Source organism: Aureibaculum marinum (assembly GCF_003813905.1).
Taxonomy (GTDB): Bacteria; Bacteroidota; Bacteroidia; order Flavobacteriales; family Flavobacteriaceae; genus Aureibaculum; species Aureibaculum marinum.
Genome location: NZ_RPFJ01000011.1, coordinates 230686 through 288356 on the forward strand (window position 1 = coordinate 230686; position 57671 = coordinate 288356).

The following is a 57671-nucleotide window of genomic DNA, read 5'->3' on the forward strand; positions in this document are numbered from 1 at the left end:
AAATTTCTTTCTCGGTTAATTTATATAAAGAGGCAGCTGCAAGTTCCATATCGTCATGCCAATTTTCTTCTTCATAAAAATATGGAGCACCACCTGGAGCCGTCTGACTTACACCTGGATGTTTTTTTCCATATTGGAATGCATTTTCTGCTTTAGATGTTAAATCCTTAACATAGTTTGGATAAAAAGGCTTTAAAACATCTGCACCTAAAGCAAAAGCAGAGGCATATTTTCCGGTTGTAGAAGCTAAACCTGTAGATCGGTTTTTGTATTTTTTATAACCTTGTGGTTTTGGAGAAGCTAAGTATACTGGACGCCCTATATGTTTTGGATGATAAACAACGGAATCATGATTGGGTAACCGATAACCAGCATGGTCTCTGTCATCTGCAATTTGATTGTAAAATTCAGTTGGTGAAGGATTCATTTTTAAGAGCCAATCCATACCAAATTTAGCTTCATCTATAACGTCTGGTATTCCATTTGGACCAGGCAATCCATTGGCTTGATGAACATCTATAAATGCTTCGGGATTTTCACGATATGATAAAAGTAATTGAAATATCGCATTGGCTGATGTAGCAGTGTATTGTAAATAATCTGAAGCATCGTGCCAACCTCCAGTAACATCAATTCTCTGTCCTTCTTTATTGGGATTATAAACAATATAACCATCATTTACATGGCAAGAATCTGTTAAATAAGGATTATAGCCACAACGTTGTTGTCGCATATATTTTAATAAAAAATCTGCTGTTCCATCGTAAATATCATCATCAATTTTAAATATGGGAGATTTAGCATTGCCTGCAATAAGATAGTACTCTCCTTTTGTTTTAAAATCAGAAAAGTTTAGTCGATAAGACGAAGTAAAAGGTCCAAAAGCTCCTTTGGCAGTAATTTTATCAGAAGAGTAGATGGTTTTATCTGTTTTGGCATCAACTAAAGAAAATTTTTTTACCTCAATGTTGTCTTTAGAGCCTAAAACGGCCACCTTAATGGATTGAGGTAAATAGCCCAATTGGTTTATTCGAATCCAAGAGTTTTCTTTTTTATAAGTGAAATTTAGAAAAAGAAATGATAATAAAATGGTAAGTATTGTTTTTTTCATTCGGTATATGCTTTTGAAAGTATAAATATAACTAATGTTTATAATCAAAAATTATATGATTATAAAATAAGAGTGTATTTGTTATTATAACATTTTGAGGTTAAAATTATTTAATATTTAATAAAAATAAGAGTTCAAAAAAAAACCATACCCAGAAAAACAATAAACCACCTAACTTTTCCCTACTTTTGCAAAAATTAAAATAAAAAGAGAAAATGAGTTCAAAAAAGAAGAACATTACATTTGATGTATTAATAGAGATACCTAAAGGAAGTAGAAATAAGTACGAATATGATTTTGTCTTAAATAAAATTCGTTTTGATAGAACGTTATTTTCGTCAATGATGTATCCTGGTGATTATGGTTTTATTCCAGAAACATTAGCTTTAGATAAAGATCCATTAGATGTTTTGGTGATGACTACTGAACCTACATATCCAATGGTAGTTATGGAAGTAAAACCTATTGGTGTTTTCCATATGACTGATGAGAAAGGTCCTGATGAAAAAATTATTTGTGTACCAGTTTCGGATCCTATTTGGAGTAAGAATTCTGATATTTCAGAATTAAATCCTCATAGAATTAAAGAAATTGAACACTTTTTTCAGGTATATAAAGACTTAGAAAAAAAGAAAGTTGATGTTGGTGGTTGGGGAAATGCTGAAGAGGCTATAAAAATTTATAATGAATGTGTTCAGAGATATGAAAATAGTGAGCATAAAAAGAATAGAACTTTTACTATTTAGTACTTATAATCAGATTATCAAAGAATTAAACTACGTTATTTTATAACGTAGTTTTTTTTTATATATGCAGTTTTACTACTTTTGTAGATACTTGAATTATAAACTAACCTAATTTTAAAATTTATGGAATATATTGTAAAATTATTGCCTCTTTTTGGAGTGTTAGCTCTACTATTTGTTTTTTTTAAAAATGTCTGGGTATCTAAACAAGAAGTGGGTGATGTAAAAATGGCTAAAATAGCTAAAAATATTGCTGAAGGAGCTATGTCCTTTCTTAAGGCAGAATATAAAATTTTATCAGTTTTTGTTCTGGCTGTAGCAATACTTTTATTTTTTAAAGGAAGTAATGAAGTAGGATCAAATGGAATGGTAGCAGTTTCCTTTGTTGTTGGTGCTATATGCTCTGCTTTAGCAGGTTTTATTGGTATGAGAGTTGCTACCAAAGCAAATGTTAGAACAACGCAAGCAGCTAGAACTTCTTTAGGTAAAGCCTTAGAAGTTGCTTTTGCAGGTGGCTCGGTTATGGGCTTAGGTGTTGTTGGTTTGGGGGTTTTAGGTCTTAGTACATTGTTTGCAATTTATCAATATATTTGGCCTGGAGCTGAAAATTTAAGCTTGGTTTTAAATGTACTTTCCGGATTCTCTTTAGGAGCTTCTTCTATTGCATTATTTGCACGTGTTGGTGGAGGTATTTATACTAAAGCTGCTGATGTTGGTGCTGACCTTGTTGGAAAGGTTGAAGCAGGTATTCCAGAAGATCATCCATTAAATCCAGCTACTATCGCTGATAATGTTGGTGATAATGTTGGTGATGTTGCCGGGATGGGAGCCGATTTATTTGAATCTTATGTAGGTTCTATTATTGGTACAATGGTTTTGGGTGCATTTATTATTACTCCTGATTTTGGCGGTTTAGGTGCTGTTTATCTACCATTAGTATTAGCAGCAGTTGGTATTGTTATGTCAATTATTGGTACTTTTTTCGTGAGAGTAAGAGAAGGTGGTAATCCTCAAACAGCTTTAAATATTGGAGAATTTGGTTCTGCTGGTTTAATGGTGGTAGCATCATATTTTATTATTACAGCAATGGTTCCTGAGTCTATTGAAGGTTTACCAAGTGGTGCAATGGGTATTTTTTATGCTACATTGGCTGGTCTTATTGCTGGATTAGGTGTTGGTAAAATCACAGAATATTACACAGGTACAGGTACAAAACCTGTAAGTTCAATTGTAAGACAATCGGAAACAGGTTCTGCAACAAATATTATTGCTGGTTTAGGTGTTGGTATGATGTCTACAATGATTCCAATTTTATTAATTGCAGCAGCTATTTTAATTTCACATCATTTTGCGGGCTTATATGGTATTGCAATTGCAGCTGTAGGAATGCTGGCAAATACTGGAATTCAATTAGCTGTTGATGCTTACGGACCTATTTCTGATAATGCTGGTGGTATTGCTGAAATGGCAGAATTGCCAAGTGAAGTTCGTGAAAGAACTGATAAATTAGATGCTGTTGGTAATACAACTGCTGCAATAGGGAAAGGTTTTGCTATTGCTTCTGCTGCTTTAACGGCATTAGCTTTATTTTCTGCCTTTATGAAAGTTGCAAATGTATCTTCTATAGATGTTTCTAAGCCAAATGTAATGGCAGGCTTGTTGGTAGGTGCTATGTTACCCTTTGTGTTTTCTGCATTATCTATGAATGCTGTTGGTAGGGCTGCTATGTCAATGATTGAAGAAGTACGTAGGCAGTTTAGAGATATTCCACAATTAAAAGCTGCATTAGAAGTAATGAGAGCGGTTGATTCTGATATGTCTAAAGCAACCAAAGAGCAACGTGAAATATTTGATGCCGCAGACGGTTATGCAGAATATGACAAATGTGTAGATATCTCTACAAAAGCATCTATTAAAGAAATGGTATTGCCTGGTCTTTTAGCTATTGTAGTACCTGTTGCTGTTGGATTTATTGGTGGTGCCGAAATGTTAGGTGGGTTGTTAGCTGGAGTTACTTCTGCTGGAGTACTAATGGCAATTTTTCAATCTAATGCTGGTGGAGCTTGGGATAATGCTAAAAAAATGATTGAATCTGATGGTAGAAAAGGTACAGATGCCCATAAGGCAGCGGTTGTAGGTGATACTGTTGGTGATCCTTTTAAAGATACATCAGGTCCTTCTTTAAATATCTTATTAAAATTAATGTCAGTTGTGGCTTTAGTAATTGCTCCTAGTATTGCAATTTCAGATGATGCTGTTTCTGCTTATATTAACGATAACATACCAGCTCAACAAGAAACTGTAATTACAACAATTGATAATAATACTGAGGTAAATGAGGAGTTAAAGGTATTAGTAAAAAAAGAAAACGGTGAAAAAAATGCGACTGTTATAACTACAACAGAAGTTGATGGAATAACAGATGTAACTGTTGAAACCGTTGAAGGTGATGATGTTGATTTGTTAGTTGCCAATCACGAAGAATAATTTATAGAAAAGTTTCTCCATAAAAACCGTCTCAATATTGAGACGGTTTTTTTTGCTTAATAACTCTTATCTTTACCCTGTTTTGTTAACACAATTTTCTGAACATATTGCCACTAATTTTCCTTATTTGAAGGATAAAAAACTACTTGTTGCTATTTCTGGAGGAATAGATAGTGTGGTTCTTACAGAGCTTTTATATAAATTGGACTACAACATTTCATTAGCTCATTGTAATTTTCAATTAAGAGGTTTAGCATCTAATCAAGATGAGGCTTTTGTTAATGCCTTAGCAGGTAAATTACAACTCTCTATAGTTACTAAAAAGTTTAATACTAAAGCTTTTGCTAAGAAAGAAAAATTATCTATTCAATTGGCAGCTAGAGAACTAAGGTACAATTGGTTTGCGTTTCTATTACAAGAATATAAATTTGATTATTTATTAACCGCCCATCATGCTGATGATAATCTGGAAACTTTTTTAATTAATTTAAGCCGTGGTACGGGTTTAGACGGATTACTTGGTATTCCAGAACAGAATCAAAATAGTATAAGACCTTTACTTCCATTTAGTAGAAATCAAATTGAGCAATATGCCAAAGCAAACAATATAACTTGGCGTGAAGATTCTTCAAATTCGGAAACCAAATATATCAGAAATAAATTAAGACACGATGTTATTCCTGCATTAAAAGAAATAAATCCACAATTTTTAGAGGCCTTTTCAAATACCATCCTTAATCTTAAAGAAACACAGAAAATTGTAGCAAATTCTGTAAACACAATAAAGCAAAAGGTTATTGTTTCTGAAAAAAAAGGTATTGTTAAATTAGATATAGAAGCACTTTATAAAATACCACATTCAAACGCTTACCTCTATGAACTATTAAAAGAATATAACTTTACAGCATGGAACGATATTTATAAATTGTTAACAGCCCAATCAGGTAAATTTGTGCTAAGTAATACACATCGTATTTTAAAAGATAGAAAACATTTACTTGTTTCACCAATTGATTGTAATTCAGAGCCCAACTTTTATAGTGTTGATAGTCTTCAAAAGAGCATTCGAACAGATTCATTTGAATTTAGTGTTACACCCGTGTCATCGTATTCTACAAAAATTAATTCGAATATGGTTTTTATTGATTCGGATAAAATCAATTGGCCTTTAACTATAAGAAAGTGGCAAGAAGGAGATTATTTTTATCCTTTCGGAATGCAAGGCAAAAAAAAACTGAGCAAGTTCTTTAAAGATAAAAAACTTTCTGTAATAGAAAAAGAAAATTGTTGGGTATTAACTTCTGATGCTGCTATTGTTTGGGTTATTGGATATCGATTAGATGAAAGGTTCAAAATTTCTGAAAGTACAACATCAATTTTACAACTTAAAATAAGTGAAAAATAAACGAATAGAATATGTTTAAGGGCAAATAGCTTTTGCCTAAATTGCCTAAAGGATACATCTATTTAATAAATTTGTAAGACAAATAATAAGGTATGAATAAAGATATTGAACAGCGGATAAAACTTTTAAAGAAAAAGTATGATGCTATTGATCAAGATTTAGAAACACAATTAGATGGTTTGTTGTACAGTAAACCAATTACGTATTGGGATTATATTCAAACGGATACATTGCTAAATTTACAAGTGCAACGTACTGGGTTTAAAGATGAAATGGTATTTATTATGTATCATCAAATTAATGAACTCCTTTTTAAAATGATACGTTGGGAAATTGACCAAATAGCTCACCATAAAAACTTAACTACTAAGTTTTTTTCAGAAAGATTAATGAGAATTAGTAGGTATTTTGATATGCTTACAGCATCTTTTACTATTATGGGAGAAGGTATGGAACGTGAACAATACACTAAGTTTAGAGATACCTTAACTCCAGCAAGTGGATTCCAAAGTGCTCAGTATCGGTTAATAGAATTTTGTAGTACAGAATTAATTAATTTGATAGATTATAGATTTCGAGCAAAAATAGATAGAAATACATCTTTTGAACATGCTTTTGAGCATTTGTATTGGCAGGCTGCAGGAAAGGATTATAAAACTGGCGAAAAATCTTTTTTATTGAAAAAGTTTGAAGAGAAATACAAAGCTCAGTTTATAAATACAATGAAAGAATATAATACTATAAACTTATGGTCAAAATTTAAATCGTTACCTGCTAATGATAAAGAGAATATAGAATTGGTTAACGCTATGCGTCATTTAGATTATACGATAAACATTCAATGGGTAATGGCTCATTACAACACTGCAGGAAAATACATTGGTCAACAAGATGAAGCTACAGGAGGAAGCGATTGGCGTAAGTATATGCATCCAAAATACCAAAAAAGGATATTTTTTCCAGATTTGTGGAGCAAAGAAGAATTTGATAATTGGGGCGTAACTAATTTAGAAAAATATAAAATATTGACTTAATTTATCTTCTTTGGTAGTTTAAAAGACAACAGGTATTGTATATTTATCAAAATAATTATTCAGAAAAAATACGATAGAATTATAAAGTAATTTTAACCATCTAAAAAATAAACCTTTTTTTAAAGGCTTATTTTTTTGGAACAGTATTTGTATTTTTAAATTACAAATCAATTAATTATGCGTAAAAAAGTACTATTTTTTTTAATTGTTTGTTCTGTTTTTGTTGGGCATTCACAAAAGGTGAAATCAGCCTTTAAAACTGGCGAGTTTTTAAAATATAGAATTAGTTATAGCAATTGGTTTAATGCAGGTACTGCAACGTTAGAAGTTAAAGAAACTTCTAATAATGGTAAGTCCGCTTTTCATGTTTTAGGATATGGAAAAACTACAGGTGTTACAAGTTGGTTTTTTAAAGTAGAAGATGATTATCAAACCTATTTTTATAAAAACAACTTACTTCCTTATCGTTTTATTAGAAAAATTAATGAAGGTGGTTATACCAAAGATAAAGAAATTCATTTTCATCAAAATAGTAACAAAGCAACAGTAAAAAGCTTTAAAAAAAATACAGAAGAAATATACAGTACACATAACAACGTACAAGACATGCTTTCTACATTGTATTATCTTAGAAGTCAGGATTTTTCAAAAATGAAACCTGGAGATGAGGTTGTTTTAACAATGTTTTTTGACGAAAAAAATTACCCTTTTAAATTGCGTTTTTTAGGTACTGAAACTATTAAAACTAAATTTGGTAAAGTGGCTAGTGCAAAATTTAGACCATTGGTACAAGCCGGACGAGTTTTTAAAGCCAAAGAAAGTATTACAGTTTGGGTAAGTAATGACCAAAATAAAATTCCTTTACGTATAAAAGCAGATTTAGCTGTGGGTTCGTTAAGGGCTGACTTAGACCAATATAAAGGGTTGGCAAATCCGTTTCCAATGATTTTTGATTAAATACTTTATGGATTGTTTTTAAAATAGTAGATTTGTGCAATTCTAAAAAAAGTCCTCTAAATTCAAGTGAAAAAAATAATTTTTCTCCTCTTTTTAATCATTTTCTTTTCTTGTAAAAAAGAAACTTCTACCGATGAACCCCTCCAAGAAAAGGAAGAAGCACCAGAGCTTATTCAAAAATTTGGATATACTCTAGATGATTATAAGGTAATTGAAGATACTATTAGAAATGGAGACAGCTTTGGCGAAATTTTAAATAAACATCATGTAGATTATGCTGAAGTATATAACATCGTAGAAACTGTTAAAGATACTTTTGATGTTGCTAAGCTAATTGTAGGAAAACCGTATGTGATTTTGGCAAAAAAAGATACCACTGAAAAAGCACAAGTGTTTGTCTATCAGCCTAGAATAACAGAATATGTCGTAGTCGATTTTAAAGATACTATTTCGTATAGGTTTGAAAAAAAGAAAATTAAAACTGTTGTAAAAACAGCTACTGGAAATATTACATCTTCACTTTCTGAAGCCTTAGATGAGAAAGGATTAGACTATGCATTAGTTAATGAAATGTCAGATATTTATGCATGGACAGTAGATTTTTTTCACCTTCAAAAAAATGATAAGTTTAAGGTAATTTACGAAGAAAAGTTTGTTGATGATACAATTTATGCAGGGTTAGGAGAAATTAAAGCGGCTTATTTTGAACATAAAAATCAACCGTTTTATGCTTTTAATTTTATTACAGATTCTACAAAAAATATTTCAGATTATTACGATGAAACAGCCAATTCATTGAGAAGACAATTTTTAAAGGCTCCATTGAAATATAGCAGAATTAGTTCTCGATATAATTTAAGAAGATTTATTAAATATTATGGTAGGATAAAACCGCATAGAGGTACTGATTTTGCGGCAAAAATAGGAACACCTATAATGAGTACTGCAAATGGTACTGTCATAGAATCTGCTCGAAGAGGAGGAAATGGTAATTATGTTAAAATTAGACATAACTCTGTTTATTCTACACAATATTTGCACATGAGTAAACGTGCGGTAAAAAAAGGAGATTTTGTTAAACAAGGTGATGTAATAGGATATGTAGGAATGACAGGAAATACATCTGGACCTCACGTTTGTTATCGCTTTTGGAAAAATGGAGTTCAAGTTGATCCTTTAAAAGAAAAGCTACCTTCTGCTGAACCTATTGCAGATAGTTTAAAAACAAGTTATTTGTCTTTTATTAAACCTTACCAACAAAAATTAGACAGTCTAATTATTGAATAACAATAGGATTGCATATTAGTTTATTAAAAGTAATCAAGTTTAATAGTACTTATAAGCCTTTTCTTTACTTGTATAAGTTTACTTCTCAATAATGTTTATTGTAATACATAAATGATGAAAATTTGTGTAATCCATGTTCGTTTTCATTACTTTTGTACCAGCTAAATTAAACTTAACTAAATAGAATAAGTTTAAAACAGTTTAATTTCTAAACTTAGATAAAAATGGCACTTAAAAATCAAAATCCAACCACCACCAACGCTTGGAAAAACTTACAAGAATCATATCAAAAAAATAAAAATGTTGATATGAAAAAGCTTTTTTTACAAGATGTTAATAGAAAAGAAAAATATACGCTAAAGCTAGATAGCTTTACCGTAGACTATTCAAAGAACAGAATTAATGACGAGACTTTTGATTATCTGTTGGCACTAGCTGATGAAGTTGATTTAAAAGACGGAATTGAAAAAATGTTTACTGGAGACATTATAAATGTTACTGAGAATAGAGCTGTTTTACATATAGCTTTACGTAATAAATCCAATAGTCCTGTTTTTGTGGCAGAAAATAATGTAATGGATGAGGTTAATGATACACTTCAAAAAATGAAAACTTTTTCTGAGAAAGTTATTTCTGGAAATCATAAAGGTTATACTGGTAAGGCTATTACAGATGTTGTAAATATAGGTATAGGCGGTTCTGATTTAGGACCAAGAATGGTAGTTGACGCTTTACAATATTATAAAAATCATTTAAAATCACATTTTATTTCTAATATAGATGGTGACCATGTTATGGAAACCATAAAAGAACTGAATCCCGAAACTACACTTTTTGTAATTGTTTCTAAAACATTTACTACCCAAGAAACTTTGACAAATGCAGAAACCATAAAAAAATGGTTTTTATCAAAAGGGGCTACCCAACAAGATATTCAGCACAACTTTGTAGCGGTATCTACTAATTTAGAAAAAGTTGCTGAGTTTGGTATCGCTGCTAATAATATCTTTACTATGTGGGATTGGGTTGGAGGCCGATACTCATTATGGAGTGCCGTAGGATTATCTATTTGTTTAGCCTTAGGTTATGATAATTTTGATCAATTGTTAACTGGTGCTTATGAGATGGATCAGCATTTTAGAACAGCCTCTTTTAATCAAAATATACCAATAGTATTAGCATTAATTAGTATTTGGTATAATAACTTTTTTGAAACAGATGCTGAAGTAGTTATTCCTTATTCTCAATATTTAACTCAATTTGTACCTTATTTACAGCAAGGATCAATGGAAAGTAATGGAAAATCCGTTGACCGTGATGGAAATCCTGTCAATTATCAAACAGGAAATATAATTTGGGGAAATACAGGAACTAATGTGCAACATGCTTTTATGCAATTGGTACACCAAGGTACAAAGTTAATTCCTGTTGATTTTATAGGATTTAAGCAATCGTTATATGGAAATGAAGATCATCATAATAAATTGATGGCAAACTTCTATGCACAAGCAGAAGCATTGTATCAAGGAAAAACAAAAGAAGAAGTACATTTAGAATTAAAAACTGCTGGTCAACAAGATAAAATAGCCAAATTATTGCCCTTTAAAATATTTGAGGGGAATAAACCCTCAAATACATTGGTAATGGATAAACTTTCTCCAAAAAATTTAGGGAAACTTATTGCTACTTATGAGCACAAAACTTTTGTACAAGGCTACATTTGGAATATTTATAGTTTTGACCAATTTGGTGTTGAATTAGGAAAAGAATTAGCAAAAAAGTTTTTAGCGTAAAACAATAATTGCCACATTTTAAATGTAAGCAATAATTTAATAATTGAACTTCACAGAAAATCCGGCTCTAAACATTTCTAATTCATAGAAATGTTTAGAGCCGGATTTTTAATCACTTAATATATACTAGCGTAGTACAAGTTTGTTTTGAGTACTCTTTTATCTGTATTAACAAGAAGACACTTCTTAAAGCTATACTTTTATTTATAAAACATAGTACTTCTCTTTTGTCTTAACATTAGTTTAAAGTTAATTGTCTTTAGGTAACATTTTCGTAATCTAATCATAACACATGTTTAATTCTTAGGTAACCTAAACTTTACATAAGACCTCTTTATTTGCATTGTGAGATTTAAAATAACAATTAGACAAAAACAACAATTAAACGAAATTAAAAAGATGAAAAAATTACTTTACACTTTAAGTATAGGAGTACTACTTATTTCCTGTTCAGATAATAACGACCCAGAAGTTATTACAGACCCTCCGGTAGATACAGTTTTACAAGGAACATTAACAACAGACTTAACCTTAACCAAAGATAAAATATGGGAACTAAAGGGTAGAGTAATAGTTGGCGGTGGAACTACTTTAACTATTGAGCCAGGTACTATTATTAAAGGACAAGCTGGTACTGGTACACAAGCTTCATTATTATTAATTGCAAGAGATGCAAAAATAAAAGCTGAAGGAACGGCTTCTGAGCCAATTATTTTCACTTCAATATCAGATAATATAGAAATAGGACAAAAATCAGGTACTAATTTGTCTGAAAATGATAGAGGTTTATGGGGAGGCCTTGTTGTATTAGGCAATGCACCTGGTTCTTTCAAAGGAAATGTTTCTGAAGTGCAAATTGAAGGTGTTGTTGCAACAGATGTAAATGGTCTTTATGGAGGAGATAATTCAGCTGATAATTCAGGAGTACTAAAGTACATATCTATTCGTCATGGAGGTGCAGAAATTAGTCCTGATAACGAAATTAATGGATTAACACTTGGTGCTGTAGGGTCAGGAACTGTTGTAGATCATATAGAAGTTGTTGCTAATGTTGATGATGGTATTGAATTCTTTGGAGGTTCAGTAAATGCTTCTAACTTAGTAGTTTGGGCCGCTGGTGATGATGGCTTAGATATTGACCAAGCGTATTCAGGTACTATTACCAATTCCGTAGTAGCTTTAGGAAATGCTTCTGACCATGCTTTGGAAATTGATGGTCCTGAAGGAAGTCTAGAAGGACAATTTACCATAGATGGCCTTACTTTAATTGGAAATACAACTACAGAAAGAGGTGAATATGGCGATTTTAGAGATGGTGCTATGGGAACTACAAAAAATGTATTTGCTTACGGTTTCAGAGCTGATGCCGATGTAGAATTAGATAATGATGGTGTTGCTACTAATTATACCAATGGTAAATTGGTTTTTAATAACTGGCAAATTGTGCTTCCAGAAGGAGTATCTTCTTCTGCCTCTATTTTTGCTGATAAATCTGAGATTGGTTCTACTTTCGGAGCAGACGCTTCTAATTTTTCATCAGCTGTTACTTCAGAATCAAAAACTACCGGTGCAAATTTATCTGTATTTACTTGGACTTTGGCAGATGTTAATAATGCTTTAGAATAGTAGATACTAATTATAATTAGAATTATTCAATTGCTCATACTTTAGTATGGGCAATTGTATTTAAAAGTAGATAAAAAGAATCCTCAAAAATTTATAAAACGAATGCGAATTAAATTTACACTTCTAGTACTTTTTACTTTGTTTATTAATCTATTAAACGCTCAAAAAGGAACATTAAGCGGAACTATAAAAGATGGAGATATTAATGATGTTTTACCTTTTGCAACGGTTTTAATTAAAAATAGCGACAAAGGAACAACTTCTGATTTTGAAGGACTGTATGAAATTGAGTTAGAACCTGGTACTTATACTGTAATTTATAAATTTTTAGGTTTCGAAACTAAAGAAGTTACAGGGGTAATTATTAAATCGGATAATATAACCTCATTAGATATAACATTAAGAGAAGCTACTGGTACTCTTGACGAAGTTGTTCTTACAGCCGAAACTGCTCGAAATACTGAATCTTCAGTGTTAAATATTCAAAGAAGATCAGTTAATTTATTAGATGGAATTTCATCAGAAAATTTTAAAAAATTAGGTGCAAGTGATTTAGCAAAAGCTGTTAAAAGTGTTCCAGGAGTATCTATTCAAGGAGGTAAATATGTTTATGTTCGAGGCTTAGGAGATAGATATACTAAAACTATATTAAATGGTGTAGATATTCCAGGATTAGATCCGGATAGAAATACCATCCAAATGGATGTATTTCCTACAAATATTATTGATAATATAATTGTGGTAAAATCAGCAACAGCTGATTTACCAGCTGATTTTACAGGTGGTATTGTAGATATTGTTACTAAAGAGTTTCCTACAAGAAAAGAGTTTAGCCTTTCGTTAAGTGGTTCTTATAATCCTAATATGCATTTTAAAAGTAATTACTTAAGTTATGAAGGCGGAAATACTGACTTTTTAGGTTTTGATGATGGTACTAGAGCATTGCCTATTAGTCCTTATCAACCTATACCTAATACGTTTGACAATAACCCATTGTTAACAGAGATTACCCAAAAATTTGATCCTAATTTAGGTGCTCAAGAATCAAATAGTAATATGGATTATAGTATTGGATTAACAGCAGGAAATCAATATACAGTTGGTAAAAATGAAAATAAATTAGGATATATAGCTTCTATTTCTTACAAAAATGAAACTAAATTTTATGAAGATGCAGAAAATAGTTTTTATAGAAAAGACCCTAATACCTCAGAACTAGAAATGCCTTTAAGTAAGGGGCAAAAAGGTAATTTAGGAGAACAGAATGTTATTCTAAGTGGTTTAGCAGGCTTGTCTTATAAAACGGATCGTTCTAAGTATAAGATAAATGTAATGCGAATTCAAAATGGAGAGTCAAGTGCTGGTTTATTTAATCAAGAATTAAATGAAGGAGATTTTGCTATTGCTATAAAAAACAGTCTAGTTTATACCGAAAGATCTATTACTAACGGATTAATTTCTGGTACACACACAAATGAAGATGCTACTTGGAAAACAGAATGGAAATTGGCTTCAACATTGTCAACAATTGACGACAAGGATGTTCGTGCTACATCATTTAGAATTGAAGAAAATGGAAGTTATAGTATTCCTCAAAATAGTGAACCTAGAAGAATTTGGAGAAATCTAGAAGAGCAAAATCATGTAGGTAAAATAGATATTACAAGAAGGTATAATTTATTTCAAAAAGACGCTAAATTAAAGATAGGAGCCTATGGATCTTTTAAACAAAGAGATTATAATATTTACACTTTTAGAATTGGTGTTGCTGGCCCAAGTGGCTTTAATGGAGATGCTGATGCTATTTTAGCGGATGAAAATTTATGGACAACAAGTACTCAAGAAGGTTCTTTTATTAGAAATTCTTCTGTAATTGACCCAGTTAATATTTTTGAATCTAGTCAAGTGAATATTGCAGGTTATGTTTCTAATGAATTTATGTTAGGTGATAAACTAAAAACAATATTGGGTGTTAGAGTCGAAAATTTTATGATATATTATTCAGGTGAAAATAGTAGAGGAGTTGTTTTAAATAATGAATCTATTATGAATAAGTTAGATTTATTTCCTTCTGTTAATTTTATTTATGCATTAAATGATCATAAAAATATACGATTATCATATGCAAGAACAACTGCTAGACCTTCGTTTAAAGAAGCTTCAAATGCTGAAATTTTTGATGCACTTTCTGATATTACCTATATAGGAAACATTGATTTAAAACCTACTTACATTAATAATCTTGATTTAAGATATGAAGTTTATGGAGAAAATGCAGAGCTGTTTGCTGTAAGTGCATTTTACAAATCATTTAAAGATCCTATAGAACTAACATATTTTCAATCTGCATTAGATAATTTTACTCCACAAAATTTGGGTGAAGCTAATCTTTTTGGAGCTGAAATAGAATTTAGAAAGAATCTAGATTTTTTATCTTCCAGCTTAAATAACTTTAGGTTTAATTTAAATGCTTCTGTTATTAAGTCAAAATTACAAATGTATGATGACGAATTTACTTTAAGACAAAATACTGCCAGACCTGGAGAAGAGGTAGATGATACTAGAGAGCTTCAAGGACAATCCCCATATTTGATAAATGCAGGGTTAGATTATGATAATGATAAATTAGGATTACAAACAGGGCTGTTTTATAATGTTCAAGGCAAAACATTAGAAGTTGTTGGTGGAGCAAACCCAGATGTGTTTACCTTACCATTTAATAGTTTAGATTTTACATTTAATAAAAGCTTAGATAAAGAAAGAAGGTCAAATTTAAGTTTTAAGATTACTAATATATTAGGTTCTGAAAAAGAAAGTGTTTATCAATCTTATAAAGCACAAGATCAAATATTTTCAAGTAGAAATCCAAGTACTTCGTTTTCTTTGGGTTATAGTATTAAATTTTAACAAAAAAAGGAGCCATTGGCTCCTTTTTTTGTTAAAATATTTTATTCATTACTTACAGCAATAGTTGATTCTCGTGACCAAGAATTTACTTTTTCTATTTTATCGTTAGTATAGTCTACTTCTTTTAAAACATTATTAGTTTTATGAATCCATTTGCCAACTTTTTCACCATTATTATAATTTCCAACAACTATTTTGTCTCCATCTAAATTATAGCTAGTCCATGTTCCATGAAGTTTACCATCTTTAAAAAATCCATGTTGATCAATTTGCCCATTATCATAATAGAAAGTGGCTTCAGTTAAATCTCCTTTTTTCTCTAATTTCACCTTGTTTTCGTTTTGTTGAGCAAAGGAAAAGCTTACACAAAAAACAATTAATAGGATTGCTATTTTTTTCATAATTTCAATATTTACAACGTTCTATATCATAAAGATAGATAAATTTTACATTAAAAAAACATTAACTTAACCTTAATTTAACATTGGTATTATAAATAACTGATAAACAGCAACTTAAATAATTATAAATAATTTTCCTTTTTTACTTAAAATAAAATAACTTGCCTTTTGTTAACTTTAATTAATTTTCATAATTAATGTATTTAAAAAATCTAGTAGCTATTTTCGTAATTAGTATTTCATTTTCTGTTTTCGCTCAAGAAAATGAAGATAATCCTTTTAGTTTTAAATGGGATAATGGTTTCAAAATAAAAAGTGCAGATAATAATTTTGAATTCAAATTTGGGGGAAGAATAATGGTAGATCATGCTTTTTTTTCTCAAAATGATAATCTTGATGCTGTTTATGGGCAACTGTTAACAACGAGTGCTACTGAATTTAGAAGAACACGTTTATTTATATCAGGAGTTATCTATAAAAACATTGAATTTAAATGGGACTTAGGTTATGAAGGAGGTGAAGTTGGATTTAAAGATGTTTACTTAGGGATTAAAGATATTCCTGTAATTGGTAATCTCAGAGTTGGTAATGTTAAAGAGCCATTGAGGTTAGAAATGCTGACAAGCAGTAAGTATATTACCTTTATGGAACGATCTATACTAAGTGATTTTTCACCTACACGAAATAGTGGAATACTATTTTTTAATGATTTTTTTAATGATAAGATTAGTATGCAAGCTGGGCTTTTTAGAAATGCTGGAGATAATGGTAATGATTTAATGGCTAACAATGGATACGTCTTTACAGGTCGAATTACTGGATTGCCAATTAAAACAGAAAAACAGCTGTTGCATTTAGGGTTAGGTTATAGTTATAGAAAACCCAGTATTAATAATTACAGAATTTCATCACGTCCTGAAGCTCATTTAAGTGGTAAAAAGTATATTGACACCCAACTTGTTGAAAATGTTGTGGATCTTAATATGCTAAATTTTGAAACTGCTTTTGTTTCTGGGCCATTGTCACTTCAAGCAGAATATTTAATAACGGAACTTAATACAGACATATCCAATCGTTTTTCAAGCTATTATGGCCAAATTAGCTACTTTATCACCGGAGAACAAAAAAAGTATAAAAGTTCATATTCAGGTTTTGATAGAATAAAACCTAAAAATAATTTTATTGGTAAAAATGGCGGGTCTGGAGCATGGGAGGTGGCCCTACGCTATTCCAATTCAGATTTAAATAGTGAAGATATTTTTGGAGGAGAACAATCAGACCTAACAGTTGGACTAAATTGGTATTTAAATCCTGTAACAAAAATTAAATTCAATTATGTAAATGCGACCATTAAAAATGCAGGTAATGTTAATGTTTATCAAGTGCGTTTTCAAATTGATTTTTAATACAAAACATAACCTTTTGTTAATATTCGAATAAATAATAATTAACAAATTTGCACTCTTAAATACTATATATGGAAAATATTTACTTAATAATGATTATTGCACTTGCAGTATTGGCTGCAGCTGATTTAGTGATAGGTGTTAGTAATGATGCAGTAAATTTTTTAAATTCTGCTATAGGTTCAAAAGCTATTTCTTTCAGAACAATTATGATTGTTGCTAGTTTAGGAATTTTTATAGGAGCTGTTTTTTCTAGTGGAATGATGGAAGTAGCGAGAAAGGGAATATTTGTTCCTGGCGAATTCTTTTTTAGTGAAATTATGATAATTTTTATGGCAGTAATGATTACTGACATTCTATTGTTAGATTTCTTTAATACTTTAGGAATGCCAACTTCTACTACAGTATCAATAGTATTTGAATTGTTGGGTGCTGCTGTAGCAATGGCGTTGATTAAAATTGGAGCTTCTGATTCTGATTCTGCATTACACCTTTCAGATTATATTAATACCGCAAAGGCATTTGAAATTATACAAGGTATTTTACTTTCTGTTGTTATTGCGTTTAGTGTAGGGGCACTTGTACAATATGTATCTCGTATCATTTTTTCATTTCATTATGAAAGAAAATTAAAATATTTAGGGGCGTTATTTGGAGGTGGAGCACTTACAGCAATTACCTACTTCATTTTTATGAAAGGATTAAAAGGAACCCCTTATGGCGATGATATCAAACATTTATTAGAAGGAAATGAATTTATTATAATTGGTATTTCTTTTGTTATTTGGACATTACTTTCACAAATATATATTGGTGTATTAAAGAAGAATATTTTTGTTCCTATTATTGCCATTGGAACTTTTGGTTTGGCTTTGGCATTTGCCGGAAATGATTTGGTAAACTTTATTGGAGTGCCAATGGCTGCTTATCATTCTTATATAGCTTGGTCTGCATCTGGTGTAGAAGCAAATGCTTTTTCTATGGAAATTTTGTCAGAAAAAGTACCTACAGAATCGTTATTACTTTTTATAGCTGGGGGTATTATGGTACTTACTTTGTGGTTTTCTAAAAAAGCACGTACAGTAGCAGACACAGAAATTAGTCTGGCAAGGCAAGGTGATGGAGCTGAAAAGTTTCAGCCAAATTCTTTATCAAGAGCGGTAGTGAGATTTTCAATGTTAATTTCAAAATATACAGCAACGGTTATTCCTAGTTCGATTGCTCAGAGAATTGAAAAACAATTTGAAAAACCTGTAATCAACTTACCTAAACATAAAATTTATGAATTGCCTGCTTTTGATCAAATTAGAGCTTCTGTGAATTTGATGGTTGCTGGAGTATTAATTTCTATAGCTACTTCTATGAAGTTACCTTTATCAACTACTTACGTTACTTTTATGGTGGCAATGGGTACTTCTTTAGCAGATAGAGCTTGGGGCAGTGAAAGTGCAGTATATAGAGTTGCAGGAGTATTAAATGTTATTGCAGGATGGTTTGGTACAGCTATAATAGCTTTTATTGCAGCGGGTATAATGGTGTTATTAATAAATTTAGGTGGTCCTACAGCCATTGCAATATTGTTATTTTTAGCCATATTAATATTGGCTAGAAACTATATAAGTCATAAATCTAGAGCAGAAGAAATTAAGGCAGAGGATAGTTTAAATAGATCGGAAAGTAATTCTATACAAGGGGTTATTGAAGAGAGTGCTGATAATATTTCTAAATCTTTAAAAAGAATTAGTAAAATAAATAAAAGTACTGTAGACGGTTTAATAAATGAGGATTTAAAAAGCCTTAAAAAAGCAAAAAATCAAGTAGTTAAATTAGAAAATGAAATAGAAGTTCTGCAAAATGACATCTTTTATTTTATTAAAGATTTGGATGATTCTTATGTAGGAGCTAGTAAATTCTATATTGATGTTATTGGGAATTTACAAGACATGGCACAATCAGCAAGCTTTATTTCAAAAGTCAGCCACAAACATATTCATAATAATCATAAGTCATTAAAGAAAAAACAGGCAGATGAATTGATTGAAATTAACAGTCAACTGATATCCCTTTTTGCGAAAATAAGAGACGTTTTTGATTCGCGTTCTTTTGATAAAATTGTACCTGATTTAATGGATGAGAAACAAGGCTTACTAGCATATGTTGAAGATTCAATACATCAGCAGGTAGAACGAACCAGAACCGTTGAGTCTAGTCCAAAAAACACAACACTATACTTTAGTATTTTGCTAGAAACTAAAGATTTAATTAAAGCAGGAATGAATATTCTTGAGCTTTATTATATTGAACATGATCGTTCTATTAATTTAGTTAAAAAAGAAGAGTAATTATTTGCCAAATAATAACAAGATAAGCGGTCTAAAAAATTTTTTAGACCGTTTTTTTATTCGTTATTTTCTAATAAGGAATCTTTATTCACATATAATAATTCTGCAACTTCTATTAATTTTTTAATAATATCATTCACATTAGAGTAATCATTAAATAAAGAAGAAGCCATTTCTGGAGTAATTAATTTCTCTCTAATTAAATGATCAATAGAGTGATTTCCTTTATTTTTATTCTCTTTAGCCTCTATTTTTAGAGTGTTCATTTTTTTTATATAATTTTTAGAATGGTTTCCTTTTCTAAATCTATAAATAACACGTAATACTTTTAATACCTTTTTTCGATAGCTATCGTATTCTTTTCTTAAATAGATATTATTCAAATGAGCAGACTTATTTACATTTTTATTTAATTCTCTAACATCTTTAATAATCTCTACCATTTTTCTGTTGGCAATTTTTATTTCTGCAATTGCAGTATTTTGATTGTCAGTTAATTTTAATTCGCTTTGAGCTTTTGCAGCATATTTAATTATTTCGCCATAAATACGTTTCACTTTCGTATGATAGAATGTATCAATATCAATTTTTAAATTTTCTTTTGATTTTTTTATAATAGTTTTAGGTTTTTCATTAGATTTAATATCATCTCTATGGATGTTTATTCCGTGAGAGACTATTTCAAAAACTGCATTTTTATATAAGTATTTAGACTCGTTGGTAAGAGCTGAAATTGCCGAAGCGGGAAATTTAAGAATAGCTTGATTTAAGTATTTAGGAACCGCAATATCTTTATTACCCTCTACTTTTTCTTTTACAAATTTTATTAAGAATTTTTCTAGTTTTTTTATAAAAGGAATCATTGTTATAACTCCAATTACATTAAATAATGTATGGAATAAGGCAAGTTTTAACGCATAGTCTGTTGTAGAAATACCAAAAATTTCCGCCAAATAATTAACTAAATTACCTAAAGGATAAATAAATGCTAAGGCAATTATAGCTGTTACTATGTTGAATATTAAATGTGCTATAGCCAATCTTCTACCTGCAATATTTGAACTAATAGAACCTAAAATAGCTGTTATAGTTGTACCAACATTAGCCCCGATAGCTAAGGCAAGAGCATTTTCATATTCTATTTGTCCAGCAGCTAATGCAGTTAAAACAAGAACTAAAGAAGCGGCACTAGATTGTAATAAAATAGTTATTAAAATGCCAATACCAGTGTAAAGTATAACTCCTAAAAAGCCTGAAACAGCATATTGTGTTAAGTCAATATCATTGCTAAAAATATCAAAACCTTCTTTCATAAAGTAAATACCTAAAAAGAAAAAGCCTAATCCGGCCAGTACATTTCCAATGCCTTTTAGTGTATTTGTTTTTTGTAAAGAAAAAATTAATCCAAAAATAATCATAGGCATTGCCAGCGTAGAAATTTTAATTTTTAATCCAAAACCTGCTACTAACCAAGCAGTGGTAGTACTTCCTAAATTTGCTCCAAAAATTAAACCTATACCGGCAGACAAGCTTATTAGTCCCGCACTAATAAAGGAGATTGTAATAACAGAGATTAAAGAACTAGATTGAATAAGCGTAGTTAAAAGAGCTCCGGTAGTAATACTTTTGTAAAGCTTATTGGTAAATTTTTTTAATAGTTGCTGTAATGGACCTTTGGTAAAAACTTTAAAACCCTCTTCTAACATTATCATGCCAAATATTAGAATGGCAATACCAGCAATAATAGTTTCAAAATTGGGATTTGAATATATTGTTATGGCCAAAGCCAAGAGCATTAACGAAAAAAGAATTTTATTTTTCATCGTAAAGAGTCAACTATCATAATTTAAAAGTAATTAAAAAACCTGATACTTGAGAATTTTAGATGAGGTGTTGTAGTTAGTCTTGATTTACGCCAAGTTCTTGATAATTTTTATAGTGTCTTTTTTGTTCTTCGAAAATTTTTGAATCAACTACAAAGGTTTTAGAAATGGAATCGTGCCATCCTTTTTTTCCTAAAAAAGAGAGTTGCTCAAAGGGTATGATTCTACATAAAGAACGTTTTATAAAAACTCCAAATGGTGGTTTTTTACCATTTTCAAGAACTACTATGGTATTTGTAATTAATTTGCCAATGCTTTTTTGGGATAAACTCTCTAAAATTATATAATATACAACTATTAGTATTGTGGTAATCAATCTGTCAACAAGAGGATCAATATTTTCCATTTCAACAAGAAAATTTATTAAACCCTCTATTGCTGTTAATTCAGCAATTAAGTATAAAATTACTCCTAAAAGAAAAAAGAGTAAGTAAAAGAAACATAAATCAATAATATAGTTGAGTAATCTTTTTCCTTTACTCGCCAACATTTCGTCGGTTACTTTAAATTCTTTCAGATTTAAAACCTCCATTTCTTTTTTATAATGTTAACTCTCAAACGGGAAATTAGATTTAATATTTTCTATGAAACCCAAAATAAAACAAAAATGGTTATGTTGTAAAAATGGAATTGTAAAAATAAAAAGAGCCTAATTTAAATTAGACTCTTTTTAAATATTTTTATGTTTATAATCACTAGAATTCGTAGAGTACACCACCAGCAAAAACAGCATGACTATAATCACTTATAACATATTTTAACTCAGCAAAAGCACTTAGTTGGTCAGCAAATTTCCATCTACCACCACCACCAATGTTTAGGCCTAAGCTATTTCCTGATACTTTATATTCGTCATAAACATCTCCATATCTATAATCTCCGTAATTGTAACTTGAGTAATTTAAACCAGCTAAGGGGTATACATCTAATTCATCCATCATTACTTCAATTTTATAGTGTCCGTTGGCATCAACGGAAAACATATTTCTGGAAAAACCGTAAATTTTACTGCCAGCAAAATAAGAAAGACTAGGAGATATCGAAATATTATCCATGACATCAATTTCAGCTTTTACTACAAGCCCAGGACCACTAACTCCTTCATTATAACCTATTCCACCACCAGCAGCTATTTGAGCATTCATTGAACTAATACCACCAATTAAGGCTATGGTAAGAACTAACTTTTTAAAAATTTTCATAATTTAGAATTTATTCGTTTAGTAATACAAATATATAAATTTACTAGAGCATCAATCTTAAAAACTTGCTAAAAAGTAAAAGCAATTTGTAATACTAGGTTAACATGCATTTTTATTATAATGATTTAAACCACTCTTCATATTTTTTACCTAAAATTGGGGCTGGTTTTTGCTTGTTATTTATCGCATTTAAAAAACTCATAATCCACATATAAATAATTACAAAAAAACCTAAAATGCTTACTATCCATCCAAGAATAGGGATAATATTAACCACACTTAATGCCAAGCCTGTTAAAGCCAATCCTAAAGATTGTTTTATGTGATAGGCCGCAAAAGGATCTTTTTTATCATTATTTAATACAAAAGCAATAATTAATCCTACAATTGTTAAATAGGCTATAATAGCGGTTGTTTTGCCTTCGCTTTCTGTTGGTTTTTCTATTGATTCTGTTGATTTTGAATTTTCCATAATGTAAAAATTTAATTAATGTTTTAGTTAACAGTGCATTATCATGTGAACTTACTAAAGTTTATTGATTAAACCAATCTTTTATTAAAAAATAATATTTGGCATCTGAAGGCATTGTTTTTACTACCGTATGTTTTTTTAATTTAAATCTGCTTTCGCCATTTATTTTAATATTTTCTAAAACTTCAGTTTTAATTAAATTCCAGCCAGGTTTAAAGTCGAGGTCATAAATTATAGTTTGGTCTAGATTTTTTTCGGTTTCTCCAATGGTTATTTTTTTATCTTTAAAATCCTGTTTAACTTTTGCAGTACACGCTTCTTTACTATATACCCAATAAAGACGATACCCAATATCTCCATAATCTAAGCAACAAGGTGCAGCTAAATTATAAGTTACTTTTTCAGAATTACCTATAAAAAGTTGCCCTAAAGCATTATTATCTTTAATAACACTTAAAACAAATCCTGGATGGCGGTAAGGTGTATTGGGGTTAGAGAATGTTACATCTTGATTATATACACTATGCAGTTCTGGAATAAGAGATTTACTAATAGGTTTAGGAGTTCTAATAGTTTTTGGAAAATTAAAAGAGACTTTGCCTGCTGCAGAAATGTTACCTACTACAACATATTTTTTATCAATATAATTGTTGTATTGATCCATTTTTCCATCACCATCATAAATAGCGATGTCTACATTTCCATGTTTCCAATTTTTGAATTGACCACTGGTATTGCTGGCTATTTTTCCTTTCCAATAATATTCTTCCCTGTTTTTAGCTTTGTTTATGGTCTGTTGTTTTTTCTGTTGTAAACTTTTTTTTTCTTTTTCGGCTTGCTCCTGTGCTTGTCGTTTTTTTAATTCTTCCATCATGTTCTTCACTTCAGGATTATTTTTCATCAGTTCTTGAATCTGTTTTTCTGCCTGAGCTTTTAGCTTTTCAGCTTCTTCTTCTTGTTTTTTTTGTTCTGGAGTTTGACTCATGCATCCTGTAGAAAACAGTAATATTGCAATCAATACTAAAAGGTTAAAATTTTTCATAACAAATACATTTTATTGGTTTATAGTTTTTATTGTGATTTCACCGTCTTTATTAGATACTACTTGGGTTTTTGCTGATCCAATAATTATAGAATTACCTATTTTTATTTTTTCTGACGAAAATTTATTATCTTTTGGATAGTATTGTTTGTTAGAGTAAAGGGTTAATGTTGCTTCTTTTCCCATCTGGATTTCATTATTTTCAACGGTATATAATCCTTTTAGCAAACCGAGATAAAATGCATTTTTAGGATATTTTTTTTCTACTTCTTTGGTGCTTAGTTCTTTAAAGGTGTTGTAGAATACGAGTTTATCTATAGTGTTATCTGTTTTGTTTACTGCTACAATTATCTTGGTTTCATTAGTGGCAATAGTTTGAGCTATTGTACCATAAGTTATTAGTAAAAAAGTAAACACAAGTAATATCTTTATTTTCATAATTCTTTAATTTTTAGATTCCAAGACTTATTTCTTTTGCTTCTGGAAGTATAACCGTATAATCACCATATTCATAGGTTATTTTTACGCCATTAAAATTGAGTTCCTTTAATCTTCCTCCAGGAGAAAAAAGGGCGGTTACACCTGATTCTTGACCGGCTATACCAATAAATTTTGTACATTTTTCTGCTTTGTCACAATTGACGAGTTGCTTTTTAAAATTGGTATTGTTTTCAAAAGCTACTTTTCTAAATTGTAAGCCCCATTGTGTAATTGGAAAGAACATACCTGAATTTGTTCCACTACTGCTCACCATTTCATTTAATGCGGGGTTAGCTGGTATTGGTACCATTGGCATTGCATTACCCATAAATTTACCTACATGCATTTTTACCCAACCTTGTTTAGGAGTAGAGATATACATATATCCACTATCATCTGTATAGGCATCACTAGGCATTTGTGCCGATTCAATTTTTTGAGCTCTGCGTTTATCATCAAAAGTAAGCACCATAGTATTACCTGAACCAGTCATAGTTGCTTTTACACCATCTGCTTTTATAGTGACTCTTTCTTTATGAACAGAGAAATTTTCTTCGTTTAGATAGATGTAGGCAGTTAATGTTATTTTCATTTTTTCACCCAAATCAGGTATTGGAATGTCGTTAATGGTTACTTCAACACCATATTCATGTTTTTCTAAGTCTTTTACTTCAATAGTGCTTTCTGTACTTGGGAGAAAGGATTGTTTACTTAACACCATATTATCATCAACTTTTAAACTTATGGTCATTTGTTGAGCTTCAAATTCATCTTTTGTATAGCCTTTTAATTGAACTTTTAGTGTAAGGGTTTCATCTACACCGTCACCAAAATCACCAACTACAGGATAAAAAACATCTTGGGTTATAGGTTTTTTATCTTCAGGATGCCACATTTCTATAATTTCTATACCATGACGGGGCGAACCCGTTTGTAAATGGATTAATTCTGTGGTGGTTTTAATAGAATCGTTAAATTCAGAAGGTAATTTGGTTTTTAATAAGAGAGGTATTTCTTCAAAAGATTTTTGAGCATCTAAACCTTCTGTGATTAAGTTTTTGTAGAAAACATCAAAGGTTTTAATAGCATCTTCTGTCTCAACGGTGTTTAACCAATAGAAAAAATGACTATTACTAAGTACATTGTTTATAGAGGTTGCTAAATCGCTTCGTTGCCCCAGTTCACAGGCACTAAATACCCATATTTTATCAGAGAGGTCTTTATTGGAATAATAATAATCAAAAAAAGAACTTCTAAGTGAAATCTGTTCATCTGCAATGACAATTAGATTTCTTAACTCGGGATTTTCTGATAAGAAAGTGTTTATTTCCACATCAGTATCTAGTCCATGCTTAATACCTGTATCAATAAGTGTTCTGCAATAATTACTGTCACCACCCGAAACAATCTCAATTCCTCCATTAGCAAAACTTACTGGATCACAAAACCGTATTCCATGAGTAGAAATATGTACCAAATCATAATCTCCAAAATTTTGAAAATCTTTTAGTGTCAAATTTTTTGATTTAAAAACCACGTTGCCATTGTAGTTTTTGTTCTTTTCCAAATATTTTTTGGCTAAAATTCCATCATCGTAATTTCCAAAATCATTTATAAACGGTGATAATATTAAGGCTTTTTTTTGTTGTCGTTTATCTTCACCTTTTTCATAAGCAAGTATATTAACATTTTCACTTCCTTCATTAAATAAAGTGGAGGTGTAAGTTGCAGTTAAATAAGAGGACCTCATGTTTAGAGGGATGGCTCTACTACCTCCACCTTTATATTTTTTTTTGTTTTTTGAATTGTTATTTGGTAACTCAACTAACATGGGTACACTACCCTTTATATGAAAGAGTAGGGTATTAGCATTGGTTTGTACTAACGTACTATCTGGTAATATTTTTAAAATTTCTGCAATGCTTTTTCCTTGCTCAGCCATTTGTTGACCTTGTTGTAATAAGTTCCAACTTTTTGCTATAGCTTCTTTTGTGATATGTTCACTTACCATAAGGTCTTTAGGTAAACCCGTTTTTTGTTTACTAGTACAGCTAACAAGTACACATAACCCCAAGAACAATGCTATACTATAAATGGTTGTTGTTTTAAAATTATATGTACATGTTATTTTCATGGTTGTAAAATTGAAAATATTATTTAAGTGTTTTTACTTCTAATCGGCTATTTTTAAATGAGACTATTTTTGCCTTGGTTTTTCCTAAGTCGAAATGATCACCTGGCAAGAAATGGTCACCAGGAAAGATTTTTTCACCAGAAATAAGATTAACTCCACTAAAAACAGGTTGATTGGTAAACATTACTAATAAAGTGTTTGCGTAGGGTTGGGCACCCAAATTGGTTTTTTTGTATTTCCCTACTATTTGACCTTTAAAAAATGACGAACTTGGGTATTTTTTAATTGCCATTTTAACATCGGTAGGAAAATCAGTAGCCAAGACCAGTTGGGTTACGTTTTTAGTTTTGTTATTCATTACAAATACCAAATTGGTACTTTTTGTCAATTTAGTTTTAGATCGTTTTATTTGTTGTGCATTTAGGGTAAAAACCCCAGCGGCAATAAATAATACAGTGGTAATTAAAATTTTTGTTTTCATGACTTTTGTTTTATGTGACTAGTATATATTTATGGGATCAATCAAGGGTTTGTTGACAGAGTGGCATTAAAAAACTTTTTCATAGCAATTTTTAAATATTCACAGCAATACTTTCTATTCACAATTATAAGTAGGTGTAAAATAAATTGGATCCGAAAGGTCATTTCTTATTATCTTTTGTGAAACTATTTTACCATGTTCATTAAATTGGTAGGTAAAATCAGAGATTATGGTATCTACTTTTGAATATTTCATTAAGTTGGTATTGCCATCTATAAGAATAATACCTGTCTGTAAAAAACCAACGAAATCCACACCGATTAGTCCGTCAGTAGGGTATTTGTGTTCTGAGTAATATTCGTATCTACGTTCTATAATGCCGTTGTCTTCTATTTCAGTTATGTTCCCATTGTTCCAAAAATACCTATACAGGCGTATTTGGTAACCATCCTCTGATACTTTTAATTCTGATAATTTACCATTTACATAGGTAATTTCATTAAGTTGCTCGCGGTACGGTTTTCCTTTATCGTCCATAATTGTTTCTACGAACGATACCGGTTTTCCAGAACTGTTTAGTTTAACATCTTTGGTATTGGTCAGAATGCCTGAAGCATTGTAACTACTGAAAAAATAACCTTCCGAATTCTGTTCAAAAGTGTATTTTCCAAAGTCTCCAATAGCTTGGGTAATTTTATCTTCAGCATTGTAATTTATAGTATATGAATTTCTAATTTCACCATTGACAACAATCATTTTTACGGTTTTACAACTTCCTTTTGCGTCAAGGTCTAAAATTTCGTTATTAATATGTTCTTCTTCTGGATCTTGTTGTAAGTCATCATCTGAAGTATCTTGATTACAAGAAATGGATATTAGGCCAATAAGTACTAGTATCAGGTAAACCCTAAAGTTTTTGGTGTTATTTTTTGTTTTCATAGTGTTCCTTTTGTTATCAAAAATCTTTTTCATAGCAATTTTTTGGGATAAATTAGAACAATAGAAATACACTTATACAGTTCTAAAAAAGTTGTTTATATTTAATTCTGTTGTTTTGTTACTAAAAATGTTTTAAACATATTTTTCTTTTTAGCCATTGGAACTTCTGATATAAACGCGTAATTTCCAGGTTCTAAAGTTGCAGTAAAATAGCCCGTATTTCCTTGTGGCATATCATTTACACCTCCCATAAAAGTTACTCCATTTGGTGCAGGTTCTATTAAACCTTCCGGATTGGCCCAGTTCATCCAATTTTCTAATTCTTCGAGATTAGCATTTTCTTCTAGTTTAACTAAGTTTATATCATGTCCAACAAAATTTTCATGAACTATTTGATCTTTGAAGGTTACAGAAAATATGTGTTTGCCTGGACTAATAGAATCATTAAAAACAATACCATCTGTACTTGATATACTTATTGATACATCTTGTTTTAGTTCTTCGTTTCCTGAATTAGTTTTTAAAACCACAATATCTTTTGTCATTCCCATAGAAGTATGAAACATTCCATTAGGCATTTTTACATAACATTCTATAATGTAATTTCCGGGTTGTAAATGAAAAGTTGTTTCGCCAACCTGATTTGGTGAAAGTAAACCTGAACCACCAACAAATACTACTTCATTAAACCATTTAGGAAATTTTGAAAACTCAGCATAACCTTCTTCAATTTTTCCTTGAGTAATAAGATTCATGGCACTCTCAAATACAGGAGCTATTAGTTTTTCAATATCTTTTGAAGTTTTTCCTTCAGGATATTTATCTACTAAAAAAAAGTGTGTTTGAGATGATAAATTTTTATATCTAAAAGTGTTCCATCCTGAAAAAATGGTATCTGGCATTTGAAAATCCATATTTTCTGTTATAATTTCAATGGCTGTATCTCCATGTTTTTCAATTTTGACAGTTTTTTGTTGTATTTCTTTTTTACATGATGCTGTTACTAAAAAAATCGATAGAATCATTATTAACATTCCAATGGAATTAATTTTAATAAAATAGTTTTTTAATGTTCTCATAATATTGAATGTTGATAATGTTGTTTTTAAATTTTAATAGCTTACATTTACTTTTCCGGAAATGGGAAAACTATTTTTTCTATCCATCATACCTCCTCCTTCACCTTCAAAAGTCATTTCTAGTTTGTTTTTTGTTAGTTCTTTTATGTTTATGGTTCCTTTTCTAAATATTATGCGTCGGTTCATTTTTTTACCTTCTCTTTCTCCATTAAAGAAATTTAAGTCTACCTTGATGCGAGGAGTATTTATTTCAGGAATAGTATAAATGGCTTTGCCTTTATCAACAATATCTGTACTAGTAAGATTTAAGTTTAATTGAAATGGATTTTCTTCTGCATAAAATAGAAATTGTAAGGTGTCACTTTTAAACTGAACATTTGTGGGTACTATATTTTTTTGTAGAATACTATGCGTTTTACCTTCCATAGTAACTTGAATAGCAACGTCACTATTTATACTACTTTTGTTAATATTACTTGTTTTCTCGTTATGTTTTTCTTTGCAGGAAAACAACAATACTAGTATGAATAATGTGAATGATATTATTGTAGCAATTCTATTAATTACATTTAATGACTTTTTCATGAATTATTTTTATAATAATTTTAGGTAAATGTAATAGAGAAGAAAGTTTGGTAAGACTGAAATTGTGTGGGTGACAAAATTTTGTTTACGAATTAAGCAAAATACTTTATAAATGGTTTTTAAGTGGTTGTATGTTGATTGTGTAAAATTAGCAGCAGATTGTACAATTATTTGATAAACAGTTGGTAAGTGTTGGGTAAAGGAGCTTTATTATCTATGATTTTTGGTAGTTTTATGAGCCTATAATAGCTAAAATTGAATTTAGTTTAGTTGTCAATTTATTCTTTAGCATTGAACTAACTCTTAGAGGATTAAGTTTGTGGATTATGCTTTTTGAAATAAAAAAATCTCCCTCTTGAAAAAGAGGGAGATAAAATATCTTTAGTTATTTTTAATAAATTCAACTCTTCTGTTGTTGGCTTTTCCTTCTGGTGTACTATTATCAGCTACAGGTATGGTTTCTCCTTTTCCTTCAGTTTGGAGGCGATTTTCTGAAATACCTAATTCTACCAAAGCTGTTTTAACAGCAGCAGCTCTTTCAGCAGAAAGTTTTAAATTATAATCTTCAGCACCGTCACTATCGGTATGACCTTCTATCTTAAAATTAAGATTTTTATGCTCTTTCATCATATTGAAAACCTCATTAATAACACCATAAGATTCAGGTTTTATACTAGCCTTGTTTACATCAAATAATATACCTCGAGTAATAAATTTTCCATCTTCCATTACACGGTCGTAAAGTGCTTTACCGCCTTTAGCTATTTTAATGTTTTTGATGGCAATAATTTTACCTTCAGGGTTATGCCGGTAGGATCCAATACTTATAGCTTTCGGATTTAGTTGTAAATTAGGAATGTTTAAGGCACGATATTCATCGACAAATAATTTTAAGCTTCTTTTATTAAAAGAGAGGGCAATGTGTCTCCATCCTGCAAATTCTTTTTTTACAGACTCATCATAGCCATTGTAAGTTCGGCTATTTTTTTGTAGTCTTACATTCATACTAGCACCGTTTTTATAGGTTATTATCGGATAATAATAATTGCCTTTGGTTTCTTCGTAATTACCGTTGCTACCAGGATATAGTCTAATTAGATATCGCTGCCAATTGGTATAACCTTCGTCAAAGTAAGCATCAAATTCTACAGTAAAGACATCAGGGAGATAATCGTCACCATCTATAAGTGGAGCTATAATACTGTTATGATTTAAAGTAATTACATTTTCATCTCCCATTTTGGCATTTTCAGCATTTCCTTTTAAGAGATCCCATCTCGAAGGAAATTCTCCATTTTCTTCAGCTTGTAAGTTGTCGTCAAAAATTATTTCATCTCCAGGTACAAAGTTGTATTTGGTCCAAACTGTAGGGGATGAAGAAGGAGATTCGGTATTATGGTTATCGCTTTTATTTGTGGAAGAATTTTTATCAGAACCATTTGTATTTGTTTCTGAAGATTTGTTTTCTCTTTTTTCCATTTTTCCGGTTTTTGGATTGAGAATGGAGTCCATAGCTTTTTCAGTTTCCTTGGTAACTTTTTGCTCTGTCTTTTTTATTACCGCACGTTCAGCTGCTTGTTCTACTTTTTTGCCTAATTTTTTTAGAAATTGAGCTTCCGAAGACGGTGTTGCTAAAAAGAAAAATAAGAGTATTAAAATAATTGAATGTAACGATTTCATAATATGTTTTTTTATTTATAAATAATAAATATACGTGGTCATAAGACTATAAATTTTTAATTTGTATAGATGACATATTATAATATAGATGTGGTAACTTATCTTGTATAATTTGAAAATTAATCTACATAAGTCTAAGTTGACTTCTGTGTAATAACTAAATTTTATTAGTTGATTTATATCAGAAATAAAAAATACGTTTTTTAACGTAAAATCAATTTCAAAATTCGTTCTTTTAAAATTTCTAGCTTAAAAGGTTTGGTAAGGAAATCTTCTGCACCAGATTGGAGTGCTTTTAATTCTTCTTCTTGACTGCCATCTGCTGTTAATAAAATGATGGGAATGTGACTAGTATTGCGGTTAGATTTTAAGGTTTTACAAAGTGCAAGACCATCTGTTATTGGCATACGAACATCTGAAATAATAATGTCTGGCCCAATTTTAATTGCCTTTTCAATCCCCTCTTCACCATTATTCGCTTCGTAAATTATATAATTTTGCTTAAGGTTATCTTTTATAAATTTACGCATCTCTTTATGGTCTTCTACTAAAAGCATTTTAGGTAGTTGACCATTCTTTATTTTATCTTTTAGGTTTTTGGGGGTATGCTGTCTTTTTAAAGTTGATTGCCCTACGTTTTGTTTGGGTTTGTTTTTTAGTTGATTTGCTTTAAAATAAGTAGGTTCAACGGGTAATGTTACTTTAAATATGATAAGGATGTCATTTTCTAAAGAGCAATTAATTTTGCCTTTGTACAATTTTACCAATTCTTTAACTAATGCCAAACCGATACCACTTCCTTCTTTGAATTTATCTTTTTGATAAAAGCGATCATAAAATTTTTCCAGCTCTTGCTCCTTTATATTTTGTACTGTATTTTTTACAATAATTATAACTTCGTTTCTTTCTCTTTTTGTTGTTATTTCACAATACCCACCTTTAGGACAGTATTTTATGGCATTTGATAAAAGGTTAGTTACAATTTTTTCTAGTACATCTTCATCATACCATGTTTGCCCTAAATCATAGATGTTAATTTCATATTTTATTTTTTTTACTGATGCTTGATAGCTAAAAGATTTAGCTAAACTTAATAGAAACAGTTTCATATTATTTTCAGAAATCAATAATTTTCTTTTGCCTTGGTCAATTTTTGCCAGTTGCATTAATTGATCTACTAAATTAATTAGCCTATTTGTATTACGTTGAATTAGGGTATAATCTTTTGTTGCTTCCACTGAGAGTTTTCCACTTCTAAGTTTTTCTTCAACAGGACCAGAAATTAAAGTAAGAGGGGTTTTTAGTTCATGAGAAATGTCTATGTAAAGATTTGATTTAAATGTATTTAGTTCTTGTAGTTTAGCGGCTTCGTTTTCTTTTAGTCTAAACTTTACTTGCATAAAAAATCGCCATTTAAAATATTGATAAATGCCATATATTAAAGTTAAGAATAATAAAAAATAAGTCACTTTAGCTATTGTTGTTAAATACCATGGAGGTGCAATAGAAAAACTTAATGTTGTTGGTTTTGGATTCCAGAAACCATCATAATTGCTTGATTTTACTTCAAAAACATAATCACCTGGAGGTAATTGTGTATATCTCACATAGTTCTTATTGCCAGCGTTTACCCAATTTGTTTCATAACCTGTTAACTTGTACTGAAAAGTATTTTTTTTAGGTAAAGAAAATTGCATTCCAGAAAACTCAAAAGATAATGTATTCTCATTGTGTTTTAATTGAAACGAGTCTCTTATACTCATTGATTTATCTAAAACTTTAAAATTAGTAATGGTAGTTTTATTACGAATGATATTCTCTTCAAGATTACTGGGGTTAAACCAGTAAAACCCCTCTAGTCCACCAAAGTATAAAGATCCATCAGTTGCTTTAAAATAGGCTCCTGTATTAAATTCAGTTGCTAAACCATCATAGTTAGCGTAGTTTATGATAGAAGGAGTTGCTGTTTTTTTCGATAAAGGAGTAAATTTTATTATGCCTTTATTTGAGCTTAACCAAAGATTATTGTTATTATCGGGTAAAATAGAATAGATAACATTATTTGATAAGCCGTCATCAGTGGTATAGTGATAAAAGGTTTTTGTTTTTATATCAAAGGCATTTAAGCCTCCACCATTTGTGCCAATCCACAATATTTCGTTAGGGCCGTAGTATAAAGATTTAATGTTGTTATTGGATAATGAATTATTGTCCTTTTCCTTCTTTTTATAGGGAGTTATTAGTCCAGTTGAAACATTTAGTTTAATAAGCCCCTCATTCTCTGTTCCTAACCATAAATTTCCATAGACATCTTCGGTTATTACTCTAATATTATTGCTTGAAAAATCAGGATGAGTTTTAGTATTAAATTGTTTAACAATGCCTTTATCTTTAGTAAATTGAATTAATCCGTTATCTCTAGTTGCTAACCAATAGCGATTTTTACTGTCCTTAAAAATATCCCAAATGGTACTAATATTTGACAGTTTATTTTTGTTATAATTCGTAAAATTTCCATTACTTAATATTGATAAACCACCTTCTTGAGTTCCAATTAACAAGTCGCCATTATCATCTATAAAAAGACTCATAATACGATCTGAAGGTAATCCACTTTTATGAGAAGAAGTGGTAAAAGTTTGCCAACTATTAATTTTAGGCTCGTATTTGGTAAGTCCTTTACCTGAAGTACCAATCCATATAGTATTGTTTTTATCTACTGCAATAGAACGTACTACATCTATATGAATAGAGTTGGGAACCTGAAAATTAATTATGGAATTAAACTTTTCTAAGTACTTGTCATAATAACTCAACCCAGCTCCATCTGTTCCAAACCAAATGGTACCAGTATAATCTTCGTAAATACTTAAAATATCATTGTAATGGATAGATCTAGGATTGTTTTTTTGTGTTTTAAAATGTTTTAAATCTTTACTTTCAAAATCAATCAAGTAAACTCCTTTTCCATAAGTACCAATCCAAAGTCTATTTTTGGAATCTAAAAAAAGTGATAAAATATTTAGATTATCAGGTAAAATAAAAGCAAAATCAAGTTCTGATGCTCGTGTTAAATATAAATCATTTTCTTTTTTGAAATATAGACCATCTCCAAAAGTGCCAAACCATTGTGTATTATCTTTATCAATTGCAATGCTACTGAATTTATGAATGATTTTATCTGAAGTGAGTGTTTTGTTATCTATTTTTAATAGCTCATTGGTTAAAATATTGACATTAACGATACCTTTATCTGTTGCTAATAGCAATGTGTTTTCATCTTGTTTTATGTCGTAAATAACTCCAGTTTTATCCATATTTAACACAACTACGGCGGTATCTGTTTCAATAGTATATTTATATAGACCTTCTGAATAAGTGCCAATAAAATAGTTATTGTAAGTGTCTTGAAAAATAGTAGTAGCGTCGTTAATATTTGAAAAGGTGTCAAAACTATTTTTTGTGCTATTAAATTTAAGAACAGTTTTGTTAATAGGAATACTCCAAATATTACCTTGACGATCTGTATAAACCTTACCTAATTGGCTATAATTTGGCTTGGTAATATCTATAAAGTTATGAGGATACTTGGTAAAATTATTACCGTCATATTTATTTAAACCATCTTGGGTGGCAATCCATAAATAACCTATACTGTCTTGTGTAATGGATATTGCACTATTTTGCGAAAGCCCATGTTCTATCGATAATTGTTTGAAACTTATTTGGTTTTGAGCATGACTAAAATGTGCTAATATTAGTATAAATACAAACAAATAATTTTTTAAAAAAGCACAATAATAGGGTGTCAAGAGTTTATGTTTTCTTGAGAAAATTAATTGAATCAGCCTAAAATTGTTATTAAGCATTAATAGTACTTATTGTTAAACGAGTTGCCATTAAATGTTTTTGCTCATTTATTATTAACCATTTTCAAATGGAATAAAGTAAAGAGCTATAAACCTTAAAGTTATCGATTTTTTTTTAAAGCCAATACATTTATTTTTATGTAAAAAATCTTTAATAGTCTTTTGGATGTTTTATATGTTTGAAAATATATTAAAAATTTAATCAGATAACCACATAATTATTGTTGGAAATATAGATGCCATATATAAACTTCTAATGTTCTAATGTTAAAAAATCCATAACTTGCTTATATGACTTTTTTTTTATGAACTCTTTTGCATTTGTTTTTTCATTATCTGCGGGAATAATAACATATCTAAAATGCGAGAAGTTGTTATAGGTCATTTCATAGGTGTTTGTACTGGAAATACCTATATTTATTGTTTAATCTGATATATCAAAAGAATAAATCATCCTTCTCAAAATTACAGTAGGCAGGGCCTTAACATAGTTACTATTTTTAAGTTTACCATAGACCATAACAAGCCCGTTATCTCTGAGATCTTCATTAAAATAAGGTTTCTTGTCGCTTATAGGGAAACTAGTTCCTAAACCTTTATTGCCAAAAGCAGGATTTGTAATTCAGCCACTACTTATAATATTAACATTTCCGTCTTTACCATTTTCTCCGGCAGGCCCTTGTGGTCCCATTTCACCATCTACTGGAGTACAACTTATAGAACACATTATTAATAATAATAGAACCTGTTTAAAAAATGAGGTTTTCATAACTTTACTATTTTAAATAATTATTCAAATGTATGAGGAGGGAATTCAACAGTTTTACTTATTTTTAAGGGTAGTAAATTTTATTGTATTACTGGTTCGATGTATTTTATAGTTGGTTAAATGAATAAAAAAAAGAGTTATTTTTAATAATTAAATACAATTTACAGCCAGTTATACAGGAAAACAAACTAATTATACAGAAGGAGTTAAGTAGTTTAATTGGTGGGTTATTTTTGGTGTAATTAGATATGAGTAATTTGTAACCAATCCCAATATTATCATGATAAAAGCTATACTTATTGACGACGAAAAAAGTGCTATTCAAAGCCTTAGTTGGGAAATAGAAAACTTCTGTGAAGACGTTAAGATTATTGAGAGTTTTACAGACCCATTAGATGCAATTTCTGCTATAAATTACTTAAAACCTGATTGTGTTTTTCTTGATATTGAGATGCCTGAAATGGATGGTTTTCAATTGCTTAATTCGTTAAAGTATAGAGATTTTGATTTAATAATAACTACTGCTTTTGATAATTACGCTATTAAAGCTTTTAGAGAAAGTGCCATAGACTATCTTTTAAAACCTATAGATTCTGATGATTTAGTACAAGCAGTTGAAAAAATTAAAAAAAATAAAAACCAAAATGGTTTAGGTACAGAACTAAAAAAAGTTTTGACCGATTTAGTACCACAACAAGGGTATAATAAAATAGGATTGCCATTGGTAGGAAAAACCAAATATGTGGCACCGAATGATATTTATTACTGTAAATCTGATGGTAATTATTGTGAAATATTTTTTGTTGACGGTAGTGTAGAAATGCTTACTAAAAAGATAAAAGAAATTGAAGAGATAATAAGTAATAAGTATTTTTTTAGAGTACACAATTCCTATTTGGTTAATATTAATTATATAAAAGAATTTGTGAAAACAGAAGGGCAGTATTTGGTGTTGGAAAATGGTACTTCTATTCCTGTTTCAAGATCAAAGAAAAATGATTTGTTGAAACTACTAGATAATTAATATAATCTATTTGTGAAACTATTGGAGAGCTCATCTATCTTAGATTTTCCTAACGAAAACGGAATCGTGGTTTTTGTATTAGGCTTGTTGTTTATTCTTTCTGTTTATCACTTTACACTTTATTTTCAGCACAAAGACAAAACATATCTATACTATAGCTTATTTACTTTTTTGATTTTTGTTAATCATTTAAATGATCCAGAAAATGGTTTTGTGTATGTATTAGTAGAACCAATTCGATTTATTTTAGATTATATAAATATATATTTAATTTGGTTGTATAACCTTATCTATTTTGTTTTTGCTTTTACTTTTGTTGATGTAAAAAAATATAGTCTCACGTGGCATAAAATTATTTTTAATTCTGTTTATGTTTTAATGGGTTTTATTGTTTTGGTTGAAATTATCTATTTATTTACCCATAACGATAATGTTATTTTTACTTCAGATACTATTTTTATCATAGCGATTAGTATATTGGCTATATTGGGTTATATTCCATTATTAAAGATGTACAACCCTTTAAAGTATTATATAATAATTGGGTCGTTAATTTTATTTATAAGTTCTATTGCCGCAACAATAATGTGGAAATTTAATTTAACTCCAGATACTGAAATTCGCTATAGTATTTTTTATATAGGAATTGTATTGGAGAACATTTGTTTTTCACTTGGATTAGGGCATAAGCAAAAGCAAATTTTAGAAGAACGAAATATTTCACAAGAAAATTTAATATCTCAATTACAAGAAAACAATAAACTTAGAGATGCTATTCAGGAAAAGTTGGAGGAAGATATCGTAAATTTAAGTGAGCAAGCGAAATCTGAGAAACTGCTAAAACTGAAAGAGAAATACGATAGGGAGATGGCAGAATTAAAAATCACTTCTTTACGAAGTCAAATGAATCCTCATTTTATCTTTAATTCACTCAACTCTATAAAACTCTATATTATTAATAATGATAAACAAAATGCTGTTTATTATCTCAATAAGTTTTCTAAACTTATTAGAAAAATTTTAGCATCAACACAAACTAAAGAGATTAGCCTATCTGATGAAATAGAGACTATGAAACTTTATATTGGTATTGAAAATATTCGATTTGAAAATACAATTGATTTTAATTTGGATATAGACGAGACTTTAAATTTAGAAACTATAAAAATACCATCTTTAGTTTTACAACCCTTTATAGAAAATGCAATTTGGCACGGTTTGGCACCTAAAAAGGAAGATAAAAACCTCAATTTAAGTGTGTTCAAAGAAGATAATAATCTTGTCATAGAAGTTATAGATAATGGTATAGGAAGGATAAAAGCTCAAGAGATAAAGAGTAAAAAGATGCACAATAGAAAGTCTGTTGGTATTGCCCTAACAGAAGAGCGTTTACAGAATTTTGCAAAGGACAATAATGTAGAGTATGATTTGATAATAGAAGATGCTTTTATAAATGGTAAACCAAATGGTACTAAAGTTATTTTAAAAATAAACTTGTTGGTATGATCCCTTTTGAAGAGTTCACGTTGTTATTTGCTGGTTTTTTATTAACATTATCAGTTTATCATTTTTTGTTGTATTTTCAACATAGGGATAAAGTCTACTTATATTATAGTTTATATACTTTTTTGATTTTTACAGCCAACTATCCAACTACTGAAAATTCTATTTTTATTGATGCGTCTAATAGTAATGATGCTTATTTTCAACTAGTAGTAATACCTAGGGAATGGGTATACAATACAATGTATTTAATGTTTGCTAAAACCTTGGTTGCATTAGAAGTTTTTAAACCAAAATGGAATAAGGTTTTAAATATTAGTATAGTAATTTACTTAGTAATACTTATTGTTTCATTAATTTATGCAGTTGTAACAACAAATTATTATATTGTTGGTATTGTTTTTTCGTATTTCTTTTCGCCTACTATTGCAGTATTGGCACTGATTAGTTTTTATGTACTCTATACCATGAAAACTCCATTGAAATATTATGTACTTGTAGGATCTTTTGTTTATTTAATTGCTGCTGAATATGCCTTTTTCGCTTCAACTGATTTTATAAGTGTTACTGTAATATTTTCAATTGGAGTAATAATTGAAAACATATTATTTTCACTCGCATTAGGTCAAAAGCAGAAAATTATTTTAGAAGAAAAGAATAAATCGCAACATGATTTGATTGTTCAATTTAAAGAAAATGAACAGTTACGAGAAAGAGTTCAAGATCAATTAAAACAGGACTTGGCTCTATTAAAAGAAAAATCAAAAAATCAAAAGTTAGTTACTTTAAAAGAAAAAGCAGATAAAGAATTGGCAGAGTTAAAGGTTCTTTCGTTACGAAGTCAGATGAACCCTCATTTTATTTTTAATTCATTAAACTCTATTAAGTTATATATTATTAATAACGATACGGCCAATGCAGTTTATTATCTAAATAAATTCTCAAAATTAATAAGGCATATACTTACCTCAACTCAAGAAAAGGAAATAACATTGGCTCATGAACTTGAAACCATGCAATTGTATGTAAATATTGAAAATATTAGATTTAATAATGAAATAGACTTTTCTTTAAAAACGGAACGAAACCTAAATTTTGATACTATAAAAATTCCAGCACTTATTTTACAACCCTTTATAGAAAATGCAATTTGGCATGGATTGTCATCAAAAAAAGAAAATAAAAAATTAGAGGTAATTGTAAGAAAACAAAATGATAATTTTATAAATATTTATATAGTAGATAATGGAATAGGTAGAGAAAAATCAGCTAAAATAAAAACCAAAAAATTGCATAAAAAAGATTCTGTAGGTATTAAGTTGACGGAAGAACGATTAATTAATTTTGCTAAAAATTATAAAAACAATTATTCTATAACTTTTACAGATTTGTTTGATGCAAATAACAAAGCTACAGGAACAGAAGTAGTTTTAAAAATACCATTGATATAAGTCATTATTCTATTGTATTAAATTTTGTAGCTAATTGTTTGCATTTTTTTATTTAGAAACTTTTTATAATTAGTGTTATTAGATAATTATCTTTTTAGGGTTTCAGCAACTTTTTCTAATTCTTCATACCAATCTTTACCAAATTTTCTGATTAGTGCATCTTTTACAAATTTATAAACAGGAACCTGAAGTTCTTTTCCTAAGGTACAAGCATCATCACAAATTTCCCATCTGTGGTAATTTACAGCTGCAAATTCTGAATAATCTTTTACTCGTACTGGATATAGATGACACGATATAGGTTTTTTCCATTCAATCTCTCCTTGATTATAAGCTTCTTCTATTCCACATTGTGCAATACCCTTATTGTCATAATTAATATAAACACAGCTGTCGTCACTAGGAATTAACGGAGTTTCATATTCACCATCAGCTGTAATAAATAACCCTTGATCTTCAATAGCTTCAATACCTTCTTTAGTTAAAAAAGGCTTTACTTTGGGATAAATATCCATTAAAATTTTCAGTTCTTCTTCTTCAAGAGGAGCTCCTGCTTCACCATCAACACAACAAATTCCTTTACATGCTGATAGGTTGCAAACAAAATCTTTCTCTATAATTTCTTCTGATACTATTGTTTTTCCTAATTGAAACATTTTCTATGTTATTTAAAGTGGCAAAAGTACATGATATTTGTTTAATTATACGATAAGCTAAATGAGAAAAATGTATTTGCTCCGAGCTACATGTTAATTGCTAATTATTTAAAGTTTAAAAAATTAGATGAAAATTTAACATTTATTTGTTGAATCTCAAAAATTAAGCACTACTTTTGCCGAAAATTCAAAAATTTAAAAATATGGGGTTAGATTTTAAGGAAATATTAACAGCAACCATGATTTTATTTGCTGTTATAGATATAATAGGTAGCATACCCATTATTATAGATTTACGTCAAAAAGTTGGGCATATCCAGTCAGAAAAAGCATCAATTGTAGCTGTTGTTATAATGATTGCTTTTCTTTTTGTTGGTGAAGAAATTTTAAAGTTAATAGGTGTTGATGTTAATTCTTTTGCGGTTGCTGGTGCTTTTGTTATTTTCTTTTTGGCTTTAGAAATGGTGTTAGGTATTGAGTTGTATAAACACGATGCTCCTGAAACTGCTAGTGTAGTTCCATTGGCATTCCCATTAATAGCCGGTGCTGGTACAATGACAACGATATTATCTTTGCGGGCAGAGTTTCAGTTAACCAGTATTATTATTGCTATTGTAATAAATACTATTTTTGTTTATGTTGTTTTAAAAATGTCTAATAGGATAGAACGATTATTGGGTAAAGGAGGAATAGATGTAATTAGAAAAGTTTTTGGTGTAATTTTGTTAGCTATTGCAGTGAAGTTATTTGCTACAAATATTCAAGATTTGTTTAATCATTAGTAGTAATTCTTGATGAGGATTACTGCGTAAAAAATAGTAGTCTGTATAAATATAATTACTATGAAAAATTTTGATGTTCTTATAATTGGAGGTGGTGCTGCAGGAATGTCTTGTGCTTTAATATTAGGTTCAGCTAAAGAGAAAGAATTTGCTAAGGATAAAAAAATAGGTATAGTTTTACATCAAAAGTCATCTCATTTACAAGATGCTTTGTTTAATAATGTTTTAGGTTTAGCTGCTGGCACAACAGGAAGAAGTATACTTGAGCAAGGTAAAAATCAGCTTGCAACTTTATATCCTCATGTAAATCAAATAGAAGGAGAGAAGGTTTTAGAAGTAAAACATTTAGAAGGTGGTTTTAAAGTTGTAACTAATAGATTTGAATATCAAAGTAAACTTATTGTTATTGCTGTAGGTTATACGAATACTTTTTTTATAAAAGGGCTGGAACAATATGTTATTACTCATAAAAAATCGAAACCTGAAAAGAATCGTATTCAACTTAAAAATAAAGACCACTTAGTTTCAAAAGGTATTTATGTTGCTGGTTCTTTAGCGGGGTGGAGAAGTCAATTTGCTATAGCTTGTGGTAGTGGAGCTTCTGTGGCAACAGATATTTTAACTGAATGGAATGGTGGCGAACACACCAAAGTTCACGATAAGATAATACCTTCTCTTTAAGGTTCTAAATAATCTACTTGAGATTCTAGTTGTTTAACTTTTTGTAACATTTGATCGTCTTCATTCAAGATTTGATAAAAAACATTTTCGTCAAATAAATCTCTAGCTATAAGTGATTTTATATATAATTTTATATAAGGTATACTTTCTACTGCAATTTTACTTTGATCATCAAATAATGACAAGTATTCGTTAAGGATTTTTTCATCATTGTCAAAATTTTCGATAAAATCATTAACATTCCAATGGTTCATAGTTTCGCGATGATTATCTAAATATTCAAATACAAAATCTTGTATAGGTCCAAAGTGAAACCTTCCAAAATATGCCATGGTATCTATACTAACAAATATATCGGGAACGATACCCCCTCCACCATAAACACTTTTTCCTTTAGGGGTGATGTATTTTAAAGAATCAACAACTTTAATACTATCTCCATGGGTTAATTCTCCATTGCGGTAACGCTCTAACCTGTCATTGTAATAACTTTTTCCATCTTTAGTGTTGTATGGTTTCTGGATGGATCTTCCTGTAGGTGTATAATATCGTGAAACGGTTAATCTAACAGCAGAACCATCTCCTAATTCCATTTCTTGTTGTACCAAACCTTTACCAAAAGAACGTCGTCCAACAATAACTCCTTTGTCATTATCTTGTAATGCTCCAGCTACTATTTCACTTGCTGACGCAGATGTTTCATCAATTAAAACATAGATTTGATTATTCTCAAAGTCACCTTTAGAAGTGGCGAAAGTTTTTTCAATTTTACCTCCTTTGTTTTTAGTAAAAACAATTAGTTTATCGTCTTCTAAAAACTCATCAATAATTTCTGTAGCAATGTTTAAATATCCACCAGGGTTACCTCTTAAATCCAATACTAAACGTTTCATGTTTTTCTTTAGTAAAGAATTCATTGCTGTTTTAAATTCATTATAAGTAGTATTAGCAAATTTATCAATCTTTATATACCCTAAAGTATCTGTAAGCATGTAATAGCTAGGTACACTAACTAAGGGTATAGTGCCTCTTTTTAAGGTAAAATTTAGTAATGTGTCTTTATATTTTCTGTATACGCGTATTTTAACTTTTGTATTGGGTTCTCCTTTTAACTTTTTTATGATAAAATTACTATCTAGATTTTTACCATATAAAGTGTCATTGTCCGCAATTAAAATTCTATCGCCAGCCTCTACTCCAGCTTTTGCACTGGGTCCGTCTTTTACAACACTAGTAACGGTTAATGTATCGTTATGCATAAAAAAACGAATACCTACACCAACAAATTCACCATTCATAGATTCGGCAAGAGCATCGTGTTCGCTAGCAGGAATATATACAGAATGGGGGTCTAGTTTACTTAAAATATTTCTTATGGTACCGTCTAATAAACTATCAGTATCTACTTTATCAACATAATCGTACTGAATGTAATTAATGAGTCGTTTTATTTTTGCTTCTTGGGAATTGTTGCTAAAAAGTAAGGCAGCGTTTTTCTGTGGATAGTCTAACATGCTACCAATAAAAATACCAAATGCAACTGCCAATGCTAGAAATAGAGGATAATATATTTTTCTTTTTTTCATTACTCTTGATTAATATGCTCAAGTTCTACTCCTGCTTTTTCTAAAAATATTAAACCAGAATCATCTTTATACTTTTGGGCATATACAACTCTTTTAATACCTGATTGATGTATAAGCTTACTACATTCTTTACATGGTGACATTGTTATATAAAGGGTAGCTCCGTAGCAACTTTGTGTTGATGCTGCTACCTTAAGAATTGCATTTGCCTCTGCATGAAGCACATACCATTTTGTGTAATTATCATCATCTTCACAAATGTTTTCAAAACCTGTTGGTGTACCATTATAACCGTCTGAAATAATCATTTTTCCTTTAACAATTAATGCTCCAACTTGGCGACGTTTGCAGTAAGATAATTTTGCCCATTCTTTTGCCATTTTTAAATAGGCTACATCATATTTATGTTGTTTTTCTGGTGTCATGGTCGTTAAAACGATATTTACAGTTGGCAAAGTACCGATAAAAAAATGGGAATTTTGTTAATTTTTTACCAAAATATGCGTTCGGTAAGCATTGGTATTACTATCCCAATAACTATAGAAGACATTACTAATACCCAATCTCTTTTTGAGACTCTTAAAAAGTATTGAATTACATACCCAACAGTTAAAATAGTTAAAACAATTATAACTTGGGCAATTTCTATACCAAGTGCAAATTCTAATAATGGTAGTAACTTTGCTTCACTATCATCTATTAACATTCTAAAATAATTTGAAAATCCCAAACCGTGTATCAAACCAAAAAAAAGAGCAAAGATTAAATTAATATTTGAACTTTTTTGTTTGCTTTTTTTAATTGTTAAAATATTTACCAAAGCAGTGATAAAAATGGTTAACGGAATTAAAAATTCTACAATGTTAACATTAATATTTACAACTTTATAAGCTGCTAATGTTAAGGTTAATGTATGTCCTATAGTAAAAAGTGTTACCAACCATATCACTTTTTTCCAATTACTAAAGCTATATATTACAGCTAATGCAATTAAAAAAACAATATGGTCATACGCTTGCCAGTCTAATACATGATACAAGCCGAGCTTTAAGTATAGGATAAAATCTTCCATGGGGTAAAAATACAAATTCTTAAAAACAAATTAAGAACATAATTAGCACAAACTTTGTTAAATTGCACTGTTAAATTTGCAGAATGATTTCAAAACTATATATCGTCCCTACTCCAATTGGTAACTTAGAAGATATTACTTTAAGGGCTATTCATACGTTAAAAGAAGTTGACACTATTTTGGCAGAAGATACTCGTACTTCAGGTAAATTACTTAAATATTTTAATATTGAGACGCCAATGCAAAGTCATCATATGCATAATGAACATAAGATGGTCTCTAGGCTAGTAGAACGTTTAAAGTCTGGTGAGTCTATTGCTTTGATTTCTGATGCGGGAACACCAGCAATTTCTGATCCAGGGTTTTTGTTAACTCGAGCTTGTGTTGAAAATAATATTGAAGTAGAATGTTTACCTGGAGCAACTGCATTTGTTCCAGCTTTGGTAAATAGTGGATTGCCAAATGATAAGTTTGTGTTTGAAGGGTTTTTGCCTATAAAAAAAGGAAGGCAAACTCGATTAGAATTATTGGCAGAAGAGCCTAGAACAATTATATTTTATGAGTCTCCTCATAAATTAATAAAAACCTTAACTCAATTTGTTCAATATTTTGGAGAGACTAGAAGAATTTCAGTATCTCGAGAATTGACAAAATTGTATGAAGAAACAATACGAGGAACCTTAAAAGAGGTATTGATACACTTTGAGAATAAACCACCTAAAGGAGAATTTGTTTTGGTTGTTGAGGGCAAAAAATAAGTATTGTGTTAGTAGTTTAAAGTAAACAGTTGTTCTAAATATATTTTAAAAGAATAAAAACCACATCAATTGATGTGGTTTTTATTCTTTTAAAAGGTGTAGCTTAGTTATTCTGTAGTATCTTCTTCTGATTTTTCATTTTTAGCTTTACTTTCATTGGTGGGCTTGTTTTCATCTGTATTTTCAACTTTCTCACCTTTTAAATAATTGGGCAGTTGCATACCTGCCATATTAAACATTTCTTGTAATGGAGGTACTGCTTTATACATGCCTGAAATAAAGTTAGAAGTTGAGGTTTTTCCATCTTTTCCTCCACCATTTTCCCAAACCGTAACTTTATCAATTTTAATATTTTTAATTGCTTCAGCTTGTGTTTTAACCAATTCAGGTAATTTATCAGCAACTAAGAGCAATACTGCATCTTTAGAATTGTTACCAGCAGCTTTCACTATTTGGTCTAAACCTTGAGCTTGTCTGGTTAGTATTTCATAAAGACCTTTTGCTTCAGCTTCTTTTTTCAAGAAAATGGCATCCGCTTCACCTTTTGCAATTCTTCTAATTTGTTCTGCTTGTGCTTCTGCAGCAATTTCTATTTTTTTCTTATCTATTTGAGCTGGGACTATAATGTCTGCTCCTTGCTCAGCCTCTTTACGTTTAGCCCTAGCTTCTTCTGCAATTTTTTCGGCAGCATAAGCTTCTTCTAAGGCTTTTGCAGCTTGTACTTTTTCTGAAGCATTTGCAATTCTTTCAGCTTCTGCTTCCCTTGCTCTTCTTTCAGCATCTGAATTTGCAATTTGAATTTTAGCAGTGTTTTCCCCTTCAACAGCATGAGCATTTGCTGCGGCTACTTGAATACGTTGATCTTGAACAGCTTGTGCTTCTCCAATAGCTCCATCTCTATCTTTTTGAGATACTGATATTTTGGCGTCGTTAATTGCTTTTGCTGCAGCTTCTTTACCAAGAGCTTCAATATATCCTGACTCATCGTGAATATCTGTAATATTAACGTTGATTAATTTTAATCCTACTTTTTTTAATTCCGCTTCTACACTGTGTGTAATATGTGATAAAAACTGATCTCGATCTGAATTAATCTCTTCAATATCCATGGAAGCGACCACTAAACGTAATTGACCAAAAATAATTTCTTGAGCTAAGTCTTTTACGGCATCTAGTGTTAAGCCTAATAATCTTTCTGCAGCATTTTGCATAACGCTAGGTTCTGTTGAAATACCAATAGTAAATCTTGAAGGTACATTAACACGGATATTTTGCTTACTTAAGGCATTGGTTAAATTAACCTCAATGGACATTGGGGTTAAATCTAAAAATTCATAATCTTGAATAATAGGCCAGATAAACGCAGCACCACCATGAATGCATTTAGCAGACATACCACCACCAGTTTTACCATAAACTACTAAAATTTGATCTGAAGGACAACGCTTGTACCTTCGCATCATTGAAAATATAAAAATAAATAATATTATAACGACAGCGGCAACTAAGTAAATTCCGCTAAAAAATTCAGATTGGATAATTAATAAATTCATGTATTCGTTTTTTTATGATTTTTAAAAGGTTTCATGCAGTTTGCTAATAATCGTTCCCGTAAATTATTATGCTTTCAATATGCAGGTTTTATGTATTGTTTGATTTTGAATGGATTTCAACTAATAATATTTCGGCACTGACTATTTCAGTTACTTTTACTACAGTACCTGTTGGTAAATCTTTATTTTCATCTGTAAGGGCTTCTAATTCACGTAATGCACCTTGTACACGAATTTGAACTTTTCCAGTTTTGGAACGATTAGCTCCAATAGGTAAATAAACTTCGCCAATAGTGCCAATTGCATTTTTTATCTTTAAAGTGCCATCTTCCGCTAGTTTATGCATAAAATAAAAAAGAGAAGATGTCGCAACCATCATTAAAAGACCTGCAACTACTGAAATAATTAATGTGATTCCGCTAGATAAACCAGAACCACTACAAACCACTCCTGTCCATCCAAAAATGGTAAAAAATGCAATTAAATTTTTTAATGTAAAGAACTGGAATCCTACGCCACCGTCATCAGCTTCAAATTCTGTGCTATCTTCTAACATGTCACTATCCATACTTTCTCCTATAAAAGTAGAAATCATAATAATGAAAAAAATTATAGAGCCAATTAGGGCAATAATCCAATAGGTTTGTTCAAAGGTTGACATGCCGTTAAAAAATTCTTGCATATGAGTTAGTTTTTATTTTATTTGAGGTAAGATAGTTAAAGATAACTAAGGTAAGTAAAATTTTACAATATTTCCTATTTTTTATAGTAAGTCAAATAAATGGGTTTTGCTCCTTAATATCAAATATATACATTACATGGTTGCTATTCAAATTGATAAAATTTTGATAAGCATTAATTTTATTCATGGTAAAAATGAGTACCTTTCCATTGCGAAATTCTTTAAGTTAATAGCATAATAAGAATCTACAATGCATAATTTATTAAAAAATATAAAAAAATGCGAAGTATGTAAATCATACTTGTCTTTAGGGCCAAGACCTGTTTTGGCGGCAAGTAAAGCATCTAAAATTATAATTATTGGTCAAGCTCCAGGAATAAAAGTGCATAAAACAGGAATACCATGGGATGATCCTAGTGGAAAACAATTGCGAAAATGGTTGGATGTTACTGATAATGAATTTTATGATGAAAATAAGTTTGCAATTGTACCTATGGGCTTTTGTTATCCTGGTAAAGGAAAATCAGGAGATTTACCTCCTAGGCCAGAATGTGCACCTTTATGGCATCAACAGCTTTTATCTCAAATGCCAAAAGTAGAGTTGATTATATTAATTGGTATGTATGCCCAAAATTATTATTTGCAAAAAGAAGCTAAAAAGAATTTAACAGAAACGGTTAAGAATTACCATTTGTATTTACCAAAGTTTATAGTTTTACCTCACCCTTCACCTAGAAATCGTTTTTGGTTAACAAAAAACCCATGGTTTGAATTGGATGTGCTTCCTGTTTTAAAGGAAAAGGTTAAATCAATACTCCATTCAAGTGGTAATCTTTAAAAAGAAGGAAGTGTTTGATTTATTAGTCTAGAGATTTATCTTCTAATTAAACTAAAATGGCCTTTTTTATTTCTTACAGTTCCGTTTTTGTCAATAAGCTGTACTTTAAACCAATAATCATTAGAAGGCATTGGTTTTCCATTATAAGTACCATCCCAACCTCCATCAGTGGTATCTAGTTTGGTCAATAGTTTTCCAAACCTATCATAGATATAAATTGTAGAAAGTTGAAAAGAGTTTTTATTAATTCCTTTTATTTGCCAAGTATCATTATAACCATCATTATTTGGGGTGAAAAATTTTGGAAAGCCAATAACTGAAATTTCAATAGCTACAATTCCACAATTATTTTGTTCTCTAATATATAAGGTATGAATTCCAGCCGAAACATTTTCAAATAGTGGGTCTGTTTGGTATATTCCGTACTCGTCATCTAAAGAAAATTCATAATCGCCAATGCCTATACTTTCAGAATTTATAGTAATTGTATTGTTCTCAGAATCATCATGTATTTGAATGTTGTTTAACGTAATATTCGCTAAATCAGAATATTTTACCGTTATTGTTTTAGAGGAAGAAGTGCAATTTAAATTGGACGTTGCAATTACTGTATAAATACCTTTTGAGTTTACAGTTGCTGTAGGTTCTGTGCTAATTATTTCGTTATTTTCATTTTTCCATTCGTAAGAATAATCATCTAAGGCATTAAAGGTTTCAAGGGTAACAGAACCTATATTTAGGCATAAAGCAGTTTCGGAAACCACTTCAAATTCAGGTCTTGGATTTACAGTTAAAAGTAAACTTGGTCCTATTCCATAACAGGCTCCGTCATCTGTATTTTCAACACGAATATAAAGACTTTCGGTATAAGGGGTTTTATTTATATAATCGGTTTGATTTGTAATATCATTTTTTTTCAATTGAGCATCATTGAGTGTTTTGTAATAGTAAACTTTTAAATTCTGATTGGAAGGAAATTGATTAAGTAATTGGTCAGAAGCCTTTGTAAGGTCAAAACTAGCAATGCCATCGTTGGCTTCTAGGTTGTCGCAAGTTGCTAAATTATATGTGAATTTTTCGGGAAAAGAGGTTGTTGAAACGTTAAGATTTACTGTTGAAATGAGAAAACAACCGTTTAGATTTTCAACACGAGCATAAACAGTGGTTGCGGTTTTGCTGTTAAATGAATTGGGGTTGCTTATGCTGGTATTGTTATTTTCAGCATCTGCTATCGAGAGATGATATGTTGTGTTTAATTCATCATTTCCTTTTGTAATAAATGGGGTAGCTTCGTTTAAATTGAAAACGGTATAACCATCTGCAACACCGTCAACATCACAATTTTTAAAGTTAAATACGGGGTCAATATCTGGTAATTCTTTTAGAGTTGCCTCTACTGGAATTCTAGGGCTTTCTTTACATCCAACAACAATTACTGATGCATAATATGTGGTTGTTGTAGTTATGGATGTATTAAATTGATTGCCAGTAAAAAGGATTGAACCGCCTGTTGGGCTATCGTGCCATACAACATTTCCTACATTTGATGTTGCTGTTAGTGTAATTTCTCCTTGACCACATCGTGTTGCTTTAGTTGTTGATGTTATTCCAGGAATGTACATTGTAGTACTTGCCGAAATATTAACAATTGGATCTTCGGGCATTCCTCCATATTCTACAATATATCCTTTAGGTTGAAAATCTCCATTAGCAGCCCCTGTATTGCTTAAATCGTTCCATGAACCTGATATACCTACACCAGGAGCTGTAATGTGTGCATAGTCTTCATCATCTAAATTGTTAGGTTCGCCAGTATTCCAAAAGGCGTATGTAGGTGAGCTGCCAGATGCAGAGCCATACCAAAAATAAGTGCCTTTTTCTGGTCCTGTTTCCCATTTCCAATTTCCTTCTTTTTCAGCGTCACTTCCACCTATCCATCCAGTACCTTTTGCTTGTTCTCCAGCTAATTTAGCTTCTTCTGTAGAGGTTATGGTAACTAAATAACCTTGTAGTCCATAATAAGTTCTACTTTCGGCTGCAACTTTAGCTTCTTTCCATGTAATTCCTACATCAGAAACATATTCGTAATAATGACCAGTTGAAGGTAAATAATTTGCAGATCCTATAGTAAAAGAAAAAGATTTATAGCCAGAAACGGTAGCGGAATTATTGGTAAAAACAACGTCCTTTACAGCCGCAATTAAGTCTGTATAACTTACTTCTGAGTTGGTAGTACTTTTTAATGTTAATTTTCCTTCAATGGCACTCCAAGTGGCACTTATATTGGGGTGATTGGAGGGGTTGTTTAGTTTTAATAAATCTTCTCCATTACTATAACCTTCTGATATTTGAATGTATAACGCTTTTATTGTAGTGTTTTCAGTGTCAATAATATTAAAATCAGTTACAATATTAACTTCTGACAATGGACAATATACCGAGTTTCCTACAGTACTAATTGTGGTTTGTGTCCAGCTAAAAAAGGGAACTAAAAAAAATAGGATGTAAAAATTGGGTATAAGCTTCTTCAAAATTTATTAAATAATTAATTTAAAGGGAAGTAAAAGTAATCAATTTTATTTCATTGATTGTAATTACGTAATACTCAATTTTTAAGAGAAAATCAATACTATTTTAAATGAATAGTGTCGGTTTAACAAATTAAAAGTAGTAAACCAGAATAGATAAAAAAACAAGATGCTTTCATTAATATTTTAAAAACATTTTGTAACTTTAGTGATTCTCAAACCTTACCTAAATGAATATATTACATGTTAGTGCAGAGTGTTATCCTATTGCCAAAGTTGGAGGTTTGGCTGATGTTGTGGGCTCCTTACCTAAGTATCAGAATAAATTAGGGGTAACTAGTGAGGTAATTATGCCTTTTTATGATAATGCTTTTACTAAAACTCATTCTTTTAAAACTATTATTAGCTCTAAAGTTAAGTTAGGTGTCTTTGACTTAGAAGTAAACATTTTAACCTTAGAAAACAATAACCTTGGTTACGATTTATTTTTAGTTGATATACCTACGTTATTATTTAAAAACTATGTCTATTCTTCTGAGGATACTGAACGTTTTTTAGCTTTTCAAATAGCTGTATTAGATTGGGTTATTCAACGTGATAAAAAACCAACTATAATTCATTGTCATGATCATCATACGGGTTTAATTCCTTTTATGATGGCTCAATCACATAAATATAGTCAGCTAAAAAAAGTGGCTAGTATTACTACCATACACAATGCTCAATACCAAGGGTGGTTTTCTCATGATAAAGTATATATGATTCCAGAATTTGATTTTAATCAAGTTGGATTGATTGATTGGGATCATCAAATAAACCCACTAGCAGCAGCTATAAAATGTGCTTGGAAAGTTACTACGGTGTCTCCAAGTTACATGGAAGAATTAAAAAGTAGTGCTAATGGATTAGAGAGCTTATTAAGTCATGAAAGTGGTAAATGTGTAGGTATTTTAAATGGAATTGATACCCAAGTTTGGAATCCAGAGACAGATGATTACATCGTAAAAAATTATTCACAAAAGACATTGAATTCTGGTAGAAATGCTAATAAAGATTGGTTGTGTAAAGAGTTTAACTTAGATCCGGAAAAACCTTTATTTTCATTTATAGGAAGGCTTGTTGGAGAAAAAGGAGCTGATTTATTTCCTAAATTATTTGACACTGCTTTAGAGCATTTAGATATTAATATTTTGTTATTAGGTTCAGGAGCAACAGATGTAGAAGACGCATTAGAAATGCTAACCTATAAGTACAAAGGAAAATACAATGCTTATATCGGTTATGATGAAAAATTAGCTCATATTATTTATGCAGGGGCAGATTTTTTACTTATGCCATCTCGTGTTGAGCCTTGTGGGCTTAATCAAATGTATGCGTTACGCTACGGAACCATTCCTATTGTTAATAGTATTGGAGGGTTAAAAGATACAGTTATTGATGTTGAAGGAGGAGGTTTTGGATTTATACATCATCAACTTACTGTTGAAGAGATTGTTAAAACTATGGAAAGAGCATTGGTTTTATACAAAAATCAGAAGAAGTTTAAAAATATTCGCAAGTTAATTATGGAGATAGACCATTCTTGGGATTCTTCTGCAAAAGCATATATAAATTTATATAAATCTTTAAATAACTAATTATGGCAATTAATAACGACGTACTATCAATTATTTTAGGAGGAGGTCAAGGTACAAGACTTTACCCATTAACAGAATCACGCTCTAAACCTGCCGTTCCAATTGCAGGTAAGTACAGATTGGTTGACATACCTATTTCTAATTGTATTAATAGTGATATAAAAAGAATGTACGTTTTAACGCAGTTTAATTCAGCTTCATTAAATAGGCATATTAAAAACACATATCACTTTAGTTTTTTTAGTTCTGCTTTTGTTGATGTATTGGCAGCTGAGCAAACTATGCAAAGTAAATCTTGGTTTCAAGGTACTGCTGATGCTGTAAGACAGAGTATGCATCACTTTTTACGTCACGATTTTGAATATGCTTTAATATTATCTGGAGATCAATTGTATCAGATGGATTATAAATTAATGCTCAAAGAGCATATAAAACATGGGGCTGAAATTTCTATTGCTACAATTCCTGTTAATGCCAAAGAAGCTACTTCTTTTGGAATATTAAAGGCCGATAAAGAAAATATAATTACATCATTTATAGAAAAACCCGATGCAAAATTATTACCTGATTGGACTTCAGAGGTTAGTGAAGAAATGAAAAATGAAGGTAGAAATTATTTAGCCTCTATGGGTATTTATATTTTTAATAGACAGTTATTAATTGATTTAATGAGCAATCCAGATACTAATGATTTTGGTAAAGAAATAATACCAAATGCCATACATGATCATAAAACATTAAGTTATCAATTTGAAGGATATTGGACGGACATAGGTAATATAGATTCGTTTTTTGAAGCAAATCTAGGATTAACAGATAGTATTCCTAAATTTAATTTATACGATAGAGAACAGAGAATATATACTAGAGCTAGAATGTTACCAACATCTAAAGTTTCTGGAACTACTTTAGACAAAGCTGTAATTGCCGAAGGGTGTATTATACACGCAGCTAAAATTGAAACTTCTGTTATTGGAATTAGATCTAGAATAGGAAAAGAAACTACTGTAATAAACACGTATATGATGGGATGTGATAAATATGAATCACTAGATGAAATTAATAAAAATAAGACTTCAATCTTAATGGGTATAGGAGAAAGATGTTTTATAAAAAATTGTATTATTGATAAGAATTGTCGAATTGGGGATGATGTTAGGATTAATGGAGGTAAACATTTAGAAGATAAAGAAACTGATCAATATGTAATAAAAGAAGGTATTGTAGTAATTAAAAAGAATGCCGTGATACCAAAAGGATATGTAATTTAATTCCTTTTTGCTTAAAACAATTTTGAGTAAGTACTAAAAATATTATAAACAATGAAGGTATATCATTTTTTTAATAGAAAATGATAAATGGATACTTCTATAATTAAAACTTATGACCAAAGTAATAACACATAGCTTATTCACAGATTTTGACATCGCTCTGTTTAAATCAGGAAAGCATTTTAAATTGTACGAAAAATTCGGTTCTCATATTACTAAGGTTAATGGAGTTACAGGTACATATTTTGCCGTTTGGGCTCCATCGGCTAAGCTTGTTACAGTAATTGGAGATTTTAATTCTTGGTCTGGTGAAGAACATGCATTAAACGTACGTTGGGATGCTTCTGGTATTTGGGAAGGGTTTATTCCAGGAATTGAAAACGGAAGTTTGTATAAATACAGAATTTATAGCAACCATAACGATGTAATCACAGAAAAAGCAGATCCTTATGCCAGACGATGTGAACATCCTCCCAAAACAGCTTCCATCGTTTGGGATATTGAAGATTATAAATGGAAGGATAAAAAATGGATGTCTTATAGAAAAGATAAAAATGGATTAGATAAACCATATTCTGTTTATGAAGTTCATTTAGATTCGTGGATGAAATCTGAAAATAATGAGCGATTAACCTATAAAGAATTGGCTCAAAAATTAGTGCAATATGTTAAAGAAATGAACTTTACTCATGTTGAGTTAATGCCAATTATGGAGTATCCTTATGATCCATCATGGGGATATCAAATAACAGGATATTTTGCCCCTACATCTAGATTTGGTACGCCGCAAGAGTTTATGCATTTGGTAGATCAATTTCATCAAAATGATATTGGTGTAATTTTAGATTGGGTGCCATCGCACTTTCCATCTGACGATCATGGTTTAGGTTTTTTTGATGGCTCTCATTTATATGAACATCCAGATAAAAGAAAAGGATATCATCAAGATTGGAAAAGTTTAATTTTTAATTATGAACGTAATGAGGTTCGCTCTTTTCTGATAAGTAATGCCTTATTTTGGTTTGAGAAATATAATATTGATTGTTTACGTGTAGATGCTGTTGCCTCTATGCTGTATTTAGATTATTCTCGTGAAGAAGGTGAATGGGAACCAAACATATATGGCGAAAGAGAAAATTTAGCAGCAGTTTCCTTTTTAAAAGAATTTAATCAAGCTGTAAAAGATAATTTTGAAGGGGTGACAACAATTGCAGAAGAATCAACTGCATTTCCAGGAGTTACCAGAGCTGTAGAGCATGGTGGTTTAGGTTTTGGTATGAAATGGATGATGGGATGGATGCACGATACTCTTGATTATTTTGCTAAAGACCCCATTTATAGACAATATCATCAAAACGATATTACTTTTAGTTTGGCGTATGCATTTTCAGAAAATTTTATGCTACCATTATCTCATGATGAGGTTGTATATGGTAAAAACTCTATTTTAGGACGTATGCCAGGTGATGAATGGCAACGCTTTGCAAATTTAAGAGTACTTTATGGTTATATGTTTACGCATCCAGGAACTAACTTGGTGTTTATGGGTGGTGAATTTGGACAGTATAACGAATGGAATTTTGAAACAAGTTTAGATTGGAATTTATTAGAATTTGAACCACATATAAACACACAAACTTTTTTTAAAGAGTTAAATAAATTTTATCAGAATACACCCGCTTTATATGAAAAGGCTTTTAGTAACGAAGGTTTTGAATGGATAAGTTTAGATGATAATGTAAACTCGGTTTTGGCCTATATCCGTAAAGGACACGATAAAGAAAATGATGTAGTTGTGGTGTGCAATTTTACTCCAAAAACCATAGAAAAATATGATATAGGTTTACCACGGAAAGTAAAATTAAAAGAAGTTTTTAATACTGATGTTAAAGAATATGGAGGAAGTGGATTTTCTAATACAAGACAAATTACATCAAAAAAGAAACAACTACATAATAAACCATATTCAGCAACTATAAAAATTCCTCCCTTGGCCGTTGTTGTTTTTAAAATGATATAATATAAACAATAGAAGTGCGTTAAATTGTCTATAGTTGTATTGTACTTATTGTAACAAAGTAATGCAACAGTCACGTATTCAACCCATTTTAATTATAAACACACCCAAATAGGTGGCAAAATTTATTACTTTTGCCACCTATTTTGACAATACACAATATATGATAACAAATACAGAATTAGAGATAAAAGGAAATCAATTTCCATCCAATATAATTTCTTACGATAAAAATATAGACACTTTTCAATTTTATACAGCTAATGGAGTAACCTTAAAAGTTACAATTTTAAGAGATAGTGTAATTAGGTTTAGATATAGTACTACGGGAATTTTTGATAAAGATTTTTCTTATGGAATTACTAAATATGCTAACAGTGGATATGATATATTAGAAATTGAAGAAACTGATAAAGAATATCTAATTACTACAGAAAAATTAATTTGTAGTATAAAAAAAGAAAATGCTAAAGTATCAATCTTTGATGCTAAAGATAAATCACTAATAAATCAAGATGAAATTGGTTTTCATTGGGAAGAAAGCTATCAGCATGGAGGTAATATTGTGAAAATGAGTAAGGTGTCTCGTAAAGGTGAGAGTTATTATGGACTGGGAGATAAGCCTACTCATTTAAATTTGAAAGGCAAACGATTTCAAAATTGGGTTACAGATTCTTATGCCTATGGTAAAGATTCAGACCCTATTTACAAAGCAATTCCATTTTTTACAGGATTGCATGAAGGCAAATCTTATGGTATCTTTTTTGATAATACGTTTAGAACTTATTTCGATTTTGCTCATGAACGAAAAGATGTGATGAGTTTTTGGGCTCAAGGTGGTGAAATGAATTATTACTTTATGTATGGCCCAGAGATGAGTAAAGTTATTGCTAATTATACAGATTTAACAGGAAAACCACACCAAATGCCACCATTATGGTCGTTAGGTTTTCAACAATGTAAATGGAGTTATTATCCAGAAAGTAAAGTCAAAGAGATTACTTCAAAATTTAGAGAATTACAAATTCCATGTGATGCCATTTATCTTGATATCGATTATATGGAAGGTTTTAGGTGTTTTACTTGGAACAAAGAGTATTTTCCTGATCCAAAAAGAATGGTAAAAGAATTATCAGATGACGGATTTAAAACGGTAGCCATCATAGATCCAGGAATTAAAATTGATATGGAATATAGTGTCTTTAAAGAAGGATTAGAAAATGATTACTTCTGTAAGCGTGCAGATGGACCTTATATGAAAGGGAAAGTATGGCCTGGACAGTGCTATTTTCCTGATTATACCAATCCAGAAGTTAGAGAATGGTGGTCAGGCTTGTTTAAAGAATTAATTGAAGATATTGGTGTTAAAGGAGTTTGGAACGACATGAATGAACCCGCCGTAATGGAAGTGCCAAACAAAACTTTTCCTGATGATGTACGACATGATTATGAAGGAAATCCTTGTAGCCATAGAAAAGCACATAATATTTATGGAATGCAAATGGCTAGAGCAAC

The 57671-nt window shown here is 30.2% G+C and carries 45 protein-coding genes (2 of these 45 only partly in view); 22 read left to right on the plus strand and 23 right to left on the minus strand.

What is annotated here, in order from left to right:
* Positions 1-1111 carry the 5' portion of a glycoside hydrolase family 9 protein gene (locus EGM88_RS09555; RefSeq protein ID WP_123897915.1) on the minus strand. The gene continues 1385 nt to the left of window position 1, outside the view, so the window shows 1111 of its 2496 coding nt (coding positions 1-1111); it begins with the start codon at positions 1109-1111; its stop codon lies beyond the left edge, outside the window.
* Between the two features lie 215 nt (positions 1112-1326).
* Between EGM88_RS09555 and EGM88_RS09560 the strand changes: the two genes are divergently transcribed.
* The 9 genes from EGM88_RS09560 (at position 1327) to EGM88_RS09600 (ending at position 15353) form a co-directional block, all read left to right on the plus strand.
* Positions 1327-1857 (plus strand): inorganic diphosphatase, encoded by a 531-nt coding sequence (locus EGM88_RS09560; RefSeq protein ID WP_123897917.1) that lies wholly within the window; start codon positions 1327-1329, stop codon positions 1855-1857.
* A 123-nt stretch (positions 1858-1980) separates the two neighbouring features.
* A complete protein-coding gene (locus tag EGM88_RS09565; RefSeq protein WP_123897919.1) occupies positions 1981-4344 on the plus strand; it encodes a sodium-translocating pyrophosphatase in 2364 nt (787 codons plus the stop codon).
* 127 nt (positions 4345-4471) lie between these two features.
* Entirely contained in the window at positions 4472-5749 is a 1278-nt protein-coding gene (gene tilS, locus EGM88_RS09570) for a tRNA lysidine(34) synthetase TilS (RefSeq protein WP_238988417.1), read from the plus strand.
* A 92-nt stretch (positions 5750-5841) separates the two neighbouring features.
* The gene (locus tag EGM88_RS09575; protein ID WP_123897921.1) at positions 5842-6783 is read left to right on the plus strand and encodes a tryptophan 2,3-dioxygenase family protein; all 942 of its coding nucleotides are present in this window, start codon (positions 5842-5844) and stop codon (positions 6781-6783) included.
* Positions 6784-6960: 177 nt separating this feature from the next.
* A complete protein-coding gene (locus EGM88_RS09580; protein ID WP_123897923.1) occupies positions 6961-7740 on the plus strand; it encodes a DUF3108 domain-containing protein in 780 nt (259 codons plus the stop codon).
* A 66-nt stretch (positions 7741-7806) separates the two neighbouring features.
* Complete coding sequence (locus EGM88_RS09585; protein WP_123897925.1) at positions 7807-9027, plus strand: M23 family metallopeptidase; 1221 nt, start codon at positions 7807-7809, stop codon at positions 9025-9027.
* A 224-nt stretch (positions 9028-9251) separates the two neighbouring features.
* Entirely contained in the window at positions 9252-10820 is a 1569-nt protein-coding gene (gene pgi / locus EGM88_RS09590) for a glucose-6-phosphate isomerase (protein WP_123897927.1), read from the plus strand.
* A gap of 399 nt (positions 10821-11219) precedes the next feature.
* The gene (locus EGM88_RS09595) at positions 11220-12446 is read left to right on the plus strand and encodes a hypothetical protein (RefSeq protein WP_123897929.1); all 1227 of its coding nucleotides are present in this window, start codon (positions 11220-11222) and stop codon (positions 12444-12446) included.
* A gap of 102 nt (positions 12447-12548) precedes the next feature.
* On the plus strand, positions 12549-15353 hold the full coding sequence (locus EGM88_RS09600; protein WP_123897931.1) for a TonB-dependent receptor: 2805 nt from the start codon (positions 12549-12551) through the stop codon (positions 15351-15353).
* A gap of 41 nt (positions 15354-15394) precedes the next feature.
* Here the strand turns inward: EGM88_RS09600 and EGM88_RS09605 are convergent, their stop codons facing one another.
* A complete protein-coding gene (locus EGM88_RS09605; RefSeq protein ID WP_123897933.1) occupies positions 15395-15754 on the minus strand; it encodes a toxin-antitoxin system YwqK family antitoxin in 360 nt (119 codons plus the stop codon).
* Between the two features lie 197 nt (positions 15755-15951).
* Here EGM88_RS09605 and EGM88_RS09610 point away from each other — a divergent pair, with 197 nt between their 5' ends.
* Together EGM88_RS09610 and EGM88_RS09615 are read left to right on the plus strand one after the other, a co-directional pair.
* Positions 15952-17160: an OprO/OprP family phosphate-selective porin gene (locus tag EGM88_RS09610; RefSeq protein WP_123897935.1), complete on the plus strand. Its 1209-nt coding sequence runs from the start codon at positions 15952-15954 to the stop codon at positions 17158-17160.
* A gap of 71 nt (positions 17161-17231) precedes the next feature.
* On the plus strand, positions 17232-19502 hold the full coding sequence (locus EGM88_RS09615) for an inorganic phosphate transporter (protein WP_123897937.1): 2271 nt from the start codon (positions 17232-17234) through the stop codon (positions 19500-19502).
* Between the two features lie 56 nt (positions 19503-19558).
* Here EGM88_RS09615 and EGM88_RS09620 read toward each other — a convergent pair whose 3' ends face one another.
* The 14 genes from EGM88_RS09620 to EGM88_RS15780 form a co-directional block, all read right to left on the minus strand.
* Complete coding sequence (locus EGM88_RS09620) at positions 19559-21325, minus strand: Na/Pi cotransporter family protein (protein WP_123897939.1); 1767 nt, start codon at positions 21323-21325, stop codon at positions 19559-19561.
* 76 nt (positions 21326-21401) lie between these two features.
* The gene (locus EGM88_RS09625; protein WP_123897941.1) at positions 21402-21917 is read right to left on the minus strand and encodes an RDD family protein; all 516 of its coding nucleotides are present in this window, start codon (positions 21915-21917) and stop codon (positions 21402-21404) included.
* 163 nt (positions 21918-22080) lie between these two features.
* Positions 22081-22587: an outer membrane protein gene (locus tag EGM88_RS09630; protein ID WP_123897943.1), complete on the minus strand. Its 507-nt coding sequence runs from the start codon at positions 22585-22587 to the stop codon at positions 22081-22083.
* Between the two features lie 115 nt (positions 22588-22702).
* Positions 22703-23059 carry a DUF4870 domain-containing protein gene (locus EGM88_RS09635; protein WP_123897945.1) on the minus strand — a complete coding sequence of 119 codons (357 nt, stop codon included), beginning with the start codon at positions 23057-23059 and terminating at the stop codon, positions 22703-22705.
* Positions 23060-23120: 61 nt separating this feature from the next.
* Positions 23121-24101: a hypothetical protein gene (locus tag EGM88_RS09640; RefSeq protein WP_123897947.1), complete on the minus strand. Its 981-nt coding sequence runs from the start codon at positions 24099-24101 to the stop codon at positions 23121-23123.
* A 12-nt stretch (positions 24102-24113) separates the two neighbouring features.
* Entirely contained in the window at positions 24114-24539 is a 426-nt protein-coding gene (locus tag EGM88_RS09645) for a hypothetical protein (RefSeq protein ID WP_123897949.1), read from the minus strand.
* A 13-nt stretch (positions 24540-24552) separates the two neighbouring features.
* The gene (locus EGM88_RS09650) at positions 24553-26715 is read right to left on the minus strand and encodes a hypothetical protein (protein WP_123897951.1); all 2163 of its coding nucleotides are present in this window, start codon (positions 26713-26715) and stop codon (positions 24553-24555) included.
* Positions 26716-26734: 19 nt separating this feature from the next.
* Positions 26735-27196: a hypothetical protein gene (locus EGM88_RS09655; RefSeq protein WP_123897953.1), complete on the minus strand. Its 462-nt coding sequence runs from the start codon at positions 27194-27196 to the stop codon at positions 26735-26737.
* 114 nt (positions 27197-27310) lie between these two features.
* The gene (locus EGM88_RS09660) at positions 27311-28135 is read right to left on the minus strand and encodes a hypothetical protein (RefSeq protein WP_123897955.1); all 825 of its coding nucleotides are present in this window, start codon (positions 28133-28135) and stop codon (positions 27311-27313) included.
* A gap of 101 nt (positions 28136-28236) precedes the next feature.
* Entirely contained in the window at positions 28237-29214 is a 978-nt protein-coding gene (locus tag EGM88_RS09665) for a hypothetical protein (RefSeq protein ID WP_123897957.1), read from the minus strand.
* Positions 29215-29247: 33 nt separating this feature from the next.
* Positions 29248-29799 (minus strand): hypothetical protein, encoded by a 552-nt coding sequence (locus EGM88_RS09670; protein ID WP_123897959.1) that lies wholly within the window; start codon positions 29797-29799, stop codon positions 29248-29250.
* 381 nt (positions 29800-30180) lie between these two features.
* Entirely contained in the window at positions 30181-31479 is a 1299-nt protein-coding gene (locus tag EGM88_RS09675; protein WP_123897960.1) for an OmpA family protein, read from the minus strand.
* Positions 31480-31682: 203 nt separating this feature from the next.
* On the minus strand, positions 31683-35255 hold the full coding sequence (locus EGM88_RS09680) for a hybrid sensor histidine kinase/response regulator (RefSeq protein ID WP_162497564.1): 3573 nt from the start codon (positions 35253-35255) through the stop codon (positions 31683-31685).
* A gap of 715 nt (positions 35256-35970) precedes the next feature.
* A complete protein-coding gene (locus tag EGM88_RS15780) occupies positions 35971-36117 on the minus strand; it encodes a hypothetical protein (RefSeq protein ID WP_162497565.1) in 147 nt (48 codons plus the stop codon).
* A 280-nt stretch (positions 36118-36397) separates the two neighbouring features.
* Here EGM88_RS15780 and EGM88_RS09685 point away from each other — a divergent pair, with 280 nt between their 5' ends.
* From EGM88_RS09685 to EGM88_RS09695, 3 genes are read left to right on the plus strand one after another with little or no spacing between them, the layout of a single operon-like run.
* Entirely contained in the window at positions 36398-37141 is a 744-nt protein-coding gene (locus EGM88_RS09685) for a LytR/AlgR family response regulator transcription factor (RefSeq protein WP_123897964.1), read from the plus strand.
* A gap of 12 nt (positions 37142-37153) precedes the next feature.
* Positions 37154-38647, plus strand: coding sequence for a histidine kinase (locus EGM88_RS16040; protein WP_123897966.1), 1494 nt, complete (start codon positions 37154-37156; stop codon positions 38645-38647).
* Positions 38644-40095: a histidine kinase gene (locus EGM88_RS09695; RefSeq protein WP_123897968.1), complete on the plus strand. Its 1452-nt coding sequence runs from the start codon at positions 38644-38646 to the stop codon at positions 40093-40095. The genes EGM88_RS16040 and EGM88_RS09695 overlap by 4 nt, the downstream gene beginning before the upstream one ends.
* Positions 40096-40181: 86 nt before the next feature.
* Here the strand turns inward: EGM88_RS09695 and EGM88_RS09700 are convergent, their stop codons facing one another.
* The gene (locus EGM88_RS09700) at positions 40182-40751 is read right to left on the minus strand and encodes a DUF3109 family protein (RefSeq protein WP_123897970.1); all 570 of its coding nucleotides are present in this window, start codon (positions 40749-40751) and stop codon (positions 40182-40184) included.
* A 203-nt stretch (positions 40752-40954) separates the two neighbouring features.
* On the opposite strand from EGM88_RS09700, the gene EGM88_RS09705 reads away from it, so the two are divergent.
* The gene (locus EGM88_RS09705; RefSeq protein ID WP_123898217.1) at positions 40955-41533 is read left to right on the plus strand and encodes a MarC family protein; all 579 of its coding nucleotides are present in this window, start codon (positions 40955-40957) and stop codon (positions 41531-41533) included.
* 60 nt (positions 41534-41593) lie between these two features.
* Complete coding sequence (locus tag EGM88_RS09710) at positions 41594-42214, plus strand: FAD-dependent oxidoreductase (protein ID WP_123897972.1); 621 nt, start codon at positions 41594-41596, stop codon at positions 42212-42214.
* On the opposite strand, the gene EGM88_RS09715 is transcribed toward EGM88_RS09710, so the two are convergent.
* From EGM88_RS09715 to EGM88_RS09725, 3 genes are all read right to left on the minus strand, one after another.
* Positions 42211-43800: a S41 family peptidase gene (locus tag EGM88_RS09715; protein WP_123897974.1), complete on the minus strand. Its 1590-nt coding sequence runs from the start codon at positions 43798-43800 to the stop codon at positions 42211-42213. The genes EGM88_RS09710 and EGM88_RS09715 overlap by 4 nt on opposite strands.
* Positions 43800-44225, minus strand: coding sequence for a deoxycytidylate deaminase (locus EGM88_RS09720; protein WP_123897976.1), 426 nt, complete (start codon positions 44223-44225; stop codon positions 43800-43802). The genes EGM88_RS09715 and EGM88_RS09720 overlap by 1 nt, the downstream gene beginning before the upstream one ends.
* A 65-nt stretch (positions 44226-44290) precedes the next feature.
* Positions 44291-44872: a HupE/UreJ family protein gene (locus EGM88_RS09725; protein ID WP_123897978.1), complete on the minus strand. Its 582-nt coding sequence runs from the start codon at positions 44870-44872 to the stop codon at positions 44291-44293.
* An 86-nt stretch (positions 44873-44958) separates the two neighbouring features.
* Between EGM88_RS09725 and rsmI the strand changes: the two genes are divergently transcribed.
* Positions 44959-45630, plus strand: a complete 672-nt coding sequence (gene rsmI, locus EGM88_RS09730) for a 16S rRNA (cytidine(1402)-2'-O)-methyltransferase (RefSeq protein ID WP_123898218.1) — start codon at positions 44959-44961, stop codon at positions 45628-45630.
* Positions 45631-45737: 107 nt separating this feature from the next.
* Here rsmI and EGM88_RS09735 read toward each other — a convergent pair whose 3' ends face one another.
* The gene (locus EGM88_RS09735; protein WP_123897980.1) at positions 45738-47183 is read right to left on the minus strand and encodes a flotillin family protein; all 1446 of its coding nucleotides are present in this window, start codon (positions 47181-47183) and stop codon (positions 45738-45740) included.
* Positions 47184-47271: 88 nt separating this feature from the next.
* Positions 47272-47865, minus strand: a complete 594-nt coding sequence (locus EGM88_RS09740) for a hypothetical protein (RefSeq protein ID WP_123897982.1) — start codon at positions 47863-47865, stop codon at positions 47272-47274.
* A 250-nt stretch (positions 47866-48115) separates the two neighbouring features.
* On the opposite strand from EGM88_RS09740, the gene EGM88_RS09745 reads away from it, so the two are divergent.
* Positions 48116-48703, plus strand: coding sequence for a uracil-DNA glycosylase family protein (locus EGM88_RS09745; protein WP_123897984.1), 588 nt, complete (start codon positions 48116-48118; stop codon positions 48701-48703).
* Positions 48704-48738: 35 nt separating this feature from the next.
* On the opposite strand, the gene EGM88_RS09750 is transcribed toward EGM88_RS09745, so the two are convergent.
* Positions 48739-51234, minus strand: a complete 2496-nt coding sequence (locus tag EGM88_RS09750; RefSeq protein WP_123897986.1) for a T9SS type B sorting domain-containing protein — start codon at positions 51232-51234, stop codon at positions 48739-48741.
* Between the two features lie 227 nt (positions 51235-51461).
* On the opposite strand from EGM88_RS09750, the gene EGM88_RS09755 reads away from it, so the two are divergent.
* From EGM88_RS09755 to EGM88_RS09770, 4 genes are all read left to right on the plus strand, one after another.
* Positions 51462-52868, plus strand: coding sequence for a glycogen synthase (locus EGM88_RS09755; RefSeq protein ID WP_123897988.1), 1407 nt, complete (start codon positions 51462-51464; stop codon positions 52866-52868).
* Between the two features lie 2 nt (positions 52869-52870).
* On the plus strand, positions 52871-54139 hold the full coding sequence (locus EGM88_RS09760) for a glucose-1-phosphate adenylyltransferase (RefSeq protein WP_123897990.1): 1269 nt from the start codon (positions 52871-52873) through the stop codon (positions 54137-54139).
* Positions 54140-54251: 112 nt separating this feature from the next.
* A complete protein-coding gene (gene glgB, locus EGM88_RS09765) occupies positions 54252-56159 on the plus strand; it encodes a 1,4-alpha-glucan branching protein GlgB (RefSeq protein WP_123897992.1) in 1908 nt (635 codons plus the stop codon).
* A gap of 160 nt (positions 56160-56319) precedes the next feature.
* Positions 56320-57671, plus strand: the 5' portion of a protein-coding gene (locus EGM88_RS09770) for a glycoside hydrolase family 31 protein (RefSeq protein ID WP_123898219.1). It continues 1063 nt past the right edge of the window; the window shows 1352 of its 2415 coding nt (coding positions 1-1352); its start codon is at positions 56320-56322; the stop codon falls past the right edge of the window.

Coding starts and splice junctions, on each gene's coding strand:
- EGM88_RS09560 (WP_123897917.1), top strand. CDS start 1,327: ATGAGTTCAAAAAAGAAGAACATTACATTTGATGTATTAATAGAGATA.
- EGM88_RS09565 (WP_123897919.1), top strand. CDS start 1,981: ATGGAATATATTGTAAAATTATTGCCTCTTTTTGGAGTGTTAGCTCTA.
- EGM88_RS09575 (WP_123897921.1), top strand. CDS start 5,842: ATGAATAAAGATATTGAACAGCGGATAAAACTTTTAAAGAAAAAGTAT.
- EGM88_RS09580 (WP_123897923.1), top strand. CDS start 6,961: ATGCGTAAAAAAGTACTATTTTTTTTAATTGTTTGTTCTGTTTTTGTT.
- pgi (WP_123897927.1), top strand. CDS start 9,252: ATGGCACTTAAAAATCAAAATCCAACCACCACCAACGCTTGGAAAAAC.
- EGM88_RS09595 (WP_123897929.1), top strand. CDS start 11,220: ATGAAAAAATTACTTTACACTTTAAGTATAGGAGTACTACTTATTTCC.
- EGM88_RS09600 (WP_123897931.1), top strand. CDS start 12,549: ATGCGAATTAAATTTACACTTCTAGTACTTTTTACTTTGTTTATTAAT.
- EGM88_RS09605 (WP_123897933.1), bottom strand. CDS start 15,754: ATGAAAAAAATAGCAATCCTATTAATTGTTTTTTGTGTAAGCTTTTCC.
- EGM88_RS09610 (WP_123897935.1), top strand. CDS start 15,952: ATGTATTTAAAAAATCTAGTAGCTATTTTCGTAATTAGTATTTCATTT.
- EGM88_RS09615 (WP_123897937.1), top strand. CDS start 17,232: ATGGAAAATATTTACTTAATAATGATTATTGCACTTGCAGTATTGGCT.
- EGM88_RS09620 (WP_123897939.1), bottom strand. CDS start 21,325: ATGAAAAATAAAATTCTTTTTTCGTTAATGCTCTTGGCTTTGGCCATA.
- EGM88_RS09625 (WP_123897941.1), bottom strand. CDS start 21,917: ATGGAGGTTTTAAATCTGAAAGAATTTAAAGTAACCGACGAAATGTTG.
- EGM88_RS09630 (WP_123897943.1), bottom strand. CDS start 22,587: ATGAAAATTTTTAAAAAGTTAGTTCTTACCATAGCCTTAATTGGTGGT.
- EGM88_RS09635 (WP_123897945.1), bottom strand. CDS start 23,059: ATGGAAAATTCAAAATCAACAGAATCAATAGAAAAACCAACAGAAAGC.
- EGM88_RS09640 (WP_123897947.1), bottom strand. CDS start 24,101: ATGAAAAATTTTAACCTTTTAGTATTGATTGCAATATTACTGTTTTCT.
- EGM88_RS09645 (WP_123897949.1), bottom strand. CDS start 24,539: ATGAAAATAAAGATATTACTTGTGTTTACTTTTTTACTAATAACTTAT.
- EGM88_RS09650 (WP_123897951.1), bottom strand. CDS start 26,715: ATGAAAATAACATGTACATATAATTTTAAAACAACAACCATTTATAGT.
- EGM88_RS09655 (WP_123897953.1), bottom strand. CDS start 27,196: ATGAAAACAAAAATTTTAATTACCACTGTATTATTTATTGCCGCTGGG.
- EGM88_RS09660 (WP_123897955.1), bottom strand. CDS start 28,135: ATGAAAACAAAAAATAACACCAAAAACTTTAGGGTTTACCTGATACTA.
- EGM88_RS09665 (WP_123897957.1), bottom strand. CDS start 29,214: ATGAGAACATTAAAAAACTATTTTATTAAAATTAATTCCATTGGAATG.
- EGM88_RS09670 (WP_123897959.1), bottom strand. CDS start 29,799: ATGAAAAAGTCATTAAATGTAATTAATAGAATTGCTACAATAATATCA.
- EGM88_RS09675 (WP_123897960.1), bottom strand. CDS start 31,479: ATGAAATCGTTACATTCAATTATTTTAATACTCTTATTTTTCTTTTTA.
- EGM88_RS15780 (WP_162497565.1), bottom strand. CDS start 36,117: ATGAAAACCTCATTTTTTAAACAGGTTCTATTATTATTAATAATGTGT.
- EGM88_RS09685 (WP_123897964.1), top strand. CDS start 36,398: ATGATAAAAGCTATACTTATTGACGACGAAAAAAGTGCTATTCAAAGC.
- EGM88_RS09695 (WP_123897968.1), top strand. CDS start 38,644: ATGATCCCTTTTGAAGAGTTCACGTTGTTATTTGCTGGTTTTTTATTA.
- EGM88_RS09700 (WP_123897970.1), bottom strand. CDS start 40,751: ATGTTTCAATTAGGAAAAACAATAGTATCAGAAGAAATTATAGAGAAA.
- EGM88_RS09705 (WP_123898217.1), top strand. CDS start 40,955: ATGGGGTTAGATTTTAAGGAAATATTAACAGCAACCATGATTTTATTT.
- EGM88_RS09710 (WP_123897972.1), top strand. CDS start 41,594: ATGAAAAATTTTGATGTTCTTATAATTGGAGGTGGTGCTGCAGGAATG.
- EGM88_RS09715 (WP_123897974.1), bottom strand. CDS start 43,800: ATGAAAAAAAGAAAAATATATTATCCTCTATTTCTAGCATTGGCAGTT.
- EGM88_RS09720 (WP_123897976.1), bottom strand. CDS start 44,225: ATGACACCAGAAAAACAACATAAATATGATGTAGCCTATTTAAAAATG.
- EGM88_RS09725 (WP_123897978.1), bottom strand. CDS start 44,872: ATGGAAGATTTTATCCTATACTTAAAGCTCGGCTTGTATCATGTATTA.
- EGM88_RS09735 (WP_123897980.1), bottom strand. CDS start 47,183: ATGAATTTATTAATTATCCAATCTGAATTTTTTAGCGGAATTTACTTA.
- EGM88_RS09740 (WP_123897982.1), bottom strand. CDS start 47,865: ATGCAAGAATTTTTTAACGGCATGTCAACCTTTGAACAAACCTATTGG.
- EGM88_RS09745 (WP_123897984.1), top strand. CDS start 48,116: ATGCATAATTTATTAAAAAATATAAAAAAATGCGAAGTATGTAAATCA.
- EGM88_RS09755 (WP_123897988.1), top strand. CDS start 51,462: ATGAATATATTACATGTTAGTGCAGAGTGTTATCCTATTGCCAAAGTT.
- EGM88_RS09760 (WP_123897990.1), top strand. CDS start 52,871: ATGGCAATTAATAACGACGTACTATCAATTATTTTAGGAGGAGGTCAA.
- glgB (WP_123897992.1), top strand. CDS start 54,252: ATGACCAAAGTAATAACACATAGCTTATTCACAGATTTTGACATCGCT.